53 protein-coding genes and 1 pseudogene (1 of these 54 running past the window's edge) are annotated in these 55,418 nt (G+C 69.1%); 20 read left to right on the top strand and 34 right to left on the bottom strand.

Annotated features, from left to right (window positions below):
* Positions 1-1,441, bottom strand: the 5' portion of a protein-coding gene (locus DIE16_RS18825) for a sensor histidine kinase (RefSeq protein ID WP_185735481.1). The gene continues 371 nt to the left of window position 1, outside the view; 1,441 of the gene's 1,812 nt are visible here — the first part of the coding sequence; it begins with the start codon at positions 1,439-1,441; its stop codon lies off the left edge, out of view.
* Entirely contained in the window at positions 1,438-2,085 is a 648-nt protein-coding gene (locus DIE16_RS18820) for a response regulator transcription factor (RefSeq protein WP_124487681.1), read from the bottom strand. Before DIE16_RS18820 ends, DIE16_RS18825 begins: the two co-directional genes overlap by 4 nt.
* Before the next feature lie 307 nt (positions 2,086-2,392).
* On the opposite strand from DIE16_RS18820, the gene DIE16_RS18815 reads away from it, so the two are divergent.
* Both DIE16_RS18815 and DIE16_RS18810 read left to right on the top strand, forming a co-directional pair.
* Entirely contained in the window at positions 2,393-2,845 is a 453-nt protein-coding gene (locus DIE16_RS18815) for a hypothetical protein (protein WP_044845373.1), read from the top strand.
* Positions 2,846-2,947: 102 nt separating this feature from the next.
* Positions 2,948-4,966 (top strand): LssY C-terminal domain-containing protein, encoded by a 2,019-nt coding sequence (locus DIE16_RS18810; RefSeq protein ID WP_124893126.1) that lies wholly within the window; start codon positions 2,948-2,950, stop codon positions 4,964-4,966.
* 15 nt (positions 4,967-4,981) lie between these two features.
* Here DIE16_RS18810 and DIE16_RS18805 read toward each other — a convergent pair whose 3' ends face one another.
* A complete protein-coding gene (locus DIE16_RS18805) occupies positions 4,982-5,311 on the bottom strand; it encodes an addiction module antidote protein (protein ID WP_044845371.1) in 330 nt (109 codons plus the stop codon).
* Positions 5,308-5,640 (bottom strand): type II toxin-antitoxin system RelE/ParE family toxin, encoded by a 333-nt coding sequence (locus tag DIE16_RS18800; protein ID WP_124893124.1) that lies wholly within the window; start codon positions 5,638-5,640, stop codon positions 5,308-5,310. Before DIE16_RS18800 ends, DIE16_RS18805 begins: the two co-directional genes overlap by 4 nt.
* A 286-nt stretch (positions 5,641-5,926) precedes the next feature.
* Between DIE16_RS18800 and DIE16_RS37155 the strand changes: the two are divergent.
* Together DIE16_RS37155 and DIE16_RS18790 are read left to right on the top strand one after the other, a co-directional pair.
* Positions 5,927-6,120 (top strand): annotated as a pseudogene (locus tag DIE16_RS37155) (AraC family transcriptional regulator); the annotation flags it as partial.
* Between the two features lie 58 nt (positions 6,121-6,178).
* Positions 6,179-6,688, top strand: a complete 510-nt coding sequence (locus DIE16_RS18790; RefSeq protein WP_044845369.1) for a GNAT family N-acetyltransferase — start codon at positions 6,179-6,181, stop codon at positions 6,686-6,688.
* Positions 6,689-6,696: 8 nt separating this feature from the next.
* On the opposite strand, the gene DIE16_RS18785 is transcribed toward DIE16_RS18790, so the two are convergent.
* Together DIE16_RS18785 and DIE16_RS37150 are read right to left on the bottom strand one after the other, a co-directional pair.
* Positions 6,697-7,650 (bottom strand): leucyl aminopeptidase, encoded by a 954-nt coding sequence (locus tag DIE16_RS18785; protein WP_124487674.1) that lies wholly within the window; start codon positions 7,648-7,650, stop codon positions 6,697-6,699.
* A gap of 58 nt (positions 7,651-7,708) precedes the next feature.
* Positions 7,709-7,831 carry a hypothetical protein gene (locus DIE16_RS37150; protein ID WP_257770953.1) on the bottom strand — a complete coding sequence of 41 codons (123 nt, stop codon included), beginning with the start codon at positions 7,829-7,831 and terminating at the stop codon, positions 7,709-7,711.
* A 471-nt stretch (positions 7,832-8,302) separates the two neighbouring features.
* Between DIE16_RS37150 and DIE16_RS18780 the strand changes: the two genes are divergently transcribed.
* Entirely contained in the window at positions 8,303-9,553 is a 1,251-nt protein-coding gene (locus tag DIE16_RS18780; RefSeq protein ID WP_124893122.1) for a YbfB/YjiJ family MFS transporter, read from the top strand.
* A gap of 61 nt (positions 9,554-9,614) precedes the next feature.
* Here DIE16_RS18780 and hpaC read toward each other — a convergent pair whose 3' ends face one another.
* Positions 9,615-10,160 (bottom strand): 4-hydroxyphenylacetate 3-monooxygenase, reductase component, encoded by a 546-nt coding sequence (gene hpaC / locus DIE16_RS18775; protein WP_124520373.1) that lies wholly within the window; start codon positions 10,158-10,160, stop codon positions 9,615-9,617.
* A gap of 332 nt (positions 10,161-10,492) precedes the next feature.
* Between hpaC and DIE16_RS18770 the strand changes: the two genes are divergently transcribed.
* Positions 10,493-11,125 carry a response regulator transcription factor gene (locus tag DIE16_RS18770; protein ID WP_124893120.1) on the top strand — a complete coding sequence of 211 codons (633 nt, stop codon included), beginning with the start codon at positions 10,493-10,495 and terminating at the stop codon, positions 11,123-11,125.
* Between the two features lie 179 nt (positions 11,126-11,304).
* Here DIE16_RS18770 and DIE16_RS18765 read toward each other — a convergent pair whose 3' ends face one another.
* From DIE16_RS18765 to DIE16_RS18745, 5 genes are read right to left on the bottom strand one after another with little or no spacing between them, the layout of a single operon-like run.
* On the bottom strand, positions 11,305-12,048 hold the full coding sequence (locus DIE16_RS18765) for an SDR family NAD(P)-dependent oxidoreductase (RefSeq protein ID WP_124893118.1): 744 nt from the start codon (positions 12,046-12,048) through the stop codon (positions 11,305-11,307).
* Positions 12,049-12,104: 56 nt separating this feature from the next.
* Positions 12,105-13,229 (bottom strand): amidase, encoded by a 1,125-nt coding sequence (locus DIE16_RS18760; RefSeq protein WP_124893116.1) that lies wholly within the window; start codon positions 13,227-13,229, stop codon positions 12,105-12,107.
* Positions 13,226-13,822 carry a nuclear transport factor 2 family protein gene (locus tag DIE16_RS18755; protein ID WP_124893114.1) on the bottom strand — a complete coding sequence of 199 codons (597 nt, stop codon included), beginning with the start codon at positions 13,820-13,822 and terminating at the stop codon, positions 13,226-13,228. Before DIE16_RS18755 ends, DIE16_RS18760 begins: the two co-directional genes overlap by 4 nt.
* Before the next feature lie 8 nt (positions 13,823-13,830).
* The gene (locus DIE16_RS18750) at positions 13,831-14,208 is read right to left on the bottom strand and encodes a hypothetical protein (protein WP_011356094.1); all 378 of its coding nucleotides are present in this window, start codon (positions 14,206-14,208) and stop codon (positions 13,831-13,833) included.
* A gap of 53 nt (positions 14,209-14,261) precedes the next feature.
* Entirely contained in the window at positions 14,262-15,455 is a 1,194-nt protein-coding gene (locus tag DIE16_RS18745) for an acyl-CoA dehydrogenase family protein (RefSeq protein WP_124893112.1), read from the bottom strand.
* Between the two features lie 127 nt (positions 15,456-15,582).
* On the opposite strand from DIE16_RS18745, the gene DIE16_RS18740 reads away from it, so the two are divergent.
* Positions 15,583-17,139, top strand: a complete 1,557-nt coding sequence (locus DIE16_RS18740; protein WP_124893110.1) for a sensor histidine kinase — start codon at positions 15,583-15,585, stop codon at positions 17,137-17,139.
* A 116-nt stretch (positions 17,140-17,255) separates the two neighbouring features.
* Here DIE16_RS18740 and DIE16_RS18735 read toward each other — a convergent pair whose 3' ends face one another.
* From DIE16_RS18735 to DIE16_RS18725, 3 genes are all read right to left on the bottom strand, one after another.
* Entirely contained in the window at positions 17,256-17,642 is a 387-nt protein-coding gene (locus DIE16_RS18735) for a 2-hydroxymuconate tautomerase family protein (RefSeq protein WP_044845361.1), read from the bottom strand.
* 318 nt (positions 17,643-17,960) lie between these two features.
* A complete protein-coding gene (locus tag DIE16_RS18730) occupies positions 17,961-18,461 on the bottom strand; it encodes an aromatic-ring-hydroxylating dioxygenase subunit beta (protein WP_124893108.1) in 501 nt (166 codons plus the stop codon).
* Positions 18,461-19,744, bottom strand: a complete 1,284-nt coding sequence (locus tag DIE16_RS18725; RefSeq protein WP_044845359.1) for a Rieske 2Fe-2S domain-containing protein — start codon at positions 19,742-19,744, stop codon at positions 18,461-18,463. The genes DIE16_RS18730 and DIE16_RS18725 overlap by 1 nt, the downstream gene beginning before the upstream one ends.
* 139 nt (positions 19,745-19,883) lie before the next feature.
* On the opposite strand from DIE16_RS18725, the gene DIE16_RS18720 reads away from it, so the two are divergent.
* The 3 genes from DIE16_RS18720 to DIE16_RS18710 all read left to right on the top strand — a co-directional run bounded on the left by DIE16_RS18720 (position 19,884) and on the right by DIE16_RS18710 (position 21,934).
* Positions 19,884-20,804, top strand: a complete 921-nt coding sequence (locus DIE16_RS18720) for a LysR family transcriptional regulator (protein WP_124487664.1) — start codon at positions 19,884-19,886, stop codon at positions 20,802-20,804.
* Between the two features lie 125 nt (positions 20,805-20,929).
* On the top strand, positions 20,930-21,688 hold the full coding sequence (locus DIE16_RS18715; RefSeq protein WP_185640867.1) for a hypothetical protein: 759 nt from the start codon (positions 20,930-20,932) through the stop codon (positions 21,686-21,688).
* A gap of 9 nt (positions 21,689-21,697) precedes the next feature.
* A complete protein-coding gene (locus DIE16_RS18710; RefSeq protein ID WP_124487663.1) occupies positions 21,698-21,934 on the top strand; it encodes a hypothetical protein in 237 nt (78 codons plus the stop codon).
* Between the two features lie 58 nt (positions 21,935-21,992).
* Here the strand turns inward: DIE16_RS18710 and DIE16_RS18705 are convergent, their stop codons facing one another.
* Positions 21,993-22,973 carry a PDR/VanB family oxidoreductase gene (locus DIE16_RS18705; protein WP_124893106.1) on the bottom strand — a complete coding sequence of 327 codons (981 nt, stop codon included), beginning with the start codon at positions 22,971-22,973 and terminating at the stop codon, positions 21,993-21,995.
* A gap of 330 nt (positions 22,974-23,303) precedes the next feature.
* Positions 23,304-24,707 (bottom strand): MFS transporter, encoded by a 1,404-nt coding sequence (locus DIE16_RS18700; RefSeq protein ID WP_124893104.1) that lies wholly within the window; start codon positions 24,705-24,707, stop codon positions 23,304-23,306.
* Positions 24,708-25,117: 410 nt separating this feature from the next.
* Here DIE16_RS18700 and DIE16_RS18695 point away from each other — a divergent pair, with 410 nt between their 5' ends.
* Positions 25,118-26,248, top strand: a complete 1,131-nt coding sequence (locus DIE16_RS18695; protein WP_124893102.1) for a porin — start codon at positions 25,118-25,120, stop codon at positions 26,246-26,248.
* A 32-nt stretch (positions 26,249-26,280) separates the two neighbouring features.
* On the opposite strand, the gene DIE16_RS18690 is transcribed toward DIE16_RS18695, so the two are convergent.
* Both DIE16_RS18690 and DIE16_RS18685 read right to left on the bottom strand, forming a co-directional pair.
* Positions 26,281-27,312 carry a LysR family transcriptional regulator gene (locus DIE16_RS18690; RefSeq protein WP_124522026.1) on the bottom strand — a complete coding sequence of 344 codons (1,032 nt, stop codon included), beginning with the start codon at positions 27,310-27,312 and terminating at the stop codon, positions 26,281-26,283.
* Positions 27,309-28,283, bottom strand: coding sequence for an AraC family transcriptional regulator (locus tag DIE16_RS18685; RefSeq protein ID WP_124571146.1), 975 nt, complete (start codon positions 28,281-28,283; stop codon positions 27,309-27,311). The genes DIE16_RS18690 and DIE16_RS18685 overlap by 4 nt, the downstream gene beginning before the upstream one ends.
* Before the next feature lie 149 nt (positions 28,284-28,432).
* Between DIE16_RS18685 and DIE16_RS18680 the strand changes: the two genes are divergently transcribed.
* Both DIE16_RS18680 and DIE16_RS18675 read left to right on the top strand, forming a co-directional pair.
* Positions 28,433-29,539, top strand: a complete 1,107-nt coding sequence (locus DIE16_RS18680; RefSeq protein WP_124893101.1) for an NAD/NADP-dependent octopine/nopaline dehydrogenase family protein — start codon at positions 28,433-28,435, stop codon at positions 29,537-29,539.
* Positions 29,536-30,546 (top strand): 3-hydroxybutyryl-CoA dehydrogenase, encoded by a 1,011-nt coding sequence (locus DIE16_RS18675; protein ID WP_124893099.1) that lies wholly within the window; start codon positions 29,536-29,538, stop codon positions 30,544-30,546. The genes DIE16_RS18680 and DIE16_RS18675 overlap by 4 nt, the downstream gene beginning before the upstream one ends.
* Before the next feature lie 110 nt (positions 30,547-30,656).
* Here DIE16_RS18675 and DIE16_RS18670 read toward each other — a convergent pair whose 3' ends face one another.
* From DIE16_RS18670 to DIE16_RS18635, 8 genes are all read right to left on the bottom strand, one after another.
* A complete protein-coding gene (locus DIE16_RS18670) occupies positions 30,657-31,994 on the bottom strand; it encodes an MFS transporter (RefSeq protein ID WP_124571149.1) in 1,338 nt (445 codons plus the stop codon).
* 172 nt (positions 31,995-32,166) lie between these two features.
* Entirely contained in the window at positions 32,167-33,213 is a 1,047-nt protein-coding gene (locus DIE16_RS18665; protein ID WP_124522034.1) for an ABC transporter substrate-binding protein, read from the bottom strand.
* Positions 33,210-34,361 (bottom strand): FAD-binding oxidoreductase, encoded by a 1,152-nt coding sequence (locus DIE16_RS18660; RefSeq protein WP_124893097.1) that lies wholly within the window; start codon positions 34,359-34,361, stop codon positions 33,210-33,212. Before DIE16_RS18660 ends, DIE16_RS18665 begins: the two co-directional genes overlap by 4 nt.
* Positions 34,354-35,799 (bottom strand): NAD(P)/FAD-dependent oxidoreductase, encoded by a 1,446-nt coding sequence (locus DIE16_RS18655; protein ID WP_124893095.1) that lies wholly within the window; start codon positions 35,797-35,799, stop codon positions 34,354-34,356. Before DIE16_RS18655 ends, DIE16_RS18660 begins: the two co-directional genes overlap by 8 nt.
* A complete protein-coding gene (locus DIE16_RS18650; protein WP_124520356.1) occupies positions 35,796-36,143 on the bottom strand; it encodes a (2Fe-2S)-binding protein in 348 nt (115 codons plus the stop codon). Before DIE16_RS18650 ends, DIE16_RS18655 begins: the two co-directional genes overlap by 4 nt.
* Positions 36,143-36,937 (bottom strand): ABC transporter permease, encoded by a 795-nt coding sequence (locus DIE16_RS18645; protein ID WP_124893093.1) that lies wholly within the window; start codon positions 36,935-36,937, stop codon positions 36,143-36,145. The genes DIE16_RS18650 and DIE16_RS18645 overlap by 1 nt, the downstream gene beginning before the upstream one ends.
* Positions 36,934-37,926 carry an ABC transporter permease gene (locus DIE16_RS18640; RefSeq protein ID WP_124893091.1) on the bottom strand — a complete coding sequence of 331 codons (993 nt, stop codon included), beginning with the start codon at positions 37,924-37,926 and terminating at the stop codon, positions 36,934-36,936. Before DIE16_RS18640 ends, DIE16_RS18645 begins: the two co-directional genes overlap by 4 nt.
* Positions 37,927-39,009, bottom strand: a complete 1,083-nt coding sequence (locus DIE16_RS18635; RefSeq protein ID WP_044845344.1) for an ABC transporter ATP-binding protein — start codon at positions 39,007-39,009, stop codon at positions 37,927-37,929.
* 294 nt (positions 39,010-39,303) lie between these two features.
* Here DIE16_RS18635 and DIE16_RS18625 point away from each other — a divergent pair, with 294 nt between their 5' ends.
* From DIE16_RS18625 to DIE16_RS18600, 6 genes are all read left to right on the top strand, one after another.
* Positions 39,304-40,194: an IclR family transcriptional regulator gene (locus DIE16_RS18625; RefSeq protein WP_044845343.1), complete on the top strand. Its 891-nt coding sequence runs from the start codon at positions 39,304-39,306 to the stop codon at positions 40,192-40,194.
* A 315-nt stretch (positions 40,195-40,509) separates the two neighbouring features.
* On the top strand, positions 40,510-41,625 hold the full coding sequence (locus DIE16_RS18620; protein WP_409364456.1) for a porin: 1,116 nt from the start codon (positions 40,510-40,512) through the stop codon (positions 41,623-41,625).
* A gap of 38 nt (positions 41,626-41,663) precedes the next feature.
* Positions 41,664-41,876, top strand: coding sequence for a DUF3311 domain-containing protein (locus tag DIE16_RS18615; protein WP_124893087.1), 213 nt, complete (start codon positions 41,664-41,666; stop codon positions 41,874-41,876).
* Positions 41,873-43,351: a sodium:solute symporter gene (locus DIE16_RS18610; RefSeq protein ID WP_044845341.1), complete on the top strand. Its 1,479-nt coding sequence runs from the start codon at positions 41,873-41,875 to the stop codon at positions 43,349-43,351. The genes DIE16_RS18615 and DIE16_RS18610 overlap by 4 nt, the downstream gene beginning before the upstream one ends.
* Before the next feature lie 103 nt (positions 43,352-43,454).
* Positions 43,455-44,939, top strand: coding sequence for an amidohydrolase family protein (locus DIE16_RS18605; RefSeq protein ID WP_124893085.1), 1,485 nt, complete (start codon positions 43,455-43,457; stop codon positions 44,937-44,939).
* A 131-nt stretch (positions 44,940-45,070) separates the two neighbouring features.
* Complete coding sequence (locus DIE16_RS18600) at positions 45,071-45,454, top strand: hypothetical protein (RefSeq protein ID WP_124522053.1); 384 nt, start codon at positions 45,071-45,073, stop codon at positions 45,452-45,454.
* A gap of 112 nt (positions 45,455-45,566) precedes the next feature.
* Here the strand turns inward: DIE16_RS18600 and DIE16_RS18595 are convergent, their stop codons facing one another.
* The 7 genes from DIE16_RS18595 to DIE16_RS18565 form a co-directional block, all read right to left on the bottom strand.
* Positions 45,567-47,129, bottom strand: a complete 1,563-nt coding sequence (locus DIE16_RS18595; protein WP_124893083.1) for a methyl-accepting chemotaxis protein — start codon at positions 47,127-47,129, stop codon at positions 45,567-45,569.
* 435 nt (positions 47,130-47,564) lie between these two features.
* Positions 47,565-49,064 carry an alkaline phosphatase family protein gene (locus DIE16_RS18590; RefSeq protein ID WP_124893174.1) on the bottom strand — a complete coding sequence of 500 codons (1,500 nt, stop codon included), beginning with the start codon at positions 49,062-49,064 and terminating at the stop codon, positions 47,565-47,567.
* Between the two features lie 313 nt (positions 49,065-49,377).
* On the bottom strand, positions 49,378-50,148 hold the full coding sequence (locus DIE16_RS18585; RefSeq protein WP_124571153.1) for an ABC transporter substrate-binding protein: 771 nt from the start codon (positions 50,146-50,148) through the stop codon (positions 49,378-49,380).
* Positions 50,149-50,298: 150 nt separating this feature from the next.
* Positions 50,299-51,528: a cyanate transporter gene (locus DIE16_RS18580; RefSeq protein ID WP_124893081.1), complete on the bottom strand. Its 1,230-nt coding sequence runs from the start codon at positions 51,526-51,528 to the stop codon at positions 50,299-50,301.
* A 202-nt stretch (positions 51,529-51,730) separates the two neighbouring features.
* Positions 51,731-53,107, bottom strand: a complete 1,377-nt coding sequence (locus DIE16_RS18575) for an FAD-containing oxidoreductase (protein WP_124893079.1) — start codon at positions 53,105-53,107, stop codon at positions 51,731-51,733.
* 226 nt (positions 53,108-53,333) lie between these two features.
* Positions 53,334-53,909: a hypothetical protein gene (locus DIE16_RS18570; protein ID WP_124487641.1), complete on the bottom strand. Its 576-nt coding sequence runs from the start codon at positions 53,907-53,909 to the stop codon at positions 53,334-53,336.
* Positions 53,909-54,373 (bottom strand): GNAT family N-acetyltransferase, encoded by a 465-nt coding sequence (locus DIE16_RS18565; protein ID WP_044845332.1) that lies wholly within the window; start codon positions 54,371-54,373, stop codon positions 53,909-53,911. Before DIE16_RS18565 ends, DIE16_RS18570 begins: the two co-directional genes overlap by 1 nt.
* A gap of 178 nt (positions 54,374-54,551) precedes the next feature.
* On the opposite strand from DIE16_RS18565, the gene DIE16_RS18560 reads away from it, so the two are divergent.
* Positions 54,552-55,190 (top strand): LysE family translocator, encoded by a 639-nt coding sequence (locus DIE16_RS18560; protein WP_044845331.1) that lies wholly within the window; start codon positions 54,552-54,554, stop codon positions 55,188-55,190.
* Positions 55,191-55,418 lie beyond the last annotated feature (228 nt).

Genomic DNA, 55,418 nt, shown 5'->3' with positions numbered 1-55,418 from the left:
CGCCCGGCTCGACGTGCAGCGCGCACGCGATGCCGTGACGGTGCTGGAAATCCTCCACGAGCCATTGCATCGCGGCCGCGAACCCGAGGTCGTCGAGCATCAGCGGACGCAGGTCGGACGCGATGCGCCGCGTGGCCGTCACCGCGCCGCGCGCGAGCGCATGCATCGCCGCGATCTTGCGCGCCAGCGGCGCGTCGTCCTGCGGCACGCGGTCGAGCAGCCATTCGAGATCGTTCTTCAGCGCCGCGAGCGTCTGCGCGAGTTCGTCGTGCAGTTCGCGCGCGATGCGGCGCTGTTCGGCCTCGCGTGCGGTCGCACTGATCGCCGCGATCTCCCGCAGCTCCTCGCGCGACGCCTGCAGCGCCCGCTCCGCGCGCACGCGCTCCTCGACTTCGCGCCGCAGGTCGCGGTTCGACGCGCTCAACTGCGCGGTGCGCGCCGCGACGCGCTGCTCGAGCCGTTCGTTCGCCTCGTTGAGCTGCGCGCTCTTCTGCACGACGAGCAGGTGCTGATAGCGCGCGCCGGCCAGCGCGCGCACCGTCTGCGCATGCAGCCGGCCGTTCTCGAACAGCAGCGCGAACAGCACGACGCACGATGCGACGAGGCCGTAGGTCCGCCCGGCGTAGAAGCCCAGGTCGAAGCGACCGTGGTTCAGCATCGCCGACAGCGCGATGTCGAACAGCCAGGCGACGAGCACGATCATCACCCACAGATCGAGCACCGAATGACGACGCCGCAGTCGCCACATCAACACGAGCGCGGCGAGGTTCAGTGCCCAGACGATCGTGATCGCGTGCGTCATCGTCGACGCCATCCGGTTGCCCTGCATGATGCGCGGCAGCAGGTCGTGGCCGGCGGTCGCGAGCAGCGCGAGCGCGACGGTCGCGCCCGCGGCCGACGCGATGCAAAGCAGGATCGGAATCGCCGCGCGACGCTGCTCGAGCGACGGCGGTCGCGCGCGCGCCGCCGCGCGCAGCAGCACGTACGCGATGACCGTCAGCGGAAAGCCGCCGTGCCAGAACAGATAAAGCCACGCGGTGGTCTGTTCGCCCGCGCCGAGCAGGCCCGTCGGCGAGAACAGCCCCGGAAAGGTCAGCATGTGCGTGCCGGCCATGAAGCCCGTGAACAGGTAGCCGCCCGCGAGCGCGAGCAGCGATTTCTCGCGCAGGATCGCGTACTGGCCGAGCAGCAGGCCGGCCGTCACCATGTCGTTGATCACGATCGCCGACTGGTACACGGGAATGAAGCCCAACACGCGCGCGAGCGGCACGCCCGCGAACGGCGCGAGGGCGGCGAAGATCGCGGCCGACACGATCACCGTCGCGATCGCGAGCCGCCGCTCGCGCCGGTCGGGCGGCAGCGACGACATGAACAGGCGCGACGGATCCGACGCGTCGTCGTCGTCGGGGGCGGCGGAGCGGACGCGGAACGCGGGCATCATGCGTCGTCGACGCCGAGGTCGAGATCGTGGCGCATCGCGTAGCGCACCAGCGCGGCTTCGTGCGGCAGCTCCATCTTCTCGAGGATGCGGGTCTTGTAGGTGCTGACCGTCTTCGCGCTCAGCGTGAGTTCCGCCGCGATCCGCGTGACCGTCTGGCCCGCGACGATGCGGCGCATCACGTCGAGTTCGCGCGCGGACAGCCGCTCGTGCGGCAGCATGTCGGCCGGCGTGCGCAGCGTGCGCGCGAGGCTCTCGGCTGCCGACCGGCTCACGTACACGCCGCCCGCCGCGACCTTGATGACGGCCTCGACGAGTTCGGCGGTCGCGCTGTCCTTCGTCAGGTAGCCGGTTGCGCCGGCCTTGAACGTGCGCGCCGCGTACTGCGCCTCCGCATGCATCGTCAGCACCAGCATGCGCAGCGACGGCGCATGCGTCCTGACCAGCCGGATCAGCTCGATACCGGTCGGCGCGGGCATCGACAGGTCGAGCAGCAGCACGTCGGCGGCGCGACGCTCGGCCAGCGCGAGCGTGGCCGCGCCGTCGCTCGCCTCGCCGACGATTTCGAAACCGCCGGCCGTTTCCAGGATGTGACGCAGTCCGTCCCGCATGACTGCGTGATCGTCAGCCAGCATTACCCTGATCATCTAGCGGTCCTCTTCGGGATGATGCCGCGGGCTGCTCCGCCGGTAGCCGCCGCGGCCGTTCTTCTGACCAATATATTCCGCCGAAACCAAAAATGGTGCACCTGCGGGAAATTTTTGAGATACGAGAGTGTCGAATCTGTCTTGAAGCGAAATAATCGGCGTGAAATGGTACAGGCGATAGGGCCAGATGGGGCGGGTATTCCCGAGGAATTGTCGCCGTCGGGCGGGCGGCATGCGTCGCGGACCGCCCTGATTCAGAGATAAACTGGTGCCCGATTGCACCGTCCCGACCCGAGGAGCCGCCACGATGATCGATCTCGCCGACATCCTGCCGTCCGCGTTGCCCGACGCCGTCGCGTGGGCTGACGCGCAGGCGGCCCACGGGCTCGCGCAGGGCGTGCCGCTGACGCCCGCGCAGGCCGACGACGCGCGCACCGTGGGCGTCGCCCGGCCGGAGCGGATCCGCGTCGTGGTCGCCGACCGGCTGCCGTTCCCGGACACGCCGGCGCTGGGCGCGATCGCGCGCGACACCGGCCTGTTGTCGCCGGGGACGATCGGCCTCACGCTCGGCCATGCGGTGTTCGTGCTGCGCGGCCACGACACGCGACGCCTGCTCACGCACGAATTCCGCCATGTGCATCAGTACGAGGAAGCCGGGTCGATCGGCGCGTTTCTCGCGCGCTATCTGCACGAGATCGCGACCGTCGGCTACCACGACGCGCCGCTCGAGGCCGACGCGCGCCAGCACGAGTTCGACTGACGCCGCCCGCCGGCGCGACCGCGCGCACACGCCGATGAACCTTCCCCACGCCACCGCCGGCCCGGTGCAGACACGCCGCGCCGCCACGCCGCGCGGCCTGCGATGAGCGACACCATCCACGCATGGCTCGGTGCGATCGGCGCGCATCCGGCGCTCGTGCTGGCGATCGTGTTCGCCGCCGCCTGTGCCGAGGCGATCGCGCTGATCGGCACGGTCGTGCCGGCCGGTGCCGTGATGTTCGCGGCCGGCACGCTGATCGGCGCGGGCGCGCTCGACGGCTGGACGGCGATCGGCGTCGCGGCCGCCGGCGCGATCCTCGGCGACGGGATCAGCTACGAACTCGGACGCCGCTACCGCGGCGCGATTCGAAACGGGTGGGTCCGGCTGGGCTATGCGGATGCCTATGCGCGCGGCGAGCAGTTCGTGCTGCGCCACGGGACGAAGAGCATCGTGCTCGCGCGTTTCCTGGCGCCGGTGCGCGCGGTCGTGCCGGTCGTGGTCGGCTGCGCGACGCTGCCGCGCCGGTCGTTCTACCCGGTCAATGTCGTGTCGGCGCTGATCTGGGCGCCCGTGCACATCGTGCCGGGCATCCTGTTCGGCGCGTCGGCGGTGCTGGCCGCCGCGATCAGCGTGCGGGTCGCCGCGATCCTGCTCGTGATCGCCGCGCTGGTCGCGCTCGTGTGGATCGGCGTGCGCGTCGCGCTGCGGCGCGGCTGGCCGTTGCTGCGCCGCGCGGCCGGCGCGGCCGTGCATGCATGCGCGCGCCGCTGGCCGCGCGTCGGCGGCTGGCTGCACGACGCGATCGAGAAGGGGCGCCGCCTGCCGGGCGTGGTGCCCGTGTTCGCGCTGCTGTTCGTCGGCTGCGTGTGGCTGTTTGCCGGCATCGTGCAGGACGTCGTCGCGAACGATCCGCTGATGCACGCCGACATCACGGTGTATGCGTTCCTGCAGGACCTGCGCACGCCGCCGGTGGATGCCGCAATGCGCGCGCTCGCGGTGCTGCACGGACACGATACGGGGCTGATCGTCGCGGCCGCGTTCCTGGTCTGGCTGATGATCCATCGCTGCTGGGTGACGTCCGCGTGGTGGCTTGCGACGGTCGGCATCGCGGTCGTGCTCGTGCCGGCGTTCGGCACCGGCGTGCCCGGCGTGACGCCCGCGAGCCTGCCGCCCGGCGCGCTGCACGTGCCGCTGCCCGACGCCGACGCGGCGTTCGCGATGCTCGCGAGCAGCGGCATCGGCTGGGTGATCACACGCGACCGGCCGGCGCTGTGGCGCATTCCGGTCGTGACGGCGGTCGTGTTGTGGATCGTGCTGGGCGGCTTCGCGCGGCTGTACGTCGGCGATACGTGGCTGTCGGGTCTGCTCGGCGGCTGGAGCCTCGGGCTCGCGTGGTTCGCGGTGCTGGCGGGCGCCTATGCGTACTGGCAGGTGCGCGAGCATGTGCAGCCGCGGGGCGCGCTCGTCGCGGTGCTCGTCGTGCTCGCGACGGCCGGCGTCTGGACCGTGCCCGCGCAATGGCAACTCGATCGCGCCGCGCGTCCGCACGTGGGCGACGTCGTCGCGATGACCGTCGATCAATGGATGCGCGGCGGGTGGCCGCGCGTGCCGACGCGGCGCACCGAGATCGGCGGCGATCGCGAGGAATATCTGCCGTTGCAATGGTGCGCGACGTCGGACACGCTCGATCGCCATCTTTCGCTGGCCGGCTGGCAGCGCGCGACGCCGTGGTCGGCCGCCGCCGCGCTGCGTTGGCTGCTGCCGCAGGGGCCGGCCGATGCGCTGCCCGTGCTGCCGCGCTATACGCACGGCGAGAGTACGCGCCGCGTGTTCGTGCGTGTCGATCCGGCCCGTCCGGACAGCCGCCTCGTGCTGCGGCTGTGGCGTTATCCGTACGCGCTGCAGGATGCGCTCGGCACGCGGCCGCTGTGGTACGGCGCGCTGTATCGCGAGACGCTGCATCGGCCCGCGGGGCTGATGACGGTCGTGCGCACGACGACGATCGACGATGCGGCGACGATCGCGCAGGCGCTGCAGGTCGAGCCGACGCTCGCGCGGCCGCCGGCGGGGACGAGTGGGGCGCCGGCCGCGGTGTTGCTCGTGTGGATGGTGCAGCCTTGAAGCGCGTGCGCCGCGTTATGCGTGCGACGGTTGCGCGGGGACGACGGACAGGCGCAGGCCGACCGTCTTGAGCACCGCGAGCAGGGTTTTCAGCGTCGGGTTGCCGTTGGGCGACAGCGTGCGATACAGCGATTCGCGGCTGATGCCGGCGTCGGCCGCGACCGCGCCGAGCCCGCCATACGCTTCCGCGACCGTGCGCAGCGCGAGCAGCGCGGCCGCGCGGTTGTCGGGGTCGTCGAGCGATTCCATCGCGACGCGCAAATAGGCCACCGCGAGCTCGCGGTCCGCGCCGAGTTCGGCGACTTCCGCGTCGTGGTGCGATACCGCGCCTTTGAGCTTGTTCATGCTTGCCTCCGTTTCCAGTCCAGCCAGTGTTCCTTCGCATGCCTGATGTCGTCGGACTGGCTGTGCTTGTCGCTGCCGTACAACAGCAGCACCAGCGCACTGCCGTACCGGCCGAAGTACACGCGATAGCCGGCACCGACGTGGATGCGCAGTTCGATCACACCTTCACCGACGGGCTCGCAATCGCCGAAATTTCCGGTCTGCACGCGACGCAGCCGCTCGCGAATCCGCGCCTGGGCGACTTTGTCGCGCACGGCGTTCAACCATTCGGTGAAAGGCTCGCGACCGTCGGCGCGCTGATAGCGAAGCAGTTCGAACTTGGAGAGCATTGTAGCTTATAAGTTACATGAAGGGCATGGATATCGGCGTGATTGCGTTGTGGGCCCGATGAGGCGGATGACGTGAAACGCACGCGGGCCGACTGCCGAATCGAGACGAAGCACGACGCGAAGGCGCTGCGCGGGAATGCCTGCAGTGCCTTCGTGGCTCGGGGTGTCGGGCGGGGAGACCGGTTGCCCGAATGAAAATCATTCTTTGATTCGGGGCGTCGGATGACGATTCGGCCGAACGGCCGATCTCGTCGGCGCGTACGGGAAACGCGCCGTGCGGGGGAGGGACTGCGCGTTTCCCGGCCGGCCGCTGCCGCACTCAACCCGCTGACCGTTTCGATGTGCGAGCAGATGTGCAGCCCGCTGGTCGACGTGCGGCGCGCGCGGGTCGGCACGTCGGAGAGGGTCCGGTAATATCTGACGGCGACGCCCGGCAACGTGCCGTTCTCGCGCGAGGACATGGCGCGGCTGATCAGCTCACCCTGACGCAGGGTCGCGCCACGCGCGCATTCCCCAACCCCTTCACGAGAGGACCCGCATGATCACGCTTCGCCCGATGACCGAAGACGACTTCCCCCGCTTCTGGCCCACGTACCACGCGATCGTCGCCGCGCAGGAGACCTACGCATTCGATCCGGCGCCCACGCGTGAAGCCGCCCGCGCGCTGTGGCTCGATGCGCCGCTTTGCACGTGGGTTGCCGAAGAGGATGGCGTGCTGCTCGGCTCGTACTTCCTGAAGGCGAACGCGGCCGGCCCCGGCAATCACGTGTGCAACTGCGGGTACATGGTCAGCGAGGCCGCGCGCGGCAAGGGCGTCGCGCGCCTGATGTGCGAGCACTCGCAGCAGGTGGCGCGCGAACGCGGCTTCCTCGCGATGCAGTTCAATTCGGTGGTCGCGACGAACGAGGTGGCGGTCGCGCTGTGGCAGAAGCTCGGCTTCGAGATCGTCGGCCGCCTGCCGCGCGCGTATCGTCACGCGCGGCTCGGCTTCGTCGACTGCTTCGTGATGTTCAAGTGGCTCGGCGACGCGGCGGCCGCCGACGCCTGATGCCAAGGTTAGACGGCGAACGCGCCGTCGAACACGATCCGCTCGTCGAACGCGAGCGTGCCGCGCGCGAAGATCAGGTCGAGGTGGTGGCTGCCGTTCGCGCCGCCGCCGAGGCCGAGATGCAGGCCCGGGTGGCGTTCCTCGAAGCCGGCGTTGCGGCCGTATAGCCCGCGGATGCCCAGGTTCGTGCCGATGCCGAATTCCTCGATGCGCCGGTGATTGTCGTGCCGGTCGAGGTACGACGCGAAGTCGCGCCGGAAGCCCGCGTCGTCGCTGTCGAAATCGACGATCAGGCTGTCTTCGACATGCAGCGTCGCGAGCCGCTCCGTCACGCGGTACTTGATCGCGAACGGCACGGTGCCGAGGAACGTGCCGCTGAACACGATCGAGCCGTGCAGGTCGGTGACGTGCGTCGCGATCTCGCCGGGCACGACGTCGAGATTGCCCATCCCGTCCACGCTCGTCCATTTCTGGTCCGGCGCAAGCGAGCCGGTCAGCGTGTTGCCGGCTTCGTCGATGAAATGGATCTGCGATGCGCGCGCGGCCGCTTCGATCAGCCGGCCGTTGCGCGCGGCGATGTCGTCGAGCGATTCGGCGAACGCCTCGTCGAGATGCGGGCCGTAATCCTTGAACAGCACCGACTTGCTCCAGTGCCTGACGATCGCGGGACGGATCGCGGCCAGGAACGGCGGGCCGCTCGGCGACGGCGTCGGCAGGCACGACGAGTCGTACAGCAGCACGAACAGGTCCGCATGCGTGAGCGCGGCGGCGATGTCGGCGGGCGGGGTGGTGTCGAGGCAGAGGATCGTCGCGTCGAGCGAGTCGGGCAGGGCGGAAAACGCACGCAACGCGGTGTCGCGGTTGCGGCTGTCGTAGCCGACCAGCAGTTTGCCCGTCTCGCCGCGTGCGAGCTTGTCGCGCAGCGCCGGGTGATACCCCAGCGCACGGTGCAGGTTCAGCATGCGTGTCTCCGGAGGCGGCGGAAGGGCCGTGGCCCTTCCGCGGGAACGGGCTGGCCGCTCAGACCGGCCAGAGCGCGGTGCCGAACGGCACCACGGCATCCTCGACCATCATCTCGACGGCCTCGGGGTGCGTGTCTTCCTGCATCCAGTCAAGCAATTCGATCTGCCGGGTTTCCTGCATGTCAATTCTCCTGTGGTGAACATGAGCGATTCAACATGAAAGCGCGGTAACGGGATTACCGCGGCTCATCCGATGTTTTTTGAATACCGGACGAGTGGCGTCGATATTAGTCTGATGATTTGGTGAATGCAATGCGTGGCGAGGTTTTTAGCCGCGGCGTGCTAAACATGCGGGTTCGCTGCATTTCGCGCGGTGAAGGCGTATGAATCCAATCGCAAAACCCGAGGATTTTTTTCGAATATCGGGGCCGCAATCGATTGATTCATTCATTCAAGCGATTTTTTGAATCGCGAGTTCAATCGCGTCGATCGTTTCGATTTCCGCCATTCACGAACAATGCGCGCGGTTATCGTGGACGCGAACCGGCTTCAGCGGTTTTCTGGCACCATCTGACGACCTCGCGCGCGGGCCGCAGCCGCGCGCCTGCCGCCGTCCCGGCGGCACGATGCGAACCACGATGGAGACACCGCGATGCGCGCAGCGCCGCAACCGGAGCACGCCGGGCCAGCACGACAGGACGCCGGCGCCACCGAACCCGACCGCATGACCGCGTGGCGGCTCGCGATCTGCCTGTCGCTCGGCAGCGCGATCGCGCTCGGTCTCGCGCGCTTCTCGTACGCACTGCTGCTGCCGCCGATGAAGGCCGATCTCGGCTGGACCTTCGCGCAGGCAGGCGCCTTGAACACGGCCAACGCGGCCGGCTACCTGATCGGTGCGCTCGTCTTTCCGTTGCTGTCCCGCCGCTGGCGCACCGGCACGCTGCTGGCGGCCGGCTGCGCGCTGACCGCGGTGCTGATGGCCGCATGCGGGCTCACGTCCGGCATGAACGCGCTGCTCGTCGAGCGGCTCGCGACCGGTGTCGGCAGCGCGCTGATCTTCATCAGCGGCGGCGTGCTGGCCGCGCGGCTCGCGTCCGCAGCGCCGCGCGACGCGGGGCTGCTGCTCGGGCTCTATTACGGCGGCACGGGGTGGGGCATCGTCGCGTCGTCGCTGCTCGTGCCCGCCACGCTCGTGCAGCGCGCGCACGGCTGGCAACCGGCATGGTTCGCGCTCGCGTTCGCATGCGTGCTGTTCTCGGCGATCGCCGTGTCGGCGGCGCGTCGCATCGAGCATGCGCACGCGGCACCGGCCGCGCGGCGTGACGGTGCCGCGCCGGCGGCGACCGCGAGCCCTGCGCGCTTCGCACTCGCGCTCGCCGGCTACGGCCTGTTCGGCGTCGGCTACATCGGCTACATGACGTTCATCGTCGCGCTGCTGCGCGGCGCGGGAATGAGCGGGACGGTCGTGTCCGCGTTCTACGTGATGCTCGGCGTCGCGACCGTCGTGTCGGCGCGGCTGTGGTCGGGGCTGCTCGACCGGATGCGTGGCGGCCAGGCGCTGGCCGTGCTCAACGCATTGCTCGGCGTGGCGACGCTGATGCCGGCGCTGTTCGTGCATCCGGCGGCCGCGTTCGCGTCGGGCGTGCTGTTCGGCGCGACGTTCCTGTCGGCGGTCGCGTCGACGACCGCGTTCGTGCGCCACAACCTGCCGCCGGAAGGCTGGGCGAAGGGCATCAGCGCGTTCACGACGATCTTCGCGTTCGGGCAGATCGCCGGGCCGGTCGCGATCGGCTGGGTGTCCGACAGCGCGGGGCTTGCGCGCGGACTCGTCTATTCGGCGCTGACGCTGTTCGCGGGCGCGGCCCTCGCGGCCGGACAGCGTGCATTAAGGGCGTCGGCGTAGCCGATCGGGCCTGCAACGACCGGCGAGCGCGACAACGTGAGCGCGACCGTTACCGTTCCCGTTACCGCACGCAGGCCGTGCGCGACACGCGATGAAACGCGCGGCTGAAGTAGATGAGGCTGTCGCCGTCGTTGCGCACGCGAATCGACGTCGCCTCGATGAACATCACCGAATGCGAGCCGACTTCCTTCATCTCGGCGATCCTGCCCTGCAGGCTCGCGAGCGCATCGCGCAGCACGGGGACGTCCTGCTCGCCGCGATCCCACACCGGCAATTCGAAGCGGCGTTCCATCGGCAGCTCGGTCATTCCCGCGAAATGGCGCGCGAGCAGTTCGTGCTCGGCCGGCAGCACGTTGATGCAGACCTGACGATTGCGCTCGAAGATCGCATGCATCGCGCTCGACCGGTTCAGGCACACGAGCAGCGTCGGCGGCGCGTCGGTGACGGAGCAGACGGCGCTCGCGGTGATGCCGCAGCGGCCGTGCGGCCCCGCGGTGGTGATCACGTTGACGGCCGCGCCGAGGTGGGCCATTGCCTGCCGGAAGGCCTGTTGCGCGTCGGTGGGGGCGGCGCGTGCCGGCTGCGGGGTATCGGTCGTTGCGGACATGGGCGCTCCTGGGTGAATGAGGGCGGCGATCGTGCGCGTTGTCGATGCGGCAGCGGATCGTCGACGATGAACCAAGCGTACGTCGCGAAAAAGCCGGCGAACATTCGCACGATTGACGATGAAGATGGCGTTCCCGCCAGCGCATCTAAAGGTTCTACCTAGATGCGCGGCACGACGTGCGAAAAAAAGTGCGATCGGGCGTTCGAGCGGTACGTAAAGGGGTATTCAGCGCATTTCCGGCTCGTTATGATGTGCCGCACACCCCGACGAACGACGCTTGCCTCACCCGCGGCGCGTGCGATACCGATACCGATATCTTGCGAGACACCCCGATGACGTCACCCGCTCCGATCGTATACATCGTCGACGACGACAGCGGCATGCGGACCTCGCTCGCGTGGTTGCTCGAATCGGTCGGCATCGCGTCCGAGGGATTCGCGAATGCCGCCGATTTTCTCGCGCGCTTCGACGTGAACCTGCCCGCGTGCCTGGTGCTCGACGTGCGAATGCCGGAGAAAAGCGGATTCGACGTGCAGGCGGAACTGAACGCGCGCGGCGCGACGCTGCCGGTGATCTTCGTCAGCGGACACGGCGACATTCCGATGTCGGTGCGCGCGCTGCAGAACGGCGCGATCGACTTCGTCGAGAAGCCGTACAACTCGCAGCAGATGCTCGAGCGCGTGCAACGCGCGCTGCGGCTCGCGCAGCAGCGGCACGCGGTCGGCCAGCGTCACCGCGGGCTGCGCCAGCGGCTCGATGCGCTGACCGCGCGCGAGAAGGAGGTGCTGCGCGGTGTCGTCGACGGCAAGGGCAGCAAGCAGATCGCGTCGGACCTGTCGATCAGCGTGAAGACCGTCGACGTACATCGCGCGAGCATCAAGGAGAAGCTCGGCGCGACGTCGATCGCCGCGCTGGTGCGCGACGTGATGGTCGTGTGGGGCGACGACGGGGAGTCGTCGCGCTAGCGCACGGTGGTGCGAACGCGAATCGGGCCGTGCGTGTAAGCGTAGTGCCCGCACGCACCGCACGCACCGCGCACACCGCATACACCGCATACACCGCATACACCGCATACACCGCGCGCTGGTACTGACCAGCACCGGCCGGCATCAGCCTGCACCGCACGCTCGACGCATGCCGCCGCTCAACGCATGTACAACCCGCCGTTGATGTCCCAGCACGCGCCGTTCGCGAAATGCGCGTCGCCCGACGCGAGCAGCACGGCCGCATCGGCGACGAAGCCGGCCGACCCGAGCTTGCCGCCCGGCAGGCTCGCGAGCACCTGCCGCAGCTTGTCCGGCGCGACGCTCTCGTACACGATCGGCAGGTCGAGCGGCCCCGGCGAGATCGCGTTGACGGTCACGCCCTGCGCGGCAAGGTCGCGCGCGAACACCTTGGTCAGCGTCAGCGTGCCGCCTTTCGCGGCCGCGTAGTGCGCGCCCGTCGCCGAGCCGCCGTTCTGCCCGGCGAGCGACGCGATGTTGACGATGCGGCCCGCGCCGCGCGTCGCGAAGTACTGGCCGAACACCTGGCAGCCGAACAGCACGCTGCGCAGGTTCACGTCGATCACCTGGTCGAACTGCTCGGCCGTGATCTCCATCGCGGGCACGACCTTCGATGCGCCGGCATTGTTGACGAGCACGTCGATCGCGCCCCAGCGCGCGACGAGCGCATCGCGCGCGGCTTGGAAATCGCGTTTCGACGTGACGTCGAGCGGCAGCGCGACTGCGCGTGCGCCGCTCGCGTCGAGGTCGCGCGCATGCGCGTGAATGGCGTCGACGGCGATGTCGGCCAGCGCGACGCGATAGCCGGCCGCATGAAAGCGTTCGGCGATGACGGTGCCAAGCCCGCGCGCGGCGCCGGTGATGAGGACGACTCGGTCTGACATGGTGCGTGATTCCGTTGGTTCGCGGATCGTGGCCACAGCCGCGCCCGCATCGTGGTTCATGCGGCGAGTGCCGCTTCGAAGTGCGCGGCGACCGCGCACACCTGTTCGTCCGCGCCCTTGCGTCCGACGATCTGCAGCCCGGCCTTCAGCGGCGTTCCCGCGAGCGGCAGCGGCAGGCTGAGCGCCGGATGGCCGCTCAGGTTGAACGGCCGGATCAGCGACGACATCGCAATGACCGATACGCCGTCGCGTGCCTGCCGAAGCGTGATCGGCAGCACGGGCAAGGTCGGCAGCACCAGCACCTCCGCGCGCTCGAGCGCGGCATCGACCTGCGCCGTGAAGCGTGCGCGCACGGCTTCGGCTTGCGCGAGCGCGGCCGGTGTCGTCGTCGCGGCCGAGCGCAGCCGCGCATCGAGATCCGCGCCGAGCTTGCCGGTTTCGACGAGATGACCGAATGCACGCGACGTTTCCGCATTGATGACGGCAAGCCCAGCGGTGAACGCATCCTGCATCGCATCGAGCACGACGTCGTGCGTACGCAGGCCCGACGCGCCAATCGCCGCGTCGAGCGCGGCCGCGATGGCCGGCTCGGCTTCGACGATCACGCGTGCGATCGTGCAGCCGGCAACGGGTGCCGCCGCGAGCGCCCGGTCGAAGCCCGGCGCGATGGTGGCCATCACGGCCGCAAGTGTGCGGATGTCGCGCGCGAACGGCCCGACACAGTCGAGCGTGGTGACGTCCGGCGCGACGCCGCGTCGCGACACGCGGCCGAACGTCGGCTTGAGCCCGGCCACGCCGCAGCAGGCGGCCGGCCCGCGGATCGAGCCGCCGGTATCGGTGCCGAGCGCGGCGTCGACGGCGCCGAGCCCGACGAGCGATGCCGACCCGCTCGACGAGCCGCCCGGGATGCGCGCCGGATCCTGCGGATTGACCGGCGTGCCCGTGTAGTCGTTGATGCCGGTCATGCCGAACGCGAGCTCGTGCATGTTCGCCTTGCCGGCGATCTGCCAGCCGGCGTCGAGCAGCAGGCGGACCACGTCCGCGTGCTGCGCGGCGGGCGCTGCGTCGGCAAGCGCGCGGCTGCCCGCGCGGGTCGGATGGCCGGCGATGTCGATCGTGTCCTTGATTGCGATCGTCGGGCCCGGGCCGCCCAGCGTGAAGGTGTCGATGAAGCCTGTCATGGTCGATGGCGTGCGAGTTGCGGTGAAGGGGGGCAGGCGAGCGGCGCGGCGGCGAGCGGCCACGGGCCGTCGAGCACGCGCTCGGTGCGGAAATGGCGGATCAGCCAGGTCGCGCTGTCGGCGGCCGGCGCGAAATCGATGGTCAGCCGCGCGGCGATCAGCTCGGCCGTGCCGTCCGCGTAGCGCGACGCCTGCAGCATGATCCAGCGGCCGCGCGCGCTTGCATGATCGGCGCCGACGTCGATCGACTCCGACGTCAGGAAGTGCAGGTTCGCCGAGAAATGTGGTTCGGGCGGCAGGTAGCGGCGCAGCATCGCGACGATCGCGTCCGTGCCTTCGAGGCGGCCGAACTTGCGCGCGTACTGCGGGCCGATGCCTTCCCACACCGCGTCGGCCGTGAATAGCGCGGCGAGCGCCGGCCCGTCGCCGGCATCCTCCGGCACGTCGCACAGCGCCATGTAGCGCGTGATCGTCGCGCGCACCGCGCGTTCGGCGTCGAGCATCGCCACGCGCCGCGCGAGCGCGTCGAGCGCTTTGACGGCTTCGCGTGCGTCGGGCGCTTCGAGCGCGCGCGTCGAATCGGGTCCGGTCATCGCGCGCCTCACGCCGCGGGCTTCGCGGCCGGCGGCACGGTCAGCGCACGGCCGACCCGCGCCTCGATCTTGCCGTAGCGCCACAGGTTGTATTCGCCGACGGGCGTCGTGCGATACAGGTTGCATACCGCGACCGTCGTGTCGAAGTCCGCGACGTCGGCCATGATGTAGAACGTCCACGGCGCGCCGTCGGCCTGGCCGACGACGAGGCGATCGTCATCCATCACGCCGAGCACGCGCACGCCGGGCATCGCCTCGACGGCGGCGAGCATCGCGCCGTACGCTTGCCACACTTCGCCGATCTTCTCGCGCGGCAGGTCGAAGAAGTTTTGCGACACGCCGCAGCAGAACAGCACGCGCAGCGGCAGCGGATTCGAATCGGACATGAAAGGTTCTCCTGAAGAATGCGTTGTGCGGCGTCGAAGCGAATCGACGCGGATTACAGATAGCCGGGAAACGGCGTGACGCCGGTGAACACCGCACCCGCGCCGTCGAAGTTGCCTTCGCCGAGAAACGCGTGCTGCGTGACGACCATCGCGTCGCGCAGCAGGCGCTGCAGCGGATGCGTGCGATAGATCGCGGTCGTGCCGCCGAGGCGGTACGCGCGCTCGACGACGCTCGCGCCTTCGCGGGCGATATGCGTGGCCGCGAGCCGCAGCAGGCTGACCTGCTCGGGCGTGACCGGGTCGCCGGCCAGGATCGACTGCCAGACCGAGTCGGTCGTGTCGTAGAAGAACGCGCGCGCCGAGCGCAGCTGCGCTTCGGCCTTCGCGAGCTCGATGCGGAAATACGCGCGATCGGCGAGGCGCGGGGCGCCGGTGGTCGTCTGGCGCCCGCCCGACATCCGGTTCGCGACGTCGAGCGCCGCGCGGGCCAGCCCGAGGTTGACCACGGCGAGCACCTGCGCCGCATACGCGACGGTCGGATAGCGGTACAGCGGCTCGTCGACGGTCGGCTCGCCGCCGCGCACGAAGGTCCACGCGTCGGGCACGAAGCGGTCGTCCACGCGCAGGTCGTGGCTGCCGGTGCCCTGCATGCCGACCACGCTCCAGTTCTCGACGATCTCGACGTCGGCGGCTCGGAACACGGCCGTGCGCGGCCTGTTCGGCGCGGCGTCCTGCGCGCCGGGCACCGCGATGCCGACGCCGAGCCAGTCGGCGCCCTTGCAGCCGCTCGCGAATTTCCACGTGCCGTTCACGCGCCAGCCGCCGGGTGCCGCCTGCGCCGGCTGGACCGGGAACAGCCCGCCCGCGAATACCTGGTCGGGGCCGCCCGCGTACAGCTCGGCCTGCGTGGCGAGCGGCAGCGCGGCGAGATAGACGTTGGCCGAGCCGAAGCTCGCGACCCACGCGGCCGACCCGTCGGCGGTCGCGATCCGCTCGATCATGTCGAGGAACGCGGTGGGCGCGAGCGCATCGCCGCCGAAGCGGCGCGGCGTGCCCGCGCGATAGATGCCGGCCTCCTTGAACAGCGCGATCACGTCGCGCGGCACGTGTGACAGGCGGTCGAATTCGTCGCGGCGCGCGGCGACGGTCTCGATCACCGCGTCGAGCGGCGACACCCGCGCGGCCGCTTCGCGGACCGCATGCGGCGAGGGGGACGCGGCGTCGATGGCGAGGGCGGCGTTGGGCATGAGTGGCTCCTGGGAATGGGGTTCGAAAGACGATGCAATCAGTCTAGAAACGCCGAAAACACGCAGCAATTGGTGCGTAAGGCCGCGCGACTGGTGTGGCTCCGTGCCGGACTAAAGAAATCTTCAGATGCGGGCCGTGCACGCCGGTGCTATGTTGAGCATCCGGCCGCGCGACGCCGCGCGCCTTCAACCGAATCCGCTCATGAGCTTCCCCGACGAAGACGATTTCCACCGGCTGCTCGACGCATTGACGACCTGCGTGCTGCTGCACGACGCGCAGACCAAGGCGATCGTGTGGGCGAACCGCGCCGCGTGCATCGCGCTCGGCTTTTCCGTCGAGGAGCTGCTGCCGCTGAAGGCGCCTGACATGACGCGTCCCGAACCGAAATACCGGCGCGAGATCGGCGTGGGCGCGATGGATCGCGCGATTGCCGAAGGGCGGCCGCAGGTGTACGAGTGGTGCTATCGGTCGCGCACCGGCGTCGACATGCTGTCGGAGGCGATCGCGACGCACGTGCCGCTGCGCGGGCGCGACGTCGTGATGGTGCAGTTCCGCGACATCAGCGCGGAGGAGGCGATCCGTCAGCAGTTGCGCCGCTACGAGGCGCGGCTGCGCGAATTCATGCAGGACCTCGACGAAGGCATCGCGGTCGTGACGCCGAGCGGCGGCGCGCAGTTCATCAGCGAGTCGGGGCGCCGCGTGCTCGGGCTCGCGCCCGACGAAGCGCTCGGCGGCGTGCTCGACTACTGCACCGCGGCCGATCGCGACCGGCTCGTCGCGCAGCTGCGCGATGCGCCGTCGACGTGCCCGTCCGAGCCGCAGCGCTACCGCTTCGTGCGGCGCGACGGCTCGGCGTGCTGGCTGCGCATCACGTGCAGGCAAGTCGAGATCGAAGGCGACCTCGACGGTTTGCTCGTGCATTTCCGCGACGTCAGCGACGAAGTCGCGATCGAGGAGGCGCGCCGCGCCGAAGCGCGCATGCTCGAATACGCGGGCCGCTACAACGCGATGGGCGAGATGGCGACGGTGATCGCGCACGAGCTGAGCCAGCCGCTCGCGGCCGTGCGCAACTTCATCGAAGGTGCGGTGCAGCGGCTGAACACGCGCGGCGCCGTCGACGATGCGATCTGGGGGCTGCGCAGCGCGGACCGGCAGGCCGAGCATGCGGCGCTGATCATCAAGAGCGTGCGCGAGTTCATCGTGAAGCGCGAGCCGGTCGTCGCGCTCGCCGACCTGCGCGAGATCCTCGCCGACGTCGCGTATTTCATCGAGCTGCGTGCGAAGGAAGCGGGCGTGACGGTCGCGATCGTGCAGGCCGACAGGCCGCTGCCGATTCGCTGCGAGCGTGTGCTGATCGGGCAGGTGATCCTGAATCTGGCCTTCAACGCGATCGAGGCGTTCGCCGGCTGCGCGCGCGCGCCGTGCACGCTGACGCTCGGCACCGCCGACGTCGGCGGCCACGCGGAGCTGCGGGCGATCGACAACGGGCCCGGTATCGCCGAAGGGGCGCACGACCGGCTGTTCGACGGTTTCTCGTCGTCGAAGGCCGGCGGCAACGGGATCGGGCTGTCGCTGTGCAAGAGCATCGTCACGCGTCATGGCGGGCGCATCGGCGCGAGCCCGGCCGAAGGCGGCGGGCTCGACTGTCGCGTGACGCTGCCGCTTGTCGGTACGCAGGCGTAAGCGGTGCGTCGCGGCGCAAGCGTAACGGGCGCCATGCACGTCGCGCGCGTCACGCGTATCACGCGTATCACGCACATCGCGCACATCGCGACCGGGCAGCGACGCGCGGCACACGATCAGCGCCCCAGCGCCCGCGCGGTTTGACCACCGATCCCGAAGTCGGTGTTCGGGATGTCCTTGATGATCACGCGCGTCGCCTGCAACGGCGCATCGAGCACGTTCGCGCCGGCGTCCGACAGCGCCGCGATCAACGCGCGTTTCTGCTCGTCGGTGCGGCCGGCGATCAGGATCGCGACGATCACCGGCAGCGACGGCGGTGCGCCATCGGCGGCCGTGCGGCCGCCAAGGCCGATGTGCGTGGCGGGCAATTCGGTGAGCAGGACGCGCACCGATTCGAGCGGTGCGCCAATCGCGTCGACGGTCGCGCCGCTGAGTCGCGCGATCAGCTCGGCCTTGCGCGCGTCGTCGTGGCCGGCCGGCAGAAAAACTTCGAGTGTGGGCATGGTCGTCCGGAAAGGTGAAGGTGGCCGGCTCACCGTTGCGCTGGCGATGGCGAACCGGTGGCCGCTTGCAGCAGGAAGCCGATCTCGCTGCGCGCATCGGTCGAGCCGATCAGGTGGACGACCGTTTCCGCATTCGAGTGTGGGCTGGGTCGTCCGAAAAGGTGAAGGTGGCCGCCTCACCGTTCCGATCGCGCCGAGTGATTCGGCCGAACCGATCGGACGGACGACCGTTTCCGCATTCGAGTGTGAGCATGAGCGTCCCGAAAGGTGAAGGTGGCCGGTTCACCGTTGCGTTGGCGACAGCGAAGCGGCCGCCGCTTATAGCAGGAAGCCGATCGCGCTGAGTGCGTCGGTCGAGTCGATCAGCCGCACGACCTTCTCCGCGATCCGCATTTCGCCGTCCGGGTCGATGTGCAGCTTGTGCGTGACGTCGGCCGCGAACAGCGTCGCGACGCCGCGCTTGTACGCGACGACGACCTGCGCGGATTTCAGCTCGACCATGCCGGCGCTGCTGCTCTCCAGCGTGAAGCGCGACACGGTGCGCACCGTGCGCGCCGCGTCGGTCGCTGACGCCGAGTAACCGGACAGCATCCGCTGCACGCGCTTCTCGCGCATGTCCTGGTCGTCGAACACGTAGTTGAGCGTCGCCGCGAAGTCGGTGGTGTCGGGATCGATCGGCACCACGTAGTGACCGGCCGGATCCCACAGGTCGAGCCATGCGCGATAGTCTCGGCGGTCGAGCAACTCGGCTTCGCGCCACACGAATTCGACCGCGCGGGCGAAGGTCTGCTCGGAAAAGAGGGCGTTGCGGTCGTCCATTACTGTTGCTCCATCATCTTGCGCCATTGCTGGTAGGCCTCGCGCATGCCCGTCTCGTCGGTCGCATGCGCGGTCTTTTCGCCGTTCGCGGCGGTCGTCTCGCGGTTCAGCCCGCGGTTCACGAGGATCGGCACGTCCGGCCCCGCATGCGCGCCGCGCTGCACGCGCTCCCACGCTTCCGCGTCGTCGGGGCTGCCGAAGCCGAACGGTCCCTGGAAATGCTCGTGAATCCGCAGCCGCTCGCGATTCGCTTCGTCCGGGCCGCCATCCATCGCGAGCGCGACGTGACGGATCTCGGTTTCGTTCGCGGAGATCGGCCGCAGCACGCGGAAGAACGCCATCGACAGCGCAAGGTTCGGGAACAGGTTCAGGTTGAAGCCGACCCCCATCAGCGAGCGCACGATGCGGCGCACTTCGTCCGGCGTGTGGCGCTCGGCGAGCTTCGCCGCGAGCGGCGCGAAGCGTTCGGGCAGCGGCGCGCCGTCGTCCTGGTCGAGATCGATCAGCTCGGGCATCAGCACCGCGAGGCTGTGACCGTTGCCGAGCCCGCGGCAGAAGGCGTCCTCGCTCGTCATGAAGCTCGTGATCGCGGCCGCCGTTTCGTCGTCGATCGACTTCATCCACGACTTGTGCACGACGGGGAAGTGATAGAGGTCGGTCGTGTTCTCGAGCTGGATCTTCCAGTTGCCCTTGAACTTGAACTTGTGCTCGCCGTTCGCCTTGATCGGGTAGCCGGCACCCTGCTTCATGAACAGGTCGATCCACGGCTTCGCGCCGCCGAGGAAATCCTCGAGCGGTTCGATGGCGTCGTTGAAGCTCGCGAAGATCAGCCCCTGGTACACGCCCACGCGCAGCTTCACGAGCGGCAGGTCGCCTTTCTCGCACACGCCTTCGTAGCCGTCGCCGTACGGCAGCGCGCGCAGCGTGCCGTCGAGCGCGTACGACCAGCTGTGATACGGGCACGTGAAGCCCTTCGCGTTGCCCTTGTGCGATTCGCACACGGTCGCGCCGCGGTGGCGGCAGCGGTTCTGCAGCACGTTGATCTCGCCGGTCCTGTCGCGCACGACGATCACCGGCTGGCGGCCGATCGTCGTCGTGACGAAGTCGCCCGGGTTCGGCAGCTCGCTCTCGTGCGCGACCCAGATCCAGGTGCGGTAGAAGATGCGGTCGAGCTCGGCCTCGAACAGCGCGGGGTCGTGATACATCGCGGGCGCGATGCGGTCGGGCTGCGCGAAGCCGTGCAACGCGCGGGTGTCGATCGTCTGGGTGGGAATGTCGCTCATCGTCGTCGTGTGGAAAGAGTCGCGAAATCGGGCCGCGTCGCGCGCGGCATCGGGTACCCAGTCTCGTCTTCCGCTACATATCCGTCAAATTGATCTAAAATTGCCAATCAAATAAATACGGCAAATGATGGAGGTCACGATGACATCGGTCGATCATCTCGATCTGAACCTGTTGCGGGTGTTCCAGGCGATCGTCGAGGAGCGCAGCCTGACCAAGGCCGGCGAGCGGCTCGCGCTGTCGCAGCCGGCCGTCAGCTATTCGCTCGGGCGGCTGCGCACGCTGTTCGACGATCCGCTGTTCGTGCGCACGCGCGCGGGGATGCAGCCGACGCCGGTCGCGCTCGAACTCGCGGGGATCGTCGGCAAGGCGCTCGACATGGTGCGCGTCGCGCTGCGCTATGCGGAGCGTTTCGATCCGGCGTCGAGCACGCGCACGTTCCGGCTGTCGCTGTCGGATGCGGGCGAGATGGCGTACCTGCCGGCGATCTGCCAGGCGCTGCGCGAACGCGCGCCGCGCGTGACGCTCAGCGTGCAGCCGCTGCCGGTGGAGGAGATCGAGGAGGCGCTGCGCGCGAGCCGGCTGGACTTCGCGATCGGCAACCTGCCGGAGCTGATGCCGCGCACGCGCCACCAGCTGCTGTTCGAGGAAACCTACGTGTGCATGACGGGGCGCCGGCGCGGGTTGCCGGCCGGTGCGGCGCTGAGCCTCGAGCAGTTCGTGCGCGCCGCGCACGTCAACGTGAAATCGGTCGAGCACAGCCACCACGCGCTCGACGACGCGTTGCGCGCGCAGGGCGTGGGCCGCAACATCGCGCTCGAAGTGCCGCACTTCGTCGCGCTGCCGAGCGTGCTGTCGGTCACCGATCTCTATGCGACGCTGCCGAAGCGGCTCGCGCGGATCCTGAACCGCGACAACGCGTTCCGGCTCTACGAGCTGCCGGTCACGCTGCCGCCCGCGCCGGTCACGATGCACTGGCACGAGCATTTTCACGAGGACGAGGGGATCGCGTGGATGCGCGCGCTGCTCGCCGAGATCGTCGAGCGGTTCGACGACGCGTGACGGTCGGGCTGCGTGAGCGCGTCAGAGATCGAGGAGGACTGCTAAAGTATGGGCTTCGAAGTGCTAGGCCTGACGTTGAGAGAGCAACGTTATGTTCTGCAAAGCCGATACGGAGAACAGGATTCATGGCTTCAGTGACGATTGATCTGGGTGCCGGAAAGCGCGCTACGCTCACGCGTGCGTCACGTTCAAGCGGTACCAGCTTGTCCGCCAGTCAACGCAGCGACGTGTCCGAATTAATGTTGCACTGGCCGAAATACAGTGGTCTGACCACGAACGTGCTGACATACCTTCGCCAACTTGGCCTAGACGCACTCCAAGGCACTCCGCTTGATGCGCTCAAGGCTGCCATCGAAAATGGACGCGTGGCGGTACAGATCGAACGACAAGCGGTTGGTGGTGGGGGTTCGGCTGGAGGTTCTCCCACAACTCCGCCATTCCCAAAAGCCAATAGGTTCGCCAGTGTGCCGAGAATGGCCCCGCTACCGGTAGACAAGCCCTTGCCTGGTTGGGCGACACCCAGCGATGTGTCTGCGGGCGAGCTCATGAGCTATCTGCAGAGTGTTGTCTCGGGCGGTGCAGGTGGTGCGGCCGCGATGGCGGGCGGCGCGGGCTTCGCTGATTCGACTTCGCTCAGTGAGGCATCGCCATTCGATTTTTCGCCAGATGCGTTGGGAGACGCGGTTCAAGTCGCGGGTGTCGACCGAGGCGATATGATGGCCTGCGACATCATCAAGGCTGAGTGCAAAGGCTCAGTGTTGCGCGAGTTCCCAGGGCAATATCTGAATTCGACGCTCAACGAGATTCAAGGTGATGCGAGCGATGGCATCAAAGAGGCGCGTAAGGCGCTCAAGTTGCTCAACGATAACCGTTTCAAGAAATAGGTGCCCGACATGACCCCCAACACACTGTTCGATCTGCTCGATCAGCTCGAATCTGCGAAGATCCACTACACCCTGAGCCGCAACCGACCGGATACGGTGCTGGTTTCGATCACGGTGGTCGGGATGCGGGTAGAGGTTGACGTGTTCCGAGACGGGCACACCGAGGTTTGCATCTTTCGCGGCACGGAGGAACCCACGGACGATGCGAATGAGCTCGAACGTATCATCGAAGCAAATCGGGATTGATTGCTGAGCGCCGCGCGCCCGCATCTTCCGACGCATTGCACCGATGATACGGGGCGCATCACAGATCGAGAACGAGCACCGCCGAGCGCGCCCGCGACACGCAGCAGCAGATCACCGTGTTGCTCGCGCGCTCGGCCTTGCTGAGGCAGTGGTCGCGATGATCCGGCTCGCCGTCGAGCACCGGCACCATGCAGGTGCCGCACACGCCTTCGCCGCATGACGTATCGACCTCGACGCCGATGCGCGCGAGCGCGTCGACGATCGACGTGCCGGGCGCGACGCGCACCGCTTGGCCGCTGCGCTGCAGGCGCACTTCGAAGCCTTCCGCCGGGGCGGCGTCGACAGCGGCGTCGGCCGCGACGGGTTCCGCCGCGAAGCGTTCGAGGTGAATCGCGTCTTCCGGAAGCCGCGTGGCCGCCGCCGCGACGACGGCATCCATGAACGGCCCCGGCCCGCACGTATAGACGTGCGCTTTCGCGTCGATCGACTCGACGCAGCGGCCCAGTTCGGCCGCGAGCGCATCGGGCCCGATCCCGTAATGGAAGGTCACGCGCGACGCGAACGGTTCGGCCGACAGTTCGTCGACGAAAGCCGCGTGTTCACGGCTGCGCGCGAAGTAGTGCAACCGGTAACGCGCGCCGCGCTGCGCGAGCGCGTACGCCATCGACAGCAGCGGCGTGATGCCGATCCCGGCCGCGACCAGCACATGCTCGCTCGCGTCGTCCGCCAGACGAAACAGGTTGCGCGGCGCGCCGATCGACAGCTCGGCACCGACGCGCACGTCGTCGTGCAGCGAGCGCGAGCCGCCGCGCGACTGCGCTTCCTTCTTCACCGCGAACAGGTAGCTGCCGCGCTCGTCGGGGCGGCCGCACAGCGAGTATTGCCGTGTGACGCCGGACGGCGCGGTGACGTCGATATGGGCACCCGGCTCGTACGCGTCGAACGGCTGGCCGTCGACGCGCGAGACCCGGAAACAGCGGATGTCCTGCGCCGCGTCGATCAGCGCGTCGATCCGGACCTGGTGGCGGTTCGCTTGCATGGGGTGTTCCGTGGGGTAGAAGAAACCGGCGCGGCGGATACCGCGCCGTCATGCAACCGAGAATAAGGACGGGCATCGCATAAATCAAATCGATAAAAAAGCGATGCCAGAATCAGTGAGGTGGATGATAGTCGGCGACCAGCATGGCGGCCGCGGCGTCGACGATCGCGCAGGCGGTGCGCCGAACACGCGATCGCTGAACAGCGCGACTTCAGCGTGCGGCCGCGGCGCGGCCACCGTCGACGGCCGCCTCAGCCGAAGCCGAAGCCGAAGCCGAAGCCGAAGCCGAAGCCGAAGCCGAAGCCGAAGCCGACGCCGACCACTGCGACTTCAGCGTGCGGCAACGGCGCTGCCGCCGTCGACAGTCGCCTCAGCCGAAGCCGAAGCCGACGCATGGCCGCGTTCGCGCTCGAGGCTGCGTCGATACTGCCGGCAGCCGACGGCCAGCAACATCGCGGCGAGCGTGGCCGCCGCGACGTTCACGATCGACATCGAATGGCCGACCGCCGCCGGCGCGCCGAACACGCGATCGGTGAACAGCGCGACGACGGTCGTGCCGATCCCGAGCGCGATCAGGTTCGACACGAGCAGGAACAGCGCGGAGATCTGCGCGCGCATCTGGTTCGGCGCGAGCGTCTGCATCGCGGCGGTCGACGTCGGCATCGGGAACGACGCGAAGAACATCGCGACGACGAGCATCGCGAGCGATGCCGGCAGGCTGTCGAGCTGCGTGAACAGCGTCGCGGGGATCACCATGCACGCGGCGCCGATCGCACCGGCGCGCATCGGCGCATCGGTGCGGCCGCGGCGCAGCAGCCAGTCGTTGAGCCAGCCGCCGCAGAACACGCCGGCGGTATTCGCGACGAGCAGCACGATGCCGAGCGTGTAGCCGGCTTCGACGGCCGTCATCCCGAAGCGGCGGATATAGAACGCGGGCGTCCAGCTCAGCAGGCAGTACAGTGTCATCGCGTAGAACGAGAAGCCGAGATAGTGGCACGCGAAGGTCGCGCGATGCGTGCCGACGAAGCGCAGCGAATCGCGCATCGACACGCGCCGCACGGCGCCCGAGCGGTCCTGCGCGAGCCCCTTGCGCTGCGGGTCGCGCACGGTCGCGGCGAACAGCAGCGCGACGAGGATCCCCGGCAGCCCGACGATCAGGAACGTGACCTGCCACGCATGCACCTGCCCGACGACCGGCAGCGTGAACGCGCTCGCATGCTTGAGCAGCGCGATTACGTAGCCGCCGATCAGGAACGCGACGCCGCCGCCGATGAACGAGCCGAGCGAATACACGGCGATCGCGCGGCCGAGCTTCTCCTTCGGGAAGTAGTCGGCGAGCATCGAATACGCGCCGGGCGACAGCGCGGCCTCGCCGACGCCGACCCCCATGCGCGCGACGAACATCTGCACGAATTGCTGGCTGAGCCCGCACGCGGCGGTCGCGACGCTCCACAGCGCGATGCCGAGCGCGATGATGCGCGGGCGCGCGTAGCGGTCGGCGAGATACGCGACGGGCAGGCCCATCACCGCGTAGAACAGCGAGAACGCGAAGCCGTTGAGCAGGCTGAACTGCGTGTCGGTCAGGTGCAGGTCGCGCTTGATCGGTTCGATCATCAGGACGAGCACCTGGCGATCGACGAACGAAAAGACATACGCGAGCATGCAGATGACGACGACATACCATTCGTACGTATAGCGCTTGCCGTCGGCAGCGCGGGCCGTGGGTGCGGACATGCGGATTCTCCAGGAGCGGGCGATGGAAAAGCGCGGCGCGGGCCTCGCGGGCCGGGTGCCGTCGCGGTGCGAAAGCGTGCGGGTGACACGATCGGAGACGCAGCGTAGTCGGCCAAATTCGGCCGCCATAGCCGGAGTGACAGCCGCGCCACACGGACATTTACCGACGCGGATAAAGAAAACACCGAGGCCGTGCGCGCGGGCCGCCGCGCGGCGCACGTGCGGCGGCGCGTGCGCGCATCATGCGGCGCGTCTATAAGCGTTATAGAGCGCATTGCGTCGACGTCCGAAATTGTCGTTCCTAGACTCGGCCCGTTTTTGATCGGCAGCGTTCGCATCCGAAAGCGAACGCGCTTCATGTCAAACGGCGCGATGCCGACAAGCGCCGGCATTTCCACGGGACGACCAAGATGAACCATTCGAACGGGCGGGCCGACCGGCTTGCCGTACCGCTTGCCACGCTGGCGGCCGCGCTCCTTGCGTGCGCATCGTTGCCGGCTGTCGCGCAATCGAGCGTGACGCTCTACGGCCGCATCGACACCGCGATCGAATATGCGAACGCCGGGCCGAACCACGTGACGCGCATGGGCAGCGGCAACCTGTGGGCGTCGCAGTGGGGGTTGAAGGGTGTCGAGGATCTCGGCGGCGGCTACGCGACGATCTTCAAGCTCGAGGACGGCTTCAACGCGGCGAGCGGCGCGCTGTCGAACGGCAGCGCGCTGTTCGGCCGCGAGGCGTGGGTCGGCATCACCGGGCCGTTCGGCGGCGTGCAGTTCGGCGAGCTCTACACGATCGTGCACACGACGCTCGTCACGTACAGCCTGCCCGGGCTCGGCGCAGGCCTCGCATGGGGCAACGCGATGAACAACTTCGTCGGCCCCGCGTTCCTGCGCGTGCGCAACTCGCTGCGCTACACGTCGCCGCGTTACGCGGGCTTCATGCTGCGCGCGATGGCCGCGCGCGGCACCAACGGCGCGGCCGGCCAGCCGGCGACGCTCGGCGACACGTACGGCGCGGGCCTCAACTACGTGCGCGGCGGGTTGTCGGTCGACGTCGACTACATGCAGCAGAAGTTCAGCCCGGTGGCGGCATCCGCGCTCGGCGTCACCAGTTCGGCCGCGAACGGCAACTACACGGTCGGCGCGATCTCGTACGACTTCAACGTCGTGAAGGTCGCCGCGCTGTACATGCGGCATCGCGGCGGCCCCGACGTCGCGGCCGCGATCGACAGCCAGAGCGCGTATCCGCACAGCGACACGATGGAACTCAGCGCGACGGTGCCGATCGGGCGCGCGTCGCTGCTGCTGAGCATCGGCCACTACCGGAAGGTCGCCGACAGCGACGGCAACGCCGATTCGTACGGCATCCGCTTCGACTATCCGCTGTCGAAGCGCACGGTGCTGTACACGGGGGCCGCGATGGTGCGCAACGGCGCGCACGCGCGCTTCGTCGTCAATGGCGCGGCGGGCGGCGGCGTCGCGGTCGCGAAACCCGGCGCGACCGCCAGCTCGATCGTCGCGGGCATCCTCACGGCGTTCTGATCGCCGAGGTCGGCCTGCGCCCGCCCGCGCCGCTATGCGCAGGCGGGCGGCTGCGGTGCGAGCCATGCGTCGAACGGCGCCTGCCGGCCGATATCGAACAGCTCCAGCAGCAGCGCGCGCAGCCACCGATGGCCCGGGTCCGCATCGAAGCGCCGGTGCCAGTACGCGTTGACGGCCCATTCGCCCGCGTCCGCGATCTCATAGAGCGTGCACGGCTGGCGCGCCGCGAACGTGAGCGCGACGGTCTCAGGCAGGATCAGCGCGTAATCGCCGTGTTCGAGCAGCGCCGGCACCACCAGGAAGTCCGGCAGCGCCGCCCGCACGCGCGGCATCAGGCCGTGTCGTTCCAGCAGCTGCATCGATTGCGGATGCGCGGTCACCGCGACGAAGCGCAGCGCGTCCGGCGCGTCGCCGTCGAGCACGAAACCGCCGGGCAGCGCGAGGCGCTGCGCGGTGCGGCGCGGCATCAGCAGCACGCAGCGTTCGTGCAGCAGCGCGGTCCGCTGGAAATGGCTCGAGGCATCCGCGAAATGACCGAGCGCGAAGTCGATGCGGCCCGATTCGAGCGCGACGTTGAGCTGGCATTCGTCGACGTGCAGCGTCTCGATCACCGCGCCCGGCGCGCGCCGGTCGAATGCCGCGAGCAGCGTCGGCAGGAACGCGCTCGCCGCGAAGTCGCTCATGTGCAGCCGGAACACGCGCTGGGTGCTGTCCGGCGCGAAGCGCGAGCCTTCGTCGAGCACGTCCTGCAGGATCGCGAGCGCCTTGTCGACCGATAGTGCGAGCCGTTGCGCGCGCGGCGTCGGCTCGACGCCGGTGCCGGTGCGCACGAACAGCGCGTCGCGAAACATCAGGCGCAGCCGGCCGAGCGCGTAGCTCACCGACGGCTGCGTGACGCCGAGCCGCAACCCTGCGCGGCCGACGTGCCGTTCTTCGTACACCGCGCGAAACGTCTTCAACAGGTTCAGGTCGAGGTCCTGCACGCGCAGGCCGTCGGGCGCGTCCGCGTCGTGCGCCGCGGGCTCGGGGCGGGCCGGCGGCCGGCCGGTGGCGAAGTGCGTCATGGTGCTTGCCTCGCGGTGACGGAAGGCAGGTGGCCGTAACGCCGCGCATACGCCTTCGCGAAATGGCCGAAGCCGTGAATGCCGTGCGCGATCAGCACGTCCGTCACGCTGCGCGCGTCGCCGCGCTGCAGCGCGGCGTGCACCGCGGCCAGCCGGCGCTCGCGCACGTAGGTGGCCGGCGTGGTGTTCAGGAACGCGCGGAACGCATGCTGGAGCGTGCGCGGCGCGACGCCCGCGACGGCCGCCAGCGCGGCGAGCGCGAGCGGGTCGCCCAGGTGCGCGTCGACGTGGTCGCACGCGCGGCGCACGTGCGCCGGCAGCGGTGGCGTGCCGCGTGCGAGCGCGGCGCTGTACGAATGCGGCAGGTGCGTGAGCAGCAGCGCCATCAGCCACGCGGTGAGATCGGCGCCGAACGTCGTGATCGACGTGCCGATCCCCGGCTGCGCGCCGAGCCGGCACAGGTATTCGAAGGTCGGCAGCACGAGCGCCGCGCCCGCGCCGTTGCCGCCGGCCGCGAGATCGAACTGCAGCGGCCGCGTGAGCGTCGTGTGCAGCATGTCCTGCAGCTTGCGCTCGAGTGCGCCGCGTTCGAGCCGCAGCACCAGGTTGCGGCAATCGGGGCTCGTGCTCAGGCGGCTCGCGAGCGCCGGCGACGACACCGTCAGCTGGCCCGGCCCGGCGCGTGCGACCACGTCGCCGGCCTGCAGCTCACATGCGCCCGACAGCGTCAGCCGGAACAGGAAATGCCCGGCATCGTCGCCGAACTCGATGCGCGTCTCGCGGCCGTAGCAGAGCTCGAGCAGTGCGCCGTGATGCAGCGGCACCTCGTACAGCTCCGCATGAAACGGATCGCGGCCGTGCGCGGCCATCCGATGCGGCCCGAGCCGGTGCGCGACCGCGCGTTCGACTTCGTCGGGCGCATGCAGCGTGCCGAGCCGGTTCGGCGCATGTCGGGAAAGGGCGATATCCATGCGGTGGCCTCGTGTCGGATGGATGGATGCGACGTCGTGCGCATCGCCGCGATTGCGTTGCGCGAACGGGCGCGCCGTTGCGCGTTTTGAAGCGACGCGACGTGCGCCGCCGCGTAGTCTCGGCAACACTCACTCACCGGGAGACGACGATGAAGGTATGTGTACTGGGCGGCGGCCACGGCTGCCATGCGGCCGCGATCGACCTGTTGGAGAAGGGCCACGACGTGACGTGGTGGCGGCGCGACCGCGAACCGCATGCGCGGCTGCGCGAGCTCGGCGCCTTGCAGGTGACCGACTATCGCGGCAGGCGTGCCGTGCCGCTCGGCGACGCACCCGGCGCGATCCGCCTGAGCGACGATCTCGCGGCCGCGCTGCGCGGCGCGCGGCTCGTCGTGGTGCCGCTGCCGGCCGTCTCGCACGATGCGCTCGCCGCGCAGGTCACGCCCCTGCTCGAGGACGATCAGGTCGTGTTCCTGCCGCCCGGCACGTTCGGCAGCGTCGTGTTCGCGCGTGCGGCGGCCGATGCCGGCAACCGCGCGCGCGTCGCTTTTGCCGAGACCGGCACGCTGCCGTACCTGGTACGCAAGCATGGCGACAACGCGGTCGTGATCAGCGCGTATGCGACGCGCCTGCCGACCGGCGTGTTTCCCGCGAACGCGGCGGCCTGGGCGTTCGACGTGCTGCGCGCGGGCTACCCGTCGGTCGAGCCGGTCGAGGATGCGCTGTCCGGCGCGCTGATGAACGCGGGCCCGGTGATTCATCCGCCGCTGATCCTGATGAACGCCGGGCCGCTCGAACACTTCGACGCGTGGGACATCCACAACGAAGGCACGCAGCCGTCGATCCGCCGCGTGACGAATGCGCTCGATGCCGAACGCATCGCCGTGCGCCAGGCACTGGGCTACCGCGCGCCGCATTTCCCGCTGGCGGACCACTACGCGACCGACGGCGACGAATGGATGTACGGGCGCGGCGCGCACGGCAAGCTGACCGACAGCGGCGACTGGCGCGAGAAGATCGATTTGCGCACGCATCGCTACATGCTCGAGGACACCCGGCTCGGGCTGTCCTTCATCGTGTCGTGCGGGCGCTGGGCCGACGTGCCGACGCCCGTTGCGCAGGGGCTGCTGAGCGTCGCGTCGGCGGTGACCGGCCGCGACCTGTATGCGCAAGGGCGCACGCTGGAGGCGCTCGGCCTCGCCGCGCTGTCGCGCGACGCGATGCGCGCGCTGCTCGATGCGGGGTACGCCGCATGACGCCCGCCGCCGACGTGACGCGCGTGCACGTGCTCGGCGCGGGACGCATGGGGCAGGGGATCGCGCTCGTCTTTGCGTTCGCGGGCCTGGACGTGACGCTGATCGACTTCAAGCCGCGCGATGCGCAAGGCTGGCGCGTATTCGAGGATCGCACGCGCGGCGAGATCGCGCGGCCGCTGCATGCGCAGGTGGCACTCGGCCGGATCGATGGCGACCAGGCCGCGGCCGTCGTCGCCCGCATCGCGCTGGTCGCGCGTGAGGGCGCGGCGTCCGCGCTGCGCGACGCCGGCATCGTGTTCGAAGCGCTGCCCGAAGTGCTCGACGCGAAGGCCGATGCGCTGCGCTGGCTCGACGCACATGTCGATGCGCGTGCAACGATCGCGTCGACGACGTCGACGTTCGTCGTCACCGAGTTGCAGCGTCATGTCGCGCACCCCGAACGGATGCTGAATGCGCACTGGCTGAACCCGGCGCTGCTGATGCCGCTCGTCGAGATCAGCCGCAGCGACGCGACCGATCAGCGGGTCGTCGACGCACTGGCCGCGCTGCTCGAACGCGTCGGCAAGAAGCCGGTGATCTGCGGGCCGGCGCCCGGCTACATCGTGCCGCGCATCCAGGCGCTCGCGATGAACGAGGCGGCACGCATGGTGGAAGAGGGCGTCGCGAGCGCCGAGGACATCGACATGGCGATCCGCACCGGCTTCGGCCCGCGCTTCGCGGTGCTCGGGCTGCTCGAGTTCATCGACTGGGGCGGCTGCGACATCCTGTACTACGCGTCGACGTATCTCGCCGGCGAGATCGGCCCGCGCTTCGCGCCGGCCGACAGCGTCGTGCGCAACATGGCGGCCGGGCGCGACGGCGTGCGTAGCGGTGCCGGGTTCCACGACTATGCGCAGGTCGACGTGCCGGCCTACATGCGGCAGCGGCTCGGCGAATTCGCGCGGCTGCTCGACCACCTGGGACTGGCGCCCGAGTTCGACGGCGCGCGGCGCAGCACCGACGCATAGCGCGGTCGTCGCGGCCGGGTGCGATCGTCGCGCCGCGCACGCGTGCATGCGGTACCGCAAACCGCTGTGTCGTTCGCCGGCCGGAAGCGTCGCGTGCGCGGCGGCTACGCTCATGCTGCGTCGCCGCGCGTGTCGGCAGCAGGCGTGCCGCGCGTCTCGCGCATCACGCACAGCGTCGCGACGGTCACGAGGCCGAGCGCCACGAGGAACAGCGACACGGGCCACGACGCGTGATAGCGCGCGAGCAGTGCGGTCGCGATCAGCGGCGACATGCCACCCGCGAAGATCGACGCGACTTCATGGCCGAGCGCGACGCCCGAATAGCGCACCTCGGTGCTGAACAGCTCGCCGACCAGCGCGGGCAGCGTGCCGATCATCGCGCCGTGGCTCACCGCGGTACCGACCGTCAGCGCGAGCCACACGAGCGGCGTCGCACGCGTGTCGAGCAGCCAGAAGAACGGAAACGCGCACGCGACGAGGCTCAGCGCGCCGATCAGGTACACGGGCTTGCGGCCGATCCGGTCGGACAGCCGGCCCCACGCGAGCATCGCGCCCATTTCGACGATCATCGCGATCATCACGCCGGTCAGCATCACGCCGTTCGGGATGCCGACGTATTTGCCGTAGACGAGCGAGAACGCGAGGAAGATGTATGCACCGCCGTTTTCGGCGACGCGCAGCCCCATCGCGAGCAGGATTTCCTTCGGATGGCGGCGGATGCATTCGACGATCGGCAAGTGCGTGTGCGCGCCGCGCTTGCCGGCCTGCTCGTAGTCGCGGCTTTCCGGCAGGTGGCGGCGAATGTAGATGCCGATCGCGAAGATCGCGATGCTCGCGAGGAACGGCAGCCGCCAGCCCCAGGTGCGGAACGCGTCGTCGGGCAGCGCCTGGGCGGCGAGAAACGCGGCCGACGACAGCACGAAGCCGCCGCCGACGCCGAGCTGGCTCCACGCCGCGTAGTAGCCGCGCTGCTCGGGCGGCGCGTTCTCGCTGATCATCAGCACGCCGCCGCCCCATTCGCCGCCGGACGCGATGCCTTGCAGCAGCCGCAGCACGACGAGCGCCGCCGGCGCCCACAGGCCGACCTGCGCGTAGGTCGGCAGCAGGCCGATCGCGAACGTCGACGCGCCCATGATCAGCAGCGTCCACACGAGCGACGCCTTGCGGCCGTAGCGGTCGCCGACATGCCCGAACACGATCCCGCCGAGCGGCCGCGCGACGAAGCCGAGCGCGAACGCGGCGAACGCCGCGAGGCTGCCCGCGAGCGGCGACGCGCCGGGCGGAAAGAACACGTGGCCGAACACGAGCGCGGCGGCCGTGCCGTAGACGAAGAAGTCGTACCACTCCATCGCGTTGCCGGCGACGGAGGCGATGACGATGCGGCGAAGCTGCCGGTCGGCGAGCGGCCGGGCGGCGCTCGGGGATTGCATGGTGTCGGTCGGGTACATGGCGGACTCTGAAGGGGGCGGGTGCGTGCCGTCTCTGCGACGCATGCGGCACTGCGGGCTAGTGTTGTCGGCACCGCCGCCCCGGTCAAATCCGCAGAAAAAGGGGAGTGTCATCACTCCCGCAAATGATGGTCGCGGCGCGCACGGCCGTACCCGCGCACGCCGGTGCCCGTCACCGCTCGATCTGCCGGTTCCAGCGCGTGTCCCACTGCGCGCGGCGGGCGTTGATCGCCGTCCAGTCGACCACCGTCAACTTGCGCACCAGATCGTCGACGTTGCCAAGGCTTTGCTGCATCGCAGCGGGCATCTTCGCGAGGCGATTGGTCGGGATCTGCTTGCCGGCTTCGGCCGCCTTCGTCTGCGCGGGTGCGGACAGCAGGAACTGCGCGAGCTTCTGGGCCAGTTGCGGGTCCGGGTTGTTCGCGACCACGCACAGGTCGACGAGCAGCAGCACCGGGCCTTCCTTCGGGTTCGCATACGCGACCGGAATGCCCTTGTCCTGCAGGTCGCCGACGCCGGTCGGCGTCAGCGGGAACAGGCCGGCCTCGCCGGTCTGCACCATCTCGGAGATCTTCGCCGAGTTCGGGATGTACTCGACGACATTCGGCCCGACCGTGCTCGCCCACTTGCTGAAGCCGGGCTCGACGTTCTGTTCGCTGCCGCCGAGCAGCCGGTTGATCGCGAGAAATCCGTGCAGCCCGAACGTGCTGCTCGACGCGGACTGGAACACGACCTTGCCCTTGTATTTCGGGTCGGCGAAATCCATCCACGACGTCGGCGGCGCCCAGCCTTTCTCCGCGAACAGTTTCTTGTTGTACGCGATGCCGGTCATGCCGAGCTGCACGCCCGCGCCGACGTCGTCCTTCATTCGCGCGAACGGATAAAGCTCCTTCAGTACCGGCGAGTCGTCGAGCTTCTGGCATACACCGAGGCTGACCGCGCGCGCCATCACACCGTCGTCGAGGAACGCGACGTGGATTTGCGGTTTGTTGCGGTTCGCGAGCAGCTTCGCGAGCACGTCGGACGAGGTGCCGGGCACGACGATGACCTTCACGTTGTTCGCCTTCTCGAAGTCGGGCAGCACCTGGCTCGTATAGGCCTTTTCCATCGGGCCGCCGTTCATGCCGACGTAGATCGTCTTGGTTTGCGCGAACGCCGGCGCGCCGGCGCCTGCGAGGCAGAGGGCGGCAGCCGCCGCGATCGTTCCGAGCAGTTTCATCGTTGGGTCTCCTCTTGACGGAAAGGGGCGGTCGGCGCGGCTTGGGGGAAGAAGCGGCCGATCGAGAATGCATCGAGTGGCGTGGCGGTTTCGCCGATTGTGACGAGCTCGGCGAGCACTTCGCCGACGCCCGGCGCGAGCAGGAAGCCACCGCCGGAAAAGCCGAACGCATGCAGCAGGTTCGGCGTGGTACGGCTAGCGCCGATGATCGGGTTGTGGTCGGGCGTGCAGCCTTCGACGCCGCTCCACGTGCGGATCAGCAGCGCGTCGCGCAATGCGGGCAGCAGCGCGCACGCATCGCGCATCACCGCGCGCGTCGTGTCGACCGACGGCTGGCCGAACTCGCCGTCGCCGCGGCCGCGCCCGCCGCCGATCACGCAGTTGCCGCGCGCGACCTGCCGGGCGTACACGCCGCCGCCGTACACGCCGAGGTTGTGCGTGATGAACGGCGGCAGCGGTTCGGTCACCCACATGTTCGGGTAGATCGGCTCCATCGGCACGGCTTCGCCGAAGCGCTCGGCGATCGTGTTCGCCCATGCGCCGGCCGAGTTGATCAGCCACGTCGAACTGAACGCACGGCCGCCCGCAACGACATGAAAACGCGTGCCGTCGTGCCGGGCGTCGTCGACCGGCGTGTGCTCGAACACGTCGGCGCCCGCTGCGCGGGCCGCGCGTGCGAACGCGGGCGACACGACACGCGGGTTCGCGTGCCCGTCGGTCGCGCACAGCGAGCCGCCGACCGCCGCTCGGCCGAGCCACGGGTAGCGCTGGCGGAACGCGTCGCCGCGCATCACCTGCAACGGCAAGCCGTGCTCGCCGGCAAGCGTCGCGTAGGCATCGAGCGCATCGAGATCGGCGTCGCTGCGCGCGAGCCGCAAATGACCCGACACGACGAATTCGCCGTCGATGCCGATCAGCTCGGGCAGGCGATCCCAGATGCGCCGCGCGCGCAGCGCGAGCGGCAGTTGTTCGGCGGGGCGGCCCTGGCAGCGCACGCCGCCGTAGTTCACGCCGCTTGCCTGCGCGCCGCAGTCGCGGCGCTCGAACAGCGCGACGCGCAAGCCGTGCCGCGTGAGCGCCAGCGCAGCCGAAGCGCCGACGAGCCCGCCGCCGACGATCGCGACGTCGTAGTGACGGCGTTCACTCATCGCGTGCCTCGTCGGGAATCGCCGCGACATCGTCGCCCGCGAGTGCGGCGGAGATCGGGAACGGCTTCACCGGCGGTTGCGCGCGCAACCGGCCGACGTCCGCGAGCGCGCGGCCGGTTTCCGCGGCGAGCACGAGTGCGGTCGCGTCGCCGCACATGCGGCCCTGGCAGCGGCCCATCCCGGCGCGTGTCAGCGCCTTCAGCCGGTTCAGCTCGGTCGCTTCGCCACCGCGGATGCAGCGTCGCAGCGTACCCGCGTCGATTTCCTCGCAGCGGCACACGATCGTGTCGTCCGGGCAGCGCGCGGCGAGTGCGGCGGGCGGCGCGAACGCCGCTTCGAGGCCGGCACGGAACGCGCCGAGCCGGGCGAGCGTGCGATCGAGCGTCGCTACATCGGGCTTGCCGGCCAGCGACGGCGACGACGACGGCATCGCGATACCCGCATCCCCGAGCAGCGCGAGCGCCGCGCGTCGCCCGGACGCCTCGGCCGCGTCGGCGCCTGCGATGCCGGCACCGTCGCCCGCCACGTAGATGCCGCGCACCGATGTGCGGCCGGCCGCATCGCGTTCGGGCAGCCATGCGCGGTTGAGCGGATCGAAACGGAACCGGCAGCCGGCGAGATCCGCGAGCTGGGTCTCGGAACGCAGCCCGAAGCCGAGGCCGAGCGCATCGCAGTCGAGCATCCGCGGCGGCGCGTCGCCGCCGGCCGCGCGCCATGCGAGGCCCGTTACGTGCCGCTCGCCGAGCACGCGCTCGAGCGTGACGCCGGTTTCGATCGCGACGCCGTGCGCGCGCAGCCAGCCGATGTAGTACAGCCCCTTCGCGAATGTGGACGGCATGCGCAGCAGCGCGGGCGTCGCGGCAGCCTGCCGGCGCAGCGGGCTCGTGTCGAGCACGGCCGCGACCTGCGCGCCGGCCTTCGCGTACTGATAGGCGACGAGATACAGCAACGGCCCCGTGCCCGCGAACACGATGCGGCTGCCGATCGCGCAGCCCTGAGCTTTCAGCGCGACTTGCGCGCCGCCGAGCGTATAGACGCCCGCGAGCGTCCACCCGGGTACCGGCAGCATGCGATCGGTCGCGCCGCTCGCGACGATCAGGTGCGAGAACGGCACGGTCGTTTCGCGGCCGTCCTGCAGCGTGTCGACGCGGCCCGCGCCGCACGCCCAGGCGAGCGTGTTCGGCCGATAGTCGACGTGCGGCAGCAACGCGGCCATGGTGCGGTGCACGGCATCGGCCTTCGCGGCCTCGAAGCCGTACAGCGCGCGCTTGCCGCGCGCGAACGCGCCGTCGGCCGGCGGCTGGCGATAGATCTGCCCGCCCCAGCGCGCGTTCTCGTCGATCACGATGGGGCGCAGCCCCGCGTCGACCAGCGCCTCGGCCGCGCGCACGCCGGCCGGCCCCGCGCCGACGATCACCGGCCGCGGTGCGTCGCTCATGATGCGTCTCCGGCCGTGGCGGGCTGCGCGCCGGTGAGAATCCGCATGCCATCGGCGATCGGCGTCGAGCAGGCGCGCACGCGGGCGCCGGCCTCGGTGCGGACCCAGCAGTCCTGGCACGCGCCGATCAGGCAGAAGCCCGCGCGCGGCTTGCCGCTGAATTCGCTCACGCGCACGCGGCGCTGCGCGACGAGGATCGCGGTGAGCACGGTGTCGCCGGCGAGCGCGTGCGCGGGGCGGCCGTCGAGCGTGAACGCGACGGCGGCGCGCTCGCGTTCGGCGACGCGCACGAATTGCGCGCCGTCGTCCGCGTTGTCGGTGGAGCGGGAAACGAAGGTCGTCATCAGTGTTGGCCGATCAGGATGCGGTTCAGGCCGTACACGCGATCGAGCAGCAGCATCGCGCCGGCGGTGATGAAGATGACCAGCGCCGATACCGACGCCATCATCGGATCGATCGATTCGGTCGCATACATGTACATGCGCACCGGCAGCGTGACCGTCTGCGGCGACGTGACGAAGATCGACATCGTCAGCTCGTCGAAGCTGTTGATGAACGCGAGCAGCCAGCCGCCGGTGATGCCAGGCAGGATCATCGGCAGCGTGATGCGGCGGAACGTCGTCCACGGGTCGGCGCCGAGCGAGCACGCGGCCTGCTCGATGCTGCGGTCGAGGCCCGCGACGGACGCGAGCACGAGCCGCATCACGAACGGCGTGATGACGATCATGTGCGCGAGCACCAGCCATGCGAACGAGCCGGTCGCGCCGATCAGCGCGAAGAAGCGCAGCAGCGCGATGCCGAGCACGAGGCCGGGAATCACGAGCGGCGACAGCAACAGGCCGTTCAGGAACGCGCGGCCGGGAAAGGTCGCGCGGCCGATCGCGAGCCCGGCGGGCAACGCGATGGCGAGCGACAGCGTCGCCGACGCGAATGCGAGCTTCACGCTGTTGGCGAACGCGGTGACGAAGTCCGGATAGTCGAGGATCGCGCGGAACCAGCGCAGCGACAACCCGTGCGTCGGCAGCGTCAGCGTTTCGTCAGGCGTGAACGCGACCAGCACGACGATCGCGAGCGGCGCGAGCACGAACAGGATCACGAGCGTATGGAACGCCAGCGCAATGGGGCCGTTCTTTCTCATCGGGAAGCGCCTCCGAGGCTGCGCGCATAGCGGCGTTCGAGCACGCGGTAGTAGGTGAGCATCACGACGAGGTTCGCGACGAGTAGCAGCACCGCGATCGTCGCGCCGAGCGGCCAGTTCAGCGAGCCGAGGAATTCGTCGTAGACGGCGGTCGCCGCGACCTTCAGGCGGCGTCCGCCGAGCAGGCCGGGGATCGCGAAGGCGCTCGCCGACAGCCCGAACACCATCAGGCTGCCCGACAGCACGCCCGGCATCAGCTGCGGCACGACGATGCGGCGCAGCGTCGTGAACGGCGACGCGCCGAGCGACAGCGCCGCGTGCTCGGTCTGCGGATCGAGCCGCTGCAGTGCCGTCCAGACGGGAATCACCATGAACGGCAGCATCACGTGGACGAGCGCGATCACGATCGCGAACGTCGTGTACTCGAGCTTGTACGGCCCGAGGCCGACGAGCCCGAGTGCCTGGTTCACGAGCCCGGTCGTGTTCAGCAGCATGCTCCAGCCGAACGCGCGCACGACGACCGACACGAGCAGCGGAGCAAGGATGACGAGCAGGAACAGCGAGCGCCACGGATCGCGCATCTTCGACAGCACGTACGCTTCGGGTGTGCCGATCGCGACGCAGATCGCGGTGGTCAGCGCGGCGATGCCGAACGTGCGCGCGAAGATCGTGTGGAAGTACGACGTGCCGAGCACCTCCGCGTAGTTGCCGAGCTGGAAGGCGGCGATCGGACCTGTGGCCGGGTCGTAACGGTAGAACGTGAGTGCGAAGGTCATCGCGAGCGGCACGAGCACGAGCGCCGCGAACAGTGCGAACGCGGGCGCGCACATCAGCCACAGCGGCGCGTGCGCACGCCACGTCGCGCGCAGCGCAACGCTGCCGGTGCGAAGCGGAACGGCGTCGGCCGCGTTGGCCGCCGCGGTCGCGCCCGATGGCGCGAGCCCGGCCGGCGCGCCGTCGGTCGAAAGCGGACGGGTAGGCTGTCGCATTCAGGCCTCCCGGCGCATCACGCGCACCGCGTCGCTGTGCCAGTCGACGCCGACCGGCGCGCCTTCCGCGAGCGGCTCCGCGCCTTCGTTCTGGCAGCACACGAGCACTTCGCCGAGCGCGCTGTCGACGCGGTACAGCCACTGGCTGCCGAGGAAGAAGCGGCTCGTGACGGTCGCGGCGAAGCGGCCCGCGCCGGGTGCGCACAGTCGTAGCTTCTCGGGACGGATGCACACCGACACGGCATCGCCGATGCGCACGTCGCGCTCGCGCGCCGGCAGGTGCACGGTGCGGCCGGTCTCCGCGAGATCGTGGCCGAGATCGATGCGGATCGCGTCGCCGTCGTGCGCGACGATCGTGCCGGGCAGCAGGTTCGCCTTGCCGATGAACTGCGACACGAAGTGGTTCTCCGGGCGTTCGTACGCGCGGTACGGCGTGTCCGTCTGCGTGATGCGGCCGGCTTCCATCACGACCACGCGATCGCTGATCGACAGCGCTTCCGATTGATCATGCGTGACCATGATCGTCGTCGTGCCGATCTTGCGCTGGATCGCGCGCAGTTCGAACTGCATCTCCTCGCGCAGCTTCGCGTCGAGGTTCGACATCGGCTCGTCGAGCAGCAGCACCGGCGGCTCGATCACGACCGCGCGCGCGATCGCGACGCGCTGCCGCTGCCCGCCGGACAATTCACGCGGAAAGCGGTGCGCGAGCGCATCGAGGCGCACGAGCGCGAGCGCCGCGCGGATGCGCTCGGCGCGCTCCGCCTTGTCGACGCCGCGCATGTCGAGCCCGAAGCCGACGTTCTCCGCGACGCTCATGTGCGGAAACAGCGCATAGCTCTGGAACACGATGCCGAGCCCGCGGCGGTTCGGCTTCATGTGCGTGATGTCCTGCCCGTCGAGCGCGATGCGGCCGCGGGTGACGTCGACGAAGCCGGCGATCATCTGCAGCGTCGTGGTCTTGCCGCAGCCCGACGGCCCGAGCAGCGACACGAATTCGCCTTGTTCGACCGACAGGTTGACGTCGGCGACGGCGGTGAGCGCGCCGAACGATTTCGTCAGATCCGTAAGCGTGAGAAACGACATGGAGCACTCCGGGTTCGCACACCGCATGGCCGGTGCGTCATTGACGCGGACTCTAGCCAGCCATATTTCGGAGCGTCAATTTGGAATTCTGCTCAACGAGATGAATTTCAGAAAAATTCCAGTGAACGGAATGCTTTGCCGAGTCGCCGGCAAATCGTTCCGTTGAATGAAGGGCGGGCAGGTGGTGAAAGACGCGCGTCAATCCCGTGCACACCCGGATGCCGCGCGCATTTTGGCGACACGACAATGGCAGCTGATGTATTCCGTTCAATGAAATCATCGAGGAGAATCCGCATGCAGGAACCGCATTCGCCCGGAACGTCGCGTGCCGTACGCATGCCGGCCGCGGACGAGGACGCCGCCGTCGATGCGGCCGGCGCGCCGGGCACCGGCATGCTGCAGCGTGCGTTCGCGATCCTGCGCGCGCTGGCCGGCATGCAGCAGGACGGCGTGCGCGTCACGCACCTCGCGAAGGCCGTTGGCCTCACGCAGGGCACCGCGCACCGGATCCTGCAATCGCTGATCGCCGAAGGGATGGTCGAGCAGGACGAACAGTCGAAGCTGTACCGGCTGAGCGTCGACTTCTTCGCGCTCGCCGCGCTGGCCGGCAACCCGAGCAGCATGCGCACGCTGTGCCGGCCTGCGCTGCTGCGGCTGTGCGCAAGCCTCGGCGAGACGATCTTCCTGCTCGTGAAGAGCGGCTTCGACGCAGTGTGTCTCGATCTGTGCGAAGGCCCGTTCCCGATCCGTTCGTTCACCGGGGACATCGGCGGGCGCATTGCGCTCGGCGTCGGGCAGGGCAGCCTCGCGATCCTCGCGTTCCTGCCGGAAGCCGAGCGCGAGGAAGTGATCCGCTTCAACGTGCCGCGCATTCGCGGTTACGGCGTGCTCGACGAGGTCTACCTGCGCACCGAGATCGAGCGCGTGCGCGAGCTCGGCTACGCGGGCCGCAACAGCGGCGTGCTCGACGGGATGGCCGGCGTCGCGGTGCCGATCCTCGATCGCACCGGCTACCCGGTCGGCGCGCTGAGCGTTGGCACGCTGGCGTCGCGGCTCGGCGACGACCGGATGCCGATGGTCGTCGAGCTGCTCCGGCGCCAGGCCGATGCGATCGGCCCGCGCACGAATCCGTTCGACGCCGCGTTGCGGCGCCCGATGCACGGTCTATCCGGGAAAACCGCATAGGCGCGTCGCGCGTTACCGTTTCGTCAGCTTGCTTACGCGAGCCATTCATGTCTGAGCAGAATGCGTCGCGTCCGGCGGGCTTCCATGCTTTCTATCGGCTTGCAGGCGCGCGCATTCGCCGCCCGTTTCCCCTTCATTCGTCTCCATTCGATTTTCAACTGCCGCCCAGTTGAACATTTCATTTCTTGATGCGACTGCGGCTGGATACCATCCAGCCACTGTCTATACAAGCCGACCGGCGCGTATGGCCAGCATCAACAAAACACAACATCGACAAGACGGTTTGGAGAGGAGATGACGGAGATGGTGCGAACGATGAGCAGGAAGACGGGCGTCGCGTGCATGAGCGCAGCCATGGCGATGAGTTTCGCCGGCGCCGCGCACGCGCAGTCGACGGTGACGCTGTACGGGATCGTCGACGCCGGCGTGACCTACACGAACAATTCGAAGGGCCATGCGCTGTGGCAGTTCACGGGCGGCAACGAATCGGGCCCGCGCTGGGGCTTGATCGGCAGCGAGGATCTCGGTGGCGGCCTGAAGGCGAACTTCCGGCTCGAGAACGGCTTCAACGTCGCGAACGGCGCGCTCGGGCAGGGCGGCCGGATGTTCGGCCGCTCCGCGTGGGTCGGCCTGAGCGGCGCGAACTGGGGCGCGGTGACGCTCGGCCGCCAGTACAACTCGACGCAGGACATCCTCGGCTCGCTGCAGATGAGCAGCTTCCTCGCGCAGTACTCGACGCACCCGTTCGACAACGACGACATCAACAACAGTTTCCGCACCAACAACGCGGTCAAGTACGTGTCGCCGACGTTCGCGGGCCTGCAGGCGAACCTGATGTACGGGTTCTCGAACTCGACGGGCTTCTCGAACGACAACTCGTGGAGCGCCGGCGTCACCTATACGCACGGGCCGCTCAATGCAGGCGCCGCCTATGCGCGCGTGAACCATCCGGCGGCCAGCGCGACGGGCGCCGTTGCGTCCGACAACTACTACCCGGGCTCGGCGTCGGTGTTCGGCGCCGGTCTGTCGAGCGCGGTGCGCCAGCAGATCTGGGGCGCGGGCGGCAATTACACGATCGGCGCGGCGACGCTCGGGCTGCTGTACACGGGCTCGAACTTCGGCCAGGCGACGGGCGGCGCGCTGCGCTTCAACAACTACGAAGGCAGCGTGCGCTACCTGATCACGCCCGCGCTGATGGCCGCGGCCGGCTACACCTATACGAAGGTCGCGCGCGGCGCCGACGACGGTCACTATCAGCAGGTGTCGGCCGGCCTGCAGTACCTGCTGTCGAAGCGCACCGACGTGTACGTGAACGGCTTCTACCAGAAGGCGTCGTCGGGCGTGGGCCACGCGTGGATCGACGGGACCGACGGGCCGTCGTCGACGACGTCGCAGGTGGCGGTGGTGGTCGGCATCCGCCAGAAGTTCTGATGCGCTGACGCGTCGCGCGTCTTCCGGAGGAGACATAGATGAAATTCAGACTGTTGCTGGCGGCGCTGCCGTTCGTCGGGATGTACACCGGCGGCTCGATCGCCGAGGTGCGGCCGCTGCTGTTCGGCCTGCCGTTCCTGCTCGTGTGGAACCTGATCTGGATGGCGGCGACCGCCGCGATCCTCGCGATCCTGTTCCGCCTCGACGAGCGCGACGCGGCCCGCGACGGCCGCACGGGAGACGCGCGATGAACGCCTCGATCATCATCATCGCGGCGTTCGCCGTGTTCGCGCTCGCGATCGGCGTGATGGCGCGGCGCGGCCGCAAGCTCACGCTCGAGCAGTGGGCGGTCGGCGGGCGCGGCTTCGGTTCGCTGCTCACGTTCCTGCTGATGGCCGGCGAGGCGTTCTCGACGTTCTCGTTCCTCGGCGCGAGCGGCTGGACCTACAGCAAGGGCGTGCCCGCGTTCTACATCCTGTCGTACGGCTGCCTCGCGTTCGTGATCGGCTACTGGATGCTGCCCGCGGTGTGGCGCTACGCGAAGGCGCGCGGGCTCGTGTCGTTCGCCGACTACTTCGCGTCGAAGTACGACAGCCGCGCGATCGGCGTGCTGGTGTCGGTCGTGGCCGTGTTCGCGATGGTGTCGCTGCTGATGATCCAGCTGCGCGGCCTCGGCGTGATCGTGTCCGAGATGTCGTACGGGCTGATTCCGCAAGCGGCCGCGATCTGGATCGCCGCGACGCTGATGGCCGTGTACATGGTCGTGTCAGGCATCCACGGCTCGGCGAGCATCGCGATCTTCAAGGACGTGTTGATCCTCGCGATCGCGATCTTCCTCGGCCTGTACCTGCCGATGCACTACTACGGCGGCCTCGGCGAGATGTTCGCGAAGATCGACGCCGCGCATCCCGAACTGCTGCGCATGCCCGAGCACGGCTTCAACCTGAGCTGGTACAACTCGACGATCCTGCTCACGTCGCTCGGCTATTACCTGTATCCGCACGGCTTCACCGCGATCTACGTCGCGAAGGACGAACGCGCGCTGCGCCGCAACGTAATCCTGATGCCGCTGTACCAGGTGCTGATCGCGTTCCTGTTCCTCGTCGGCTTCGCGGCCGTGATGACGGTGCACGGGCTCGAAGGCGCGCAGACCGATCTCGCGCTGCTGCGTCTCGTGAAGCAGACGTTCCCCGCGTGGTTCGTCGGCATCGTCGGCGGCACGGGCCTGCTGACCGCGCTGGTGCCGGGCTCGCTGATCATGCTGAACGCCTCGACGACGATCGCGCGCAACATCTACCGCGAAGGCTTCGCGCCGAACGCGACCGACCGCGAGGTGACGCGCGTCGCGCGGATCGCGCTGCCGATCTTCACGCTGGTGGTCGTCTACTTCGTGCTGCGCGGCGGCGCCACCTTCGTCACGCTCGCGATCTTCTCGTCGAGCCTGCTCACGCAGCTCGTGCCGATGCTCGCGTCGAGCTTCCTGAAGCGGCCGTTCGGCACGCGGGAAGGCGCGTTCGCGGGGATCGTCGCCGGTGCGATCGTGATCGCGCTGACGAACTACTACGGCGTGACGCTCGCGTCGCTGTTCCCCGGCGCATCCAGCACGCTGACGTCGATCAACCCCGGACTCGTCGCACTCGCGGTGAACGCGGTGGTGTTCATCGCGATCAGCGCGGCGCAGCGCAAGCTGAAGGCGCGCGTGGCCGCGCCGGCCCGCTCCGCGTGACGACCCGATCGGCGTGCCGCCGCCGAACCGCCGGGCGACTGCCCGGCGGTTTTTCCGTGCGGCGGCGCCCAGCCCCTTCTAACTACAACAGGACACCGAAACGATGACGACCGAGAACAAGGCCGACGACCAGGCCGACGACCGGCGCGAAGCGATCGACACCCTGATCGCGAACGGCTGCGTGATCACGATGGACCCGCAGCGGCGCGTGATCGAGAACGGCGCGGTTGCCGTGACGGGCGATCGCATTGTCGCCGTCGGCGACACCGCCGAATTGCAGGCGCGCTTCCGTGCCGCGCGCACGATCGACGCACGCCGCAAGGCCGTGCTGCCGGGCCTGATCGATGCGCATGCGCACGCGGGCCACGCGATGCTGCGCACGATCGGCGGCGCGGACGGCGATGCGTGGTCGGCCGCGGCCGAGACGATCTATACGCGCGCGTCGGACGAGGCGTTCTGGGAAACCGAATCGCATCTCGCGGCGCTCGAACGGCTGAAGGCCGGCGTGACGACGGGCGTGTCGCTGCTCGGCGGCGGCAACTCGATCATGCGCGTCGACGATCCCGTCTACGCGCGGCGTCATTGCGATGCCGTGGTGCGCACCGGCACGCGCTCGATCGTGGCCGTCGGCCCGTCGCGCCCGCCCGCGCCGCGTGCATACACGCGCCACGCGCCGGACGGCGGCGAGACGCGCGACATCGATTTCGATACGATGTACGACGTGTGCGAACGCATCGTCGACGAATGCCACGGCGACGCCGACGGTCGAATCAGGATCGCGATCACGCTGCCGGTGTACGGGCCCGAGCATGACCCGGAACTCGCGCAGTACGAGCGGGATTTCCGCGATCAGGCCGCACGCTACGGCGCGCTAGCGCGCGAGCGCGGCCTGACGTTCACGCAGGACGGGCACCGCGCCGGCACGCTCGCGTTCGCGCATCGCGAGCTCGGGCTGCTCGGCCCGACGTCGTTCATGTCGCACAGCATCGACCTGACCGACGCCGATATCGCCGCGTGCGTGGAAACCGGCACCGCGATCGTCCACAACCCGAGCGCGATCATGTCGATCATCGGCCGCTGCCCGGTGCCCGAGCTGATCGATGCGGGCGTGACGGTCGCGATCGCGTCGGACGGCGCGGCGCCCGATCGCGGCTACGACATGTTCCGTCACATGTGGCAGTGCATGCACTACCATCGCCGCCATTTCCGCGACCCCGACGTGCTGCCGCACGGGAAGGTGCTGGAGATGGTGACGATCGACGCGGCGAAGGCGCTGTCGCTCGATCACGAGATCGGCTCGCTCGAAGCCGGCAAGCTCGCCGACCTCATCCTCGTCGACCTGTTTCGCCCGCACATGATGCCGATGAACATGCCGGTGTATCGCGTCACGTGTTTCGCGAACGCGGCCGACGTGTGCATGACGATGGTCGGCGGCCGCGTGCTGATGGAGGATCGGCGCGTGCTGTCGGTCGACGAGAACGCGATTCTCGAGCGCGTGATGGAGGTCGCGGAGACGATGATCGAGCGCAGCGGGTTGCGTCGCCTGCTCGACGAACCGAAGACGCTGTGGGGGCGCAGTCACTACTGAGCGAGGCCGCGCGGGCAGGCATTTGCGCGGTGCGATGTCGGCGAGGCCGGTCCTTTCGGGGCCGGCTTTTTTTCTGGTTTCGCCGCCGACGGACATGCTAGGATTTCTCTCAAACAACTTCGGAGACAGCTATGCCGTTCATCTGCGAAAACGTTGAATGTCGTGCCGTGCTGGCGCGCGGGCAGGTCAAGTCTCGCCAGGATGATGCGGGATGGTGCTTCTACTGCCCGGACTGCAAGGCCAGGAACGAGTTGATGGCGATCGGCACGGCCGGTGGCTCCGTCGAGCTGGTTCAGCCGGAGCGAGCGAGCCCGCCGCACAAGGTCGTCGCGACGGCCCGGCCACTGGACGACGGCAAATACGCGGCGCAATTGCGCGTTCAGCGGGCGCTGGCGGTGAGGGGAACCTACGCGGCCGAAGAGCACTGGGAGCAGCTCGGTGTATTCCCCGATGCGCAGGAGGCTGTCGAGCATGCGAAGTCGTTCGCAACCGACCTGCTGGAGCGGGCGGTCTAGTCACACACGGCACACCGCACACCGGCGATCCACCTGTTTCCCGTCACGACACCGGGCTGCGGCCCGGGTGTCGTGACGGGCCGGCCAGCCCGCCACGGGCCGGGCCGTTACATCACGCCGCCGCCGCTTCTCGCAGACGGAATTGCGCGACGGCATCGCTGAGCCGCGCGCCCTGATCCTCGAGCGACAACGCCGCGGCGGCCGCTTCCTCGACCAGCGCGGCATTGCGCTGCATCGTCTGCTCCATCTGGATGACCGCGGCATTCACCTGCTCGATGCCGGCGGACTGCTCGTCGAAGGCGATGCTCGTTTCGCCCATGATCGCGTTCACGCGCTCGACCGCGACGACGAGCTCGGTCATCGCCGAACCGGCGAGTGCGACGAGACCGCTGCCGTCTTCGACGCGCTGCGCGGAATTGCCGATGAGTTCGCGAATCTCCTTCGCCGCCGATGCGCAGCGCTGCGCGAGCCCCCGTACTTCGGTCGCGACGACGGCGAAGCCGCGCCCCTGTTCGCCCGCGCGCGCCGCTTCGACGGCGGCGTTCAACGCGAGGATGTTGGTCTGGAATGCGATGCTTTCGATCACGCCGACGATGCCGGAAATCCGCGCGGAGCTGTGCGAGATCGCCGACATCGTCTCGACGACGCGCTGCATCGCGTCTCCGCCCTTTGCCGCGATGCCGGCCGCACCCTCGGCGTAAGTGCGCGCATCGCGTGCGTTGTCCGCGTTCTGGCGCACGGTTGCCGTCAGTTGCTCCACGCTCGCCGCGGCTTGCTGCAGCGAGACGGACTGCTGCTCGGTGCGCGCGGACAGGTCGACGTTGCCGCTCGCGATCGTGCGCACGTCGCCGACGATCGTCTCGGTGCTCGCGCGCACCTGGCTCACGGTTTCGACGAGGCCGTCCTGCATGCGCTTCAACGCATTCAACAGATACGCCATTTCGTTTTCGCCCGGAATGACGACCGCGCCGGTCAGGTCGCCTTTCGAGATCCTGTCGAAATGCGCGACGGCGAGATGGATCGGCGCGATGATCGCCTTCGCGAGCACGCGCTGCGCCAGGAAGCCGACGACCAGCGCGAAGGCGGCGACCGCCGCCATGGCCCACACGATCCGGTGGAAGCGTTCGCCGGCCGCGTCGTAGCGCGCCTTCTGGCGCGCGACCTGGAACGATTCGAGCGCATCGATCGCTTCCTGGTAGGCGGTGAAGAGTGCCGGCGGCGCGGTGCGGTGCGTGTCGAGGAAGTCGAAGGCGTTGTCGTGGTCGAGTTGCGACATCGCTTTCAGGAAAACCTGATCGAGCAACATGCGACGGCGCTGCTGCAGCGTATCGAACAAGGCCTGCTCGTCGGCGTCGCGCGCATGCAACCGCGAGTACGCGTCCAGTTCGTCGTCGCTCTGCTTGAGGAGCGTGTGGAGCTGCGCGATTTCCGCCTTCGCGGGCTGGCCGGCGCTGATGATCTGCGCGACGTCGCTGACGCGTTCGCGCAGCACGAGCATGCGCTCCGAGCTGGTTTTCAGGTGCAGCAGCGACGCGGTGTCGTCGCGGTACATTGCTTCGAGCGAGCCGTTGCCGGCGTAGAGCGCGGCGATGCACGCGCCGACGACCAGGACGAGCAGCGCCGTATAGCCGGCGACGGTCGCGACGAGGCCGCCGCGGATGGTGAGTTTTCGCATGACGTTCCCTTGCCGGCGGCCCGACGGGCGGCCGACGGCGGATGTGGATTCCGGATCACGAACGACGACGGGCGCCGCGTTGCAAGGCGGGGCGCCGGGACTGCGAACGGGTTAACGGCGGGCCGGGCGCGGAGGTTTTATCTGCACGCGACGCGAATCTGGATGATTGCGACAGCGGGGGACGGAGGGTGGATGCGTGCTCGTGAAGCACGCCGCGCCGATCGTCGAGGCCACGTCGCATGCGCCGCTCGGGATGCACGCGAATCGTCCGTGGCCCCGGCCATCTGCCGGTCGCCGTCGGCCAGTCGCGACCGGATCTCGGCGATCGACTGATCGCGCTGATACGTGGCGAACTGCCGGGTGTTGCCCTACGGATCCCCGGCCATCGCTCGCCTGTCGCCGTATCGTGTGTCGACCGCCGCCTCCATGCGGCCGTCAGCCTCCGGTCCTGAACCCCAGTGCCGCGGCCTTCGCGCGCAACTCGGCGAAGCGGTCGACCGCCGGATTGGTTGCGGGATTGGCCGCCGGATTGGCCGCCATTTGCGACGGATCCACGCCGGTAACCGAACCGGGCGACGACGGCGCGGTCGTCCCCGGACACGTTCCGCCGAACGGACCTTGCGGGACCGTGAACGCCGGCGCGTCCGTGCGCGGCGCGTCGTTGAAATCGAGCGCGTAAGCGAGATTGAAGGTCGCCGGATCGCTGCCGCGCACGCCGAGCGGCTTCAGCCCGAAACGCCATTGCAGCAGCGCGTGAATCGAACTCGGGTCGAACGGGTAGCGCGTCACCGAGCCTGCCCGCACGCGCGGGCCGAGCAGGGCGAGCGGCACGCGAAAGCCGAGCTTGCCGTCGTTGCCGAGCGCGAGCTCGTTGTTGCTGATCGGCCGGATCGGCGGCACCGCGTGCTCGAGAAACCCGCCCCACTCGTCATATACGACGATCATCAGCGTGCGGTTCCAGGTGGGACTCGTGCGCAGCGCGTCGTACACCTGGTTGAGAAACGCCTGCCCGTCGCGGATGTCCGCATGCGGATGGTCGTCCGCGGACGCACCTTGCAGCTCGCCCGCGAAAACCGGGTCGACCATGCAGAACGGCGGCAGCGTTCCCGCCGCCGCATTCGCCAGGAAATCCGCGAACGCATGCGAGATGCCGAGATAGCGCGTGCCATACAGCGCGGTGAACGGCACGTCGTGGTAGTAGTAACTGCAACCGATGCCGGCGTCGCTCAGGTTGTCCCAGATCGTGCGCAGCGACGAATTGTCGGGGGTGTCGGTGAGGCGGTCGGTGGCGCCGCTGTGCAGGTAGAGGCGATTCGGAAACGTATTGGTCAGCACGCCGCTGAAGTAGAAGTCGCCGATGGTGTAGCTGCTTGCCGCCGCGCTGAAGAACGGCAGGTCGGCCGACGTGTAATAGCCGATGGGCAGCAGGTCGCCCTGGGTCAGGCTCGTCCCGGGCGTCAGGAGCCAGCCGTTCATCTCGCCCGAAGCCAGTTGCGTGCGCGCGCCCTGGTAGGTGTGGTTCGGGTCGTGGTACGCGCATGCCTGATAGCCGTAGGCGGGATTCGCCGACAGCGGAAACGGTGCGTTGGTCCCGCCGAACGCGTCCCTGAACTGCCGATTGGCGGGCATCCCCTCGGCACCCGGCACCCAGCTCATGAAATGGTCGAACGATCGATTTTCCATCGTGACCAGCACGATGTGATCGATGCCGGAACTCGCCGGATCGGGCAACGCCGGCCGCGGCAGGCTGTAGCGATTGCCGCCGTTCGGCGACGGCGTGTCGCCGATCGATGGGGCGCGCGCATTGCCGTCCACGGCCGATATGCCGTCCCCTCCGCCGCCGCAACCCGGCAGTGCGACACTGCCGGCCACCGCGGCAACGCCGGCGAGAAAGCGGCGGCGATCGTAGCGGCGATATGCATTCGTCTCGTCCATGACAACGTCTCCTTCGTTATTAAATGCGGCGCTGGCCAGCCGATCGCGCATCGCGGCAGCCGCGAAGCGACGCGCGCTCGCCGTTCGAACAGGCGAGCGGGCGCAAGGCGCAAGCTTCGTGCCTGTCGCTGAACAGGTGGCACTTCGTCGGTGATTGCGAATAGCGAAGCCGTCGTCAGACGATGGGTCGATGCCATTGCACCGGGCGTGGGTCGAAAGGAGTTGACGAACCGGTTCCGGAAAAGAAGAAAGGGGGCGTCGCACTCGCATGCGCCGCCCCCTTTGAGCCACCGGCCGCAACCGGCCGAGTCCGTCAGTTGTAGATATCGAACGAGAAATACTTCTTCGCGATCCGCTGATACGTGCCGTCCTGGATCAGGCTGGCGAGCGCCTGGTTGATCTGCGTGCGCAGCGCGTCGTCGTCCTTGCGCACGCCGATCGCGGAACCGACGCCGAGCGTCTTCGGATCATGCAGCGGCGGCCCCGCGAACGCGAAGTTCGCGCCCTTCGCGGTCTTCAGGAAGCCGAGATCGGCCTGTACCGACGACTGCAGCGACGCGTCGAGACGACCGGCAATCAAATCCTGATAGACGAGGTCCTGCGTCTGGTACGTGCGCACGATCACGCCCTTCGGTTCCCAGTACGTGCGCGCATAGGTCTCCTGCGTCGACCCCTGTTCGACGCCGACGCTCTTGCCGGCCAGCGACTCGGCCGTCGGCTGCAGGTTCGCGCCGCGTCGCGCGACGAGGCGTGGCGGCACGTTGTTGATCTTGTCGGTGAACGCGATCTGCGCGAGGCGCTTCTCGGTCACGCTCATCGACGACAGCACGCCGTCGAACTTGCGCGCCTTCAGCGCCGGGATCATCCCGTCGAAGGCGTTCTCGACCCATACGCAGCGCACCTTCATGCGTTCGCAGATCGCGTTGCCGAGATCGATGTCGAAGCCGACGAGCGTGCCGTCGGGTGCGAGCGATTCGAACGGCGCGTAGCTGGGATCGACGCCGAGGCGCAGGACGGCCGGGTCTTTCGCGGCGGCGGCGCCGGCCGTCAGCGCGAGCGCGACGGCGATGACGAGCTTTTTCATGATTGTCTCCTTACCGATTGATGTCGTTCTGGGGTGAAGCGAATGGTGGCCGATGGGCGTGACGGCCCGTGCCCGGCCATGCGCGGGCGGCTGGACGAGCGCCGCAAGCGGCCGGCGATCGTCCGGATCAGGGAATCCGGTGCTGCGGTGTCAGCGCGCGGCGCCGGTGACGCGCGCCATGCTGCGCCGGTAGCCGGCGGGCGAGAACGTGGCGTTCAGCGCGGCCATCGACACGATCACGCCGAGATGCATCCACCACGCGATCGCGAAGCCGCCGCCGGCGTCGCGCAGCCAGCCGATCAACCACGGGCTCGCGGCGACGGTCAGGAAGCCGACGCCTTGCACGAACGCGGCGAGCGCACCCGCGAGCCGCGCATCGGGCAGGTGATCGAGCGTGACGATCAGGCTCATCGAGAAGAAGCCGCCGAGCCCGATGCCGACGCTCGCGACCCACATCCACGGCGCGAGCGCGGGCATCGTCGCGAAGCCGGCGAAGCCGGCCGTCTGCAGCGCGAGCGTGAGCCACAGCACCGGGCGGCGATCGTGCGAACGTTTCGCGAACATCGGCATCGCGAGCGCGCCGGCCGCCTGGAACAGCGCCATCCACGCGAGCAGGTTGCCGCTCGCCTGCGGGTTCATGCCGACGCTGCGATAAAACGCGGGCAGCCACGCGACCAGGCTCGCATAGCCGCTGTTGCTGAGGCCGAAGAACAGCGCGAGTTGCCATGCGCGCGGAATGCGTACGAACGCGGCGACGGGCGCCGATGCCGCCGCCGCATGCAGCGCGTCGCGCGGCGCCTTCGCGCGCCACAGCGCGAGCGTGACGAGCGCGGGCACGGCCCACACGGCGAGCGACAGATGCCAGCCGCCGCGCGCGGCGAGCCACGGACTCGCGACCGCGCCGAACGCACCGCCGCCGACCAGCGCGGCCGAATAGAGGCCCATCGCGAGCGGCAGCCGGTCGACGAACCAGCGCTTGGCGAGGCCCGGCGCGAGCGACTGCACCACGGCGACGCCCGCACCCGCGACGATTGCCGTGACGGCCAGTCCGGTGCTGCCGTCGCTCCACAGGCGCGCGGTACAACCCGCGGCGATCAACGCCAGCGCGGCGAGCAGCGCGCGCTGCTCGCCGACGCGCCGCGCGAGCCCGACGCCGAGGCCGGCGACGACACCCATCAGCACGAACGGCAGCGTGGTCAGCAGCGCCGCCGCGCGGAAACCGAGGCCCGTGTCGGCACGCACGAGGTCGAGCACGGGGCCGAACGCGGTCAGGAACGGACGCAGGTTGAGCCCGGCCAGCACCAGCAGCGCGAGCGCGCCATAGGACACGGAAGCCGCGTGCGGGCGGGAAACGGCTTGCGCGGTGCCGGGGTCGGTCATCGGAATGCTCCAGAGGGGGCCGGTGGCCCTGTGATGCGATGCCGAAAGGGTAAAGGCGCGCTCGTCCAGGTGAAAATTAAATATTCGACTGGCGATCAGTGCGGTTTGCGATGGCGCGGCGCCGCGTGACGGGGCCGGATGGGCAATGTGCAGCGCGCGTGCATAACGGGCGCGCAGGATGCACGCCCGTTTCCGCGATCCTTCATTCGACCGGATGCAGATCCTGCAGCAAGGTCGGCACGAGCTCCGACACGGTCGGGTGGATGTGCATCGTGCGGCTGATCGTCGTGTACGGCGCGCCGGCGGCCATCACGTCGAGCATGCCGTGCACGACCTCGTCGCCGGTCACGCCGAGGATCGACGCGCCGAGAATCGCATGGCTGTCCGCGTCGACGATCACCTTCATGTAACCCAGGCTCTCGCCTTTTTCCACCGCACGGCCGACGCGCGTCATCGGCCGCGTGCCGACCAGCAGCCGGCGGCCGGTCTGCTTTGCTTCCGCGAGCGTCATGCCGATGCGGGCGAGCGGCGGATCGATGTACATCGCGTACGCGTTGATGCGGTCGGACACCTTGCGCGAATCGTTGTCGAGCAGGTTGGCCGCGACGATCTCGTAGTCGTTGTACGCGGTATGCGTGAACGCGCCGCGCCCGTTGCAGTCGCCGAGCGCCCAGATGCCGGGCACGCTGGTGCGCAGCTGGTCGTCGACCGTGATGTAGCCGCGCGCGTCGGTCGCGACGCCGGCCCGCTCGAGCCCGAGATCGTCGGTGTTCGGCACGCGGCCGACCGCGAGCAGCAGGTGCGAGCCCGCGACCTCGCGGCGGCCGCCGGTGCAGTCGAGGCCGACCGCGACGCCGTCGCCGTCGCGCCGTGCGCTCAGGCAGTTCGCGTCGAGCTGCACGTCGATGCCTTCGTTCTCGAGAATCTCGCGCACGGCCTGCGACACGTCCTCGTCCTCGCGATGGATCAGGCGCGCGCCTTTCTCGACGATCGTGACCTTCGAGCCGAAGCGGCGGTACATCTGGCCGAATTCGAGTCCGACGTAGCTGCCGCCGATGATCACGAGATGCTCCGGCAGGAAGTCGACGTCCATCATCGTCGAGTTGGTCAGATAGGGCACCGAGTCGAGGCCCGGCATCGGCGGGATCTGCGCGCGTCCGCCGACGTTGATGAAGATGCGTTCGGCCTCGAGCACGTCGTCGCCCACGCGCACCGCATCGGGCCGCTCGAATCGGGCATGACCCTGAAACACCGTCGTGTGGTCGAGCCCGCGCACCCATTGCTCGACGTTGTGGTTCGAGCGGCCGGAGATCCGGTCCTTGCGCGCCTTCACGGCCTTCATGTCGACGCTGACGGGGCCGACCGACACGCCGTACTCCTGCGCGCGCCGCGCGAGTTGCGCGGCATACGCGCTTGCGATCAGCGTCTTGGTCGGGATGCAGCCGGTGTTCACGCAGGTGCCGCCGAAGCGGCCGCGTTCGACGATCGCGACTTTCATGCCGGCGCCGGCGAGCCGTGCGGCGAGCGGCGGCCCGGCCTGGCCCGTGCCGATGACGATCGCATCGAAGTGTTGCGTCATGACGTCCTCCTGCGCTGGTTCAACGTGGGAAGGGACCACGCGCAAGCCGCATGCCACGCCGGCGCGCGCCCGAACGGCGACGAGCGCCTATGGTAGACCGGTTGGCGGGGGGAGGCGAGTCGCGCGGATGCGGGCGACGCGGAACATTGTTCATGACGGCCGGCAGGCTTCATGGCCGGCGGCAACGCGGCTGCGCGCCGGTTGAGGATTGCGCTGCGCGGGTCCTTCAGTCCTTGCGCCGCCATTGGCCGAACGATACCGGCCGGTGCGCATCGGCGCGCGTGACGGTGACTTGGTCGGGCTGCTCGTCGAGCGGAAACGATTCGGTATAGATCTCGCTGGAGAATAGCCAGCCGCGGGTGCGCGGGTCGTAGCGGAACGTCACGAAGTCGCTCCAGTGTTGCCCGCAGGCGACGAAGTTCTGCACGGTGAAATAGCGGCCTTTCACCGCGAGGCCGCTGTCGGCGGCGTCTTCGGGATCGAACGGATCGCACTGGCCGCCTTCGTTCGCGCGCAGGACGACGTGGTCGTTGCGCGCGGCGAGCCGGTACGCGCGATCGGGCTGCTCCTCGAAGATCAGCAGCGGGCGCGGCGACGGCTGCGCGCGCGTATCGGCTTCGCGATGCACGACGACGAGCAAGCTGCGCCGTCCGTTGCCGAGGTCCGGCCCTTCCTGTACAACGAGCGGCCGGTAGCCGGACGGCAGTTGCGTCGCGACCGATGGCGGCAGGTCGCCGGCGCGTGCGCCGGACGACAGTGCGGCGAGCAGCGCAACCAGGGCGCAGCGTGCGGTGGCGATCATCACAGATCCCGCCCGAGGAACTCGGTGCCCGGCACCGGATTGAACGCGACCGGCGGCGCGGGCGTGAAGCCGAGCGAACCATACAGTTGCCGTGCGGCGACGAACTCGGGCAGCACGTCGAGGCACATCCGCGCATAGCCGGCCGCCTTCGCGTCGCGCAGCAGCCGTTCGACGAGCTGGCGGCCGACGTTCAGCCCGCGCGCGTCTGGGCGCACGTACACGCGCTTCATCTCGCACGTCGTCGCGTCGATTTCCCGAAACGCCGCGCAGCCGACCGCGCGCTCGCCGTGCCATGCGAGCAGCAGTTGCCCGCGCGGCGCCGCGTATTTGCCCGGCAGCGCGGCGAGCTCCGGCTCGTAGTCCTGGAACGCGAGGCTGACGGTGGGGCTTGCGATGTATTCGCGGAAGATCGCTTCGACGACGGCGGCATCGTCGGGATAGCGGGCGGCGCGGATCTCGATCATGGGGCGGGGCGCGAGGGCGGGAACGGCAGCCAGCATAGCAGCGCGCGGGCGCTTTCGGCGGGCGGCGAAGCGTGCCAGAATCGTCGGCTTCAGCGTCGGCGATCGATGCAATGCGACTCGATTCTCGACGCGACACGCAGGCGCCGGCATGTCGGCGCCGCCGACCAAGGAGACTTCGATGACTGCATCGGCTGCCGTACTCGCCATTCTGGCCGCGCTGTGGCTTGGCGCAATGATTCCGGGACCGAGTTTCGTGCTGGTCGCCCGCAATTCGATCGGGCTGTCGCGCCGCGACGGGCTCGCGACCGCGCTCGGCATGGGTGTCGGCGGGATCGCGTTCGGCGGCGTCGCGCTGGCCGGGCTCTATACGCTGCTGCAGGCGGTCGAATGGCTGTACGTCGGGCTCAAGGTGGCCGGGGGCGCATACCTGATCTACATGGCGTCGAAGATCTGGCGCGGCGCCGACCGGCCGATCGCGATGGACGACCCGCAGGCCGTCGTCGCCGGCAGCGCGCGCAAGTCGTTCTGGACCGGCCTCACGACCCAGCTGAGCAATCCGAAGACGGCGATCTGGTACGGCAGCATCTTCGCGGCGCTGTTGCCGCAGCATCCGCCGCTGTGGTGCTACCTGGCGCTGCCGCCGCTCGTGTTCGGCGTCGAATTCGGCTGGTACACGATCGTTGCGCTGTGCTTTTCGACCCGCCGGCCGCGCGAACTCTACCTGCGCGCGAAGAAGTGGGTCGACCGCGTCGCGGCCGGCGCGATCACGCTGCTCGGCCTGCGGTTGATCCTGAACGCGCCGAAAGCGGGGATCTGACGGCAGGCGGTGCCGCTCGCGCGCACCGCCGTTTCATTCCCGACGGGCATGCCGGCGCGGCCGGTCATTCCATCCGGTGGCGGGACGGTCCGAGCCGGGCGATTCTTTTGGGCCCATGCGCCCCATCCGCCCGTCCATCAGCCCATCCGCTCATCCGCTCATCCGCTCATCCGCTCATCCGCTCATCCGCTCATCCGCTCATCCGCTCATCCGCTCATCCGCTCATCC

The sequence above is a fragment of the Burkholderia sp. Bp9090 genome, from assembly GCF_003857985.1.
Classification (GTDB): Bacteria; Pseudomonadota; Gammaproteobacteria; order Burkholderiales; family Burkholderiaceae; genus Burkholderia.
This window is presented reverse-complemented; position numbering and strand designations above follow the sequence as displayed.

Bases quoted from the DNA above. Each gene is read 5' to 3' on its own strand.
- DIE16_RS18605 (WP_124893085.1), top strand. From the start codon at position 43,455: ATGACGACCGAGAACAAGGCCGACGACCAGGCCGACGACCGGCGCGAA.
- DIE16_RS37150 (WP_257770953.1), bottom strand. From the start codon at position 7,831: ATGCAGGAAACCCGGCAGATCGAATTGCTTGACTGGATGCAGGAAGAC.
- DIE16_RS18620 (WP_409364456.1), top strand. From the start codon at position 40,510: ATGAGCAGGAAGACGGGCGTCGCGTGCATGAGCGCAGCCATGGCGATG.
- DIE16_RS18695 (WP_124893102.1), top strand. From the start codon at position 25,118: ATGAACCATTCGAACGGGCGGGCCGACCGGCTTGCCGTACCGCTTGCC.
- DIE16_RS18700 (WP_124893104.1), bottom strand. From the start codon at position 24,707: ATGTCCGCACCCACGGCCCGCGCTGCCGACGGCAAGCGCTATACGTAC.
- DIE16_RS18635 (WP_044845344.1), bottom strand. From the start codon at position 39,009: ATGTCGTTTCTCACGCTTACGGATCTGACGAAATCGTTCGGCGCGCTC.
- DIE16_RS18800 (WP_124893124.1), bottom strand. From the start codon at position 5,640: ATGCTCTCCAAGTTCGAACTGCTTCGCTATCAGCGCGCCGACGGTCGC.
- DIE16_RS18575 (WP_124893079.1), bottom strand. From the start codon at position 53,107: ATGACGCAACACTTCGATGCGATCGTCATCGGCACGGGCCAGGCCGGG.
- DIE16_RS18560 (WP_044845331.1), top strand. From the start codon at position 54,552: ATGACTGCATCGGCTGCCGTACTCGCCATTCTGGCCGCGCTGTGGCTT.
- DIE16_RS18805 (WP_044845371.1), bottom strand. From the start codon at position 5,311: ATGAACAAGCTCAAAGGCGCGGTATCGCACCACGACGCGGAAGTCGCC.
- DIE16_RS18690 (WP_124522026.1), bottom strand. From the start codon at position 27,312: ATGACGCACTTCGCCACCGGCCGGCCGCCGGCCCGCCCCGAGCCCGCG.
- DIE16_RS18665 (WP_124522034.1), bottom strand. From the start codon at position 33,213: ATGAAACTGCTCGGAACGATCGCGGCGGCTGCCGCCCTCTGCCTCGCA.
- DIE16_RS18670 (WP_124571149.1), bottom strand. From the start codon at position 31,994: ATGTACCCGACCGACACCATGCAATCCCCGAGCGCCGCCCGGCCGCTC.
- DIE16_RS18650 (WP_124520356.1), bottom strand. From the start codon at position 36,143: ATGACGACCTTCGTTTCCCGCTCCACCGACAACGCGGACGACGGCGCG.
- DIE16_RS18615 (WP_124893087.1), top strand. From the start codon at position 41,664: ATGAAATTCAGACTGTTGCTGGCGGCGCTGCCGTTCGTCGGGATGTAC.
- DIE16_RS18735 (WP_044845361.1), bottom strand. From the start codon at position 17,642: ATGCCCACACTCGAAGTTTTTCTGCCGGCCGGCCACGACGACGCGCGC.
- hpaC (WP_124520373.1), bottom strand. From the start codon at position 10,160: ATGTCCGCAACGACCGATACCCCGCAGCCGGCACGCGCCGCCCCCACC.
- DIE16_RS18725 (WP_044845359.1), bottom strand. From the start codon at position 19,744: ATGAGCGACATTCCCACCCAGACGATCGACACCCGCGCGTTGCACGGC.
- DIE16_RS18590 (WP_124893174.1), bottom strand. From the start codon at position 49,064: ATGGACGAGACGAATGCATATCGCCGCTACGATCGCCGCCGCTTTCTC.
- DIE16_RS18570 (WP_124487641.1), bottom strand. From the start codon at position 53,909: ATGATCGCCACCGCACGCTGCGCCCTGGTTGCGCTGCTCGCCGCACTG.
- DIE16_RS18660 (WP_124893097.1), bottom strand. From the start codon at position 34,361: ATGAGTGAACGCCGTCACTACGACGTCGCGATCGTCGGCGGCGGGCTC.
- DIE16_RS18720 (WP_124487664.1), top strand. From the start codon at position 19,884: ATGACATCGGTCGATCATCTCGATCTGAACCTGTTGCGGGTGTTCCAG.
- DIE16_RS18645 (WP_124893093.1), bottom strand. From the start codon at position 36,937: ATGAGAAAGAACGGCCCCATTGCGCTGGCGTTCCATACGCTCGTGATC.
- DIE16_RS18785 (WP_124487674.1), bottom strand. From the start codon at position 7,650: ATGCTGAACCTGCACCGTGCGCTGGGGTATCACCCGGCGCTGCGCGAC.
- DIE16_RS18600 (WP_124522053.1), top strand. From the start codon at position 45,071: ATGCCGTTCATCTGCGAAAACGTTGAATGTCGTGCCGTGCTGGCGCGC.
- DIE16_RS18705 (WP_124893106.1), bottom strand. From the start codon at position 22,973: ATGCAAGCGAACCGCCACCAGGTCCGGATCGACGCGCTGATCGACGCG.
- DIE16_RS18815 (WP_044845373.1), top strand. From the start codon at position 2,393: ATGATCGATCTCGCCGACATCCTGCCGTCCGCGTTGCCCGACGCCGTC.
- DIE16_RS18625 (WP_044845343.1), top strand. From the start codon at position 39,304: ATGCAGGAACCGCATTCGCCCGGAACGTCGCGTGCCGTACGCATGCCG.
- DIE16_RS18810 (WP_124893126.1), top strand. From the start codon at position 2,948: ATGAGCGACACCATCCACGCATGGCTCGGTGCGATCGGCGCGCATCCG.
- DIE16_RS18780 (WP_124893122.1), top strand. From the start codon at position 8,303: ATGCGCGCAGCGCCGCAACCGGAGCACGCCGGGCCAGCACGACAGGAC.
- DIE16_RS18760 (WP_124893116.1), bottom strand. From the start codon at position 13,229: ATGACAGGCTTCATCGACACCTTCACGCTGGGCGGCCCGGGCCCGACG.
- DIE16_RS18675 (WP_124893099.1), top strand. From the start codon at position 29,536: ATGACGCCCGCCGCCGACGTGACGCGCGTGCACGTGCTCGGCGCGGGA.
- DIE16_RS18820 (WP_124487681.1), bottom strand. From the start codon at position 2,085: ATGATCAGGGTAATGCTGGCTGACGATCACGCAGTCATGCGGGACGGA.
- DIE16_RS18680 (WP_124893101.1), top strand. From the start codon at position 28,433: ATGAAGGTATGTGTACTGGGCGGCGGCCACGGCTGCCATGCGGCCGCG.
- DIE16_RS18610 (WP_044845341.1), top strand. From the start codon at position 41,873: ATGAACGCCTCGATCATCATCATCGCGGCGTTCGCCGTGTTCGCGCTC.
- DIE16_RS18640 (WP_124893091.1), bottom strand. From the start codon at position 37,926: ATGCGACAGCCTACCCGTCCGCTTTCGACCGACGGCGCGCCGGCCGGG.
- DIE16_RS18685 (WP_124571146.1), bottom strand. From the start codon at position 28,283: ATGGATATCGCCCTTTCCCGACATGCGCCGAACCGGCTCGGCACGCTG.
- DIE16_RS18740 (WP_124893110.1), top strand. From the start codon at position 15,583: ATGCGGGCCGTGCACGCCGGTGCTATGTTGAGCATCCGGCCGCGCGAC.
- DIE16_RS18750 (WP_011356094.1), bottom strand. From the start codon at position 14,208: ATGTCCGATTCGAATCCGCTGCCGCTGCGCGTGCTGTTCTGCTGCGGC.
- DIE16_RS18755 (WP_124893114.1), bottom strand. From the start codon at position 13,822: ATGACCGGACCCGATTCGACGCGCGCGCTCGAAGCGCCCGACGCACGC.
- DIE16_RS18655 (WP_124893095.1), bottom strand. From the start codon at position 35,799: ATGAGCGACGCACCGCGGCCGGTGATCGTCGGCGCGGGGCCGGCCGGC.
- DIE16_RS18580 (WP_124893081.1), bottom strand. From the start codon at position 51,528: ATGACCGACCCCGGCACCGCGCAAGCCGTTTCCCGCCCGCACGCGGCT.
- DIE16_RS18770 (WP_124893120.1), top strand. From the start codon at position 10,493: ATGACGTCACCCGCTCCGATCGTATACATCGTCGACGACGACAGCGGC.
- DIE16_RS18595 (WP_124893083.1), bottom strand. From the start codon at position 47,129: ATGCGAAAACTCACCATCCGCGGCGGCCTCGTCGCGACCGTCGCCGGC.
- DIE16_RS18585 (WP_124571153.1), bottom strand. From the start codon at position 50,148: ATGAAAAAGCTCGTCATCGCCGTCGCGCTCGCGCTGACGGCCGGCGCC.
- DIE16_RS18765 (WP_124893118.1), bottom strand. From the start codon at position 12,048: ATGTCAGACCGAGTCGTCCTCATCACCGGCGCCGCGCGCGGGCTTGGC.
- DIE16_RS18790 (WP_044845369.1), top strand. From the start codon at position 6,179: ATGATCACGCTTCGCCCGATGACCGAAGACGACTTCCCCCGCTTCTGG.
- DIE16_RS18715 (WP_185640867.1), top strand. From the start codon at position 20,930: ATGGCTTCAGTGACGATTGATCTGGGTGCCGGAAAGCGCGCTACGCTC.
- DIE16_RS18745 (WP_124893112.1), bottom strand. From the start codon at position 15,455: ATGCCCAACGCCGCCCTCGCCATCGACGCCGCGTCCCCCTCGCCGCAT.
- DIE16_RS18730 (WP_124893108.1), bottom strand. From the start codon at position 18,461: ATGGACGACCGCAACGCCCTCTTTTCCGAGCAGACCTTCGCCCGCGCG.
- DIE16_RS18710 (WP_124487663.1), top strand. From the start codon at position 21,698: ATGACCCCCAACACACTGTTCGATCTGCTCGATCAGCTCGAATCTGCG.
- DIE16_RS18565 (WP_044845332.1), bottom strand. From the start codon at position 54,373: ATGATCGAGATCCGCGCCGCCCGCTATCCCGACGATGCCGCCGTCGTC.